Annotated in this window: 40 protein-coding genes; 5 read left to right on the forward strand and 35 right to left on the reverse strand. The window is 57.7% G+C overall.

Annotation, left to right across the window (positions count from 1 at the left end; translation table 11 throughout):
- Positions 1-118: 118 nt before the first annotated feature.
- The 30 genes from PG879_RS17095 to PG879_RS17240 form a co-directional block, all read right to left on the reverse strand.
- Positions 119-1003 carry a 6-pyruvoyl trahydropterin synthase family protein gene (locus tag PG879_RS17095; protein WP_270830478.1) on the reverse strand — a complete coding sequence of 295 codons (885 nt, stop codon included), beginning with the start codon at positions 1001-1003 and terminating at the stop codon, positions 119-121.
- A 281-nt stretch (positions 1004-1284) separates the two neighbouring features.
- A complete protein-coding gene (locus tag PG879_RS17100) occupies positions 1285-1407 on the reverse strand; it encodes a hypothetical protein (protein ID WP_258039730.1) in 123 nt (40 codons plus the stop codon).
- A gap of 255 nt (positions 1408-1662) precedes the next feature.
- Positions 1663-2127, reverse strand: coding sequence for a phage antirepressor KilAC domain-containing protein (locus PG879_RS17105; protein ID WP_270830479.1), 465 nt, complete (start codon positions 2125-2127; stop codon positions 1663-1665).
- A 370-nt stretch (positions 2128-2497) separates the two neighbouring features.
- Positions 2498-3259 (reverse strand): hypothetical protein, encoded by a 762-nt coding sequence (locus PG879_RS17110; protein WP_045789781.1) that lies wholly within the window; start codon positions 3257-3259, stop codon positions 2498-2500.
- A gap of 515 nt (positions 3260-3774) precedes the next feature.
- Positions 3775-12477 (reverse strand): LPD38 domain-containing protein, encoded by an 8703-nt coding sequence (locus PG879_RS17115; protein ID WP_270830480.1) that lies wholly within the window; start codon positions 12475-12477, stop codon positions 3775-3777.
- A gap of 485 nt (positions 12478-12962) precedes the next feature.
- Positions 12963-14465 carry a hypothetical protein gene (locus PG879_RS17120; RefSeq protein ID WP_118881010.1) on the reverse strand — a complete coding sequence of 501 codons (1503 nt, stop codon included), beginning with the start codon at positions 14463-14465 and terminating at the stop codon, positions 12963-12965.
- A 9-nt stretch (positions 14466-14474) separates the two neighbouring features.
- Complete coding sequence (locus tag PG879_RS17125) at positions 14475-14732, reverse strand: bacteriocin (protein WP_203762482.1); 258 nt, start codon at positions 14730-14732, stop codon at positions 14475-14477.
- A complete protein-coding gene (locus PG879_RS17130) occupies positions 14732-15112 on the reverse strand; it encodes a hypothetical protein (protein WP_270830481.1) in 381 nt (126 codons plus the stop codon). Before PG879_RS17130 ends, PG879_RS17125 begins: the two co-directional genes overlap by 1 nt.
- Positions 15113-15114: 2 nt before the next feature.
- Positions 15115-15792 (reverse strand): hypothetical protein, encoded by a 678-nt coding sequence (locus PG879_RS17135; RefSeq protein ID WP_270830482.1) that lies wholly within the window; start codon positions 15790-15792, stop codon positions 15115-15117.
- A gap of 10 nt (positions 15793-15802) precedes the next feature.
- A complete protein-coding gene (locus PG879_RS17140) occupies positions 15803-16078 on the reverse strand; it encodes a hypothetical protein (RefSeq protein ID WP_270830483.1) in 276 nt (91 codons plus the stop codon).
- Between the two features lie 80 nt (positions 16079-16158).
- Positions 16159-21543 carry a phage tail tip protein gene (locus PG879_RS17145; protein ID WP_270830484.1) on the reverse strand — a complete coding sequence of 1795 codons (5385 nt, stop codon included), beginning with the start codon at positions 21541-21543 and terminating at the stop codon, positions 16159-16161.
- Positions 21543-23204 (reverse strand): hypothetical protein, encoded by a 1662-nt coding sequence (locus tag PG879_RS17150; protein WP_270830485.1) that lies wholly within the window; start codon positions 23202-23204, stop codon positions 21543-21545. The genes PG879_RS17145 and PG879_RS17150 overlap by 1 nt, the downstream gene beginning before the upstream one ends.
- Positions 23205-23245: 41 nt before the next feature.
- Complete coding sequence (locus PG879_RS17155) at positions 23246-23578, reverse strand: hypothetical protein (RefSeq protein WP_270830486.1); 333 nt, start codon at positions 23576-23578, stop codon at positions 23246-23248.
- The gene (locus tag PG879_RS17160) at positions 23575-25266 is read right to left on the reverse strand and encodes a phage head spike fiber domain-containing protein (RefSeq protein ID WP_270830487.1); all 1692 of its coding nucleotides are present in this window, start codon (positions 25264-25266) and stop codon (positions 23575-23577) included. The genes PG879_RS17155 and PG879_RS17160 overlap by 4 nt, the downstream gene beginning before the upstream one ends.
- A gap of 9 nt (positions 25267-25275) precedes the next feature.
- Positions 25276-25953 carry a phage adaptor protein gene (locus tag PG879_RS17165; RefSeq protein ID WP_270830488.1) on the reverse strand — a complete coding sequence of 226 codons (678 nt, stop codon included), beginning with the start codon at positions 25951-25953 and terminating at the stop codon, positions 25276-25278.
- Between the two features lie 12 nt (positions 25954-25965).
- Complete coding sequence (locus PG879_RS17170; RefSeq protein WP_270830489.1) at positions 25966-26547, reverse strand: hypothetical protein; 582 nt, start codon at positions 26545-26547, stop codon at positions 25966-25968.
- A gap of 1 nt (position 26548) precedes the next feature.
- Positions 26549-26986 (reverse strand): hypothetical protein, encoded by a 438-nt coding sequence (locus PG879_RS17175; protein ID WP_043129233.1) that lies wholly within the window; start codon positions 26984-26986, stop codon positions 26549-26551.
- Positions 26987-27052: 66 nt separating this feature from the next.
- Complete coding sequence (locus tag PG879_RS17180) at positions 27053-27442, reverse strand: hypothetical protein (RefSeq protein WP_270830490.1); 390 nt, start codon at positions 27440-27442, stop codon at positions 27053-27055.
- Between the two features lie 65 nt (positions 27443-27507).
- The gene (locus PG879_RS17185; RefSeq protein ID WP_270830491.1) at positions 27508-28725 is read right to left on the reverse strand and encodes a phage capsid family protein; all 1218 of its coding nucleotides are present in this window, start codon (positions 28723-28725) and stop codon (positions 27508-27510) included.
- A gap of 71 nt (positions 28726-28796) precedes the next feature.
- Positions 28797-29723: a hypothetical protein gene (locus PG879_RS17190; protein WP_270830492.1), complete on the reverse strand. Its 927-nt coding sequence runs from the start codon at positions 29721-29723 to the stop codon at positions 28797-28799.
- A gap of 131 nt (positions 29724-29854) precedes the next feature.
- The gene (locus PG879_RS17195) at positions 29855-30190 is read right to left on the reverse strand and encodes a Gp49 family protein (RefSeq protein ID WP_103858396.1); all 336 of its coding nucleotides are present in this window, start codon (positions 30188-30190) and stop codon (positions 29855-29857) included.
- Positions 30191-30310: 120 nt separating this feature from the next.
- Positions 30311-32437, reverse strand: a complete 2127-nt coding sequence (locus tag PG879_RS17200; RefSeq protein ID WP_270830493.1) for a portal protein — start codon at positions 32435-32437, stop codon at positions 30311-30313.
- Entirely contained in the window at positions 32437-34134 is a 1698-nt protein-coding gene (locus tag PG879_RS17205; RefSeq protein WP_270830494.1) for a terminase, read from the reverse strand. The genes PG879_RS17200 and PG879_RS17205 overlap by 1 nt, the downstream gene beginning before the upstream one ends.
- A gap of 59 nt (positions 34135-34193) precedes the next feature.
- Positions 34194-34886: a hypothetical protein gene (locus PG879_RS17210; RefSeq protein WP_270830495.1), complete on the reverse strand. Its 693-nt coding sequence runs from the start codon at positions 34884-34886 to the stop codon at positions 34194-34196.
- Between the two features lie 39 nt (positions 34887-34925).
- The gene (locus PG879_RS17215; RefSeq protein ID WP_270830496.1) at positions 34926-35795 is read right to left on the reverse strand and encodes a terminase; all 870 of its coding nucleotides are present in this window, start codon (positions 35793-35795) and stop codon (positions 34926-34928) included.
- Positions 35796-35981 (reverse strand): hypothetical protein, encoded by a 186-nt coding sequence (locus PG879_RS17220; protein WP_171269011.1) that lies wholly within the window; start codon positions 35979-35981, stop codon positions 35796-35798.
- Positions 35982-36018: 37 nt separating this feature from the next.
- On the reverse strand, positions 36019-36573 hold the full coding sequence (locus PG879_RS17225) for a DUF2514 domain-containing protein (protein ID WP_270830497.1): 555 nt from the start codon (positions 36571-36573) through the stop codon (positions 36019-36021).
- Complete coding sequence (locus PG879_RS17230; protein WP_171269013.1) at positions 36573-37064, reverse strand: lysozyme; 492 nt, start codon at positions 37062-37064, stop codon at positions 36573-36575. Before PG879_RS17230 ends, PG879_RS17225 begins: the two co-directional genes overlap by 1 nt.
- Positions 37061-37273, reverse strand: coding sequence for a hypothetical protein (locus tag PG879_RS17235; RefSeq protein ID WP_041215975.1), 213 nt, complete (start codon positions 37271-37273; stop codon positions 37061-37063). Before PG879_RS17235 ends, PG879_RS17230 begins: the two co-directional genes overlap by 4 nt.
- A 202-nt stretch (positions 37274-37475) precedes the next feature.
- On the reverse strand, positions 37476-37622 hold the full coding sequence (locus PG879_RS17240) for a hypothetical protein (protein ID WP_270830498.1): 147 nt from the start codon (positions 37620-37622) through the stop codon (positions 37476-37478).
- A gap of 435 nt (positions 37623-38057) precedes the next feature.
- Between PG879_RS17240 and PG879_RS17245 the strand changes: the two genes are divergently transcribed.
- The gene (locus PG879_RS17245) at positions 38058-38390 is read left to right on the forward strand and encodes a DUF4113 domain-containing protein (RefSeq protein WP_234676682.1); all 333 of its coding nucleotides are present in this window, start codon (positions 38058-38060) and stop codon (positions 38388-38390) included.
- A gap of 128 nt (positions 38391-38518) precedes the next feature.
- The gene (locus PG879_RS17250; RefSeq protein WP_234676683.1) at positions 38519-39154 is read left to right on the forward strand and encodes a hypothetical protein; all 636 of its coding nucleotides are present in this window, start codon (positions 38519-38521) and stop codon (positions 39152-39154) included.
- 70 nt (positions 39155-39224) lie between these two features.
- On the opposite strand, the gene PG879_RS17255 is transcribed toward PG879_RS17250, so the two are convergent.
- The 5 genes from PG879_RS17255 to PG879_RS17275 are packed head-to-tail and all read right to left on the reverse strand — an operon-like array spanning position 39225 to position 41380.
- Positions 39225-39923 (reverse strand): TIGR02642 family protein, encoded by a 699-nt coding sequence (locus tag PG879_RS17255; RefSeq protein ID WP_270830499.1) that lies wholly within the window; start codon positions 39921-39923, stop codon positions 39225-39227.
- Positions 39920-40342: a hypothetical protein gene (locus PG879_RS17260; protein ID WP_270830500.1), complete on the reverse strand. Its 423-nt coding sequence runs from the start codon at positions 40340-40342 to the stop codon at positions 39920-39922. The genes PG879_RS17255 and PG879_RS17260 overlap by 4 nt, the downstream gene beginning before the upstream one ends.
- On the reverse strand, positions 40339-40656 hold the full coding sequence (locus PG879_RS17265; protein WP_270830501.1) for a Ref family recombination enhancement nuclease: 318 nt from the start codon (positions 40654-40656) through the stop codon (positions 40339-40341). Before PG879_RS17265 ends, PG879_RS17260 begins: the two co-directional genes overlap by 4 nt.
- Positions 40653-41090 (reverse strand): recombination protein NinB, encoded by a 438-nt coding sequence (locus PG879_RS17270; protein ID WP_270830502.1) that lies wholly within the window; start codon positions 41088-41090, stop codon positions 40653-40655. The genes PG879_RS17265 and PG879_RS17270 overlap by 4 nt, the downstream gene beginning before the upstream one ends.
- Positions 41087-41380 (reverse strand): hypothetical protein, encoded by a 294-nt coding sequence (locus PG879_RS17275; RefSeq protein WP_270830503.1) that lies wholly within the window; start codon positions 41378-41380, stop codon positions 41087-41089. The genes PG879_RS17270 and PG879_RS17275 overlap by 4 nt, the downstream gene beginning before the upstream one ends.
- 354 nt (positions 41381-41734) lie before the next feature.
- Between PG879_RS17275 and PG879_RS17280 the strand changes: the two genes are divergently transcribed.
- The 3 genes from PG879_RS17280 to PG879_RS17290 all read left to right on the forward strand — a co-directional run.
- Positions 41735-42310, forward strand: a complete 576-nt coding sequence (locus PG879_RS17280) for a hypothetical protein (protein ID WP_270830504.1) — start codon at positions 41735-41737, stop codon at positions 42308-42310.
- The gene (locus PG879_RS17285) at positions 42310-43575 is read left to right on the forward strand and encodes a polymer-forming cytoskeletal protein (protein WP_270830505.1); all 1266 of its coding nucleotides are present in this window, start codon (positions 42310-42312) and stop codon (positions 43573-43575) included. Before PG879_RS17280 ends, PG879_RS17285 begins: the two co-directional genes overlap by 1 nt.
- Positions 43576-43786: 211 nt before the next feature.
- Positions 43787-44042: hypothetical protein (locus PG879_RS17290; protein ID WP_270830506.1), on the forward strand; the 256-nt coding region annotated here is incomplete at its 3' end.

Consider the following 44042-nt stretch of genomic DNA (forward strand, 5'->3'; position numbering starts at 1 on the left):
ACCCAGGGCGGTGAAGATATCAAAGACCCGTTTTCCGGTAAATCGCAATGCGGCTCCGCTTAAGTGAACAGCATTGCCCGCATTGGCGGGGCCTTTTCATGGCAGCGAAGAACCTGGCTCAGGCGTAGGCGATGGCGCCCTTGCCGACCCCTTCATAGGCGACAATCTTGACGAACTTGTCCCCTACCTGCTTCTTCACCTCGCGGGCGATGTAGTGGGCCAGCAGCTCGATGGTAGTGTCGGTGTCGATCATCTCCACCTCCACCGCCGGCATGGCGAGCTGGAACAGCCCCTGGGGCGCCACGTACTTGAAGCCGATGTAGTGAGCGTCCCCTTCTTTCAGTGACGCCTCGGCCCGCTCGCTCAGGGCGAGTTCGCCAAGGGCCACTCTGTCCTCTTCGGTGCCCAGGTAGATGTCGGCCCAGCGCTCGGCCCAGTTGAACTCCAGCTCCTCGTCACGCTCTCCATCCACCAGGATCTCGACGGGAGAGCGGTGGCCGTGGGCGATGCGCTGGCAGTTGCCGTCGTGCTTCTTGAGGCCGTGGCTGTAGTGGTAGAAGGCGCCCTCGATGCGCTCCGAACGCAACGTCAGGGAGAGATCCTTGATGTTGCCGGGCAGACGCTTGGCCAGTACCCCCAGCAGATAGCGGGTCACCGACTCTTTATCCACCTGGGGGGCGGGAATGAAGGCAAACCCTTGGGTCGGGCAGCGCAGGTGGATGGAGCGGCCCGGACGCAGCAGATCCACGGTGCACTCGTCGTTGTCCAGTGGGTGGATATGCACCAGGGGGCTCTCGGTCGGCACCAGCAGCTTGTGATCCACCTCTTCATCGATGATGGACTTGATGAGCTTCTTCACCCGGCCGAAGTCCAGCAGCATGCTCATCTCGTTGAGCTCGCCGCTCATCTCGATGTCCACCAGCCAGCTCTCGCCCACCATGCCGCGGCGCTCGCATAAATAGCTGGAATCGATCACAGTCAAATCTCTAACAAATAACTTCATTACTCAGGCCTTGCTACAGAGAAAGTGCAGTTTGCGATATTATGACCCCGGATTATCGGCAAAGGAATGACTGATTTCTATCAGGATCCATTGCCAAGCCGCTTGGCATAAGGCTTAAGGCCCTTTTTTTGGCCTCACGCATCCCCCAGCGCACACCGCATTTCCCCGCATTTTACCCCTCGTTTTGCCCCAAAAATGCCCCAAGCAATTACCTAAGAATCTCGTATCACGCAGGCATAGAAAAGCCCGCGCAGTGGCGGGCCAATCCGAATCCTTCCGCATCACGCTGACACGGTGGCTTCATCGCGAAGTTTTTCCAGAATGCGCGCGATCTTGCTCTCCTCCTCAGGCGCCAGGTCCAGCGTCTCAACAAACTCTTCCAGTTCGCTTAGCAGTGATTCCATCCGATTTCCTCCTAGCTCTCCCAGTCTCTCGACTGTGAAATACTGTATACCCATACAGTACATTTCTTGAATTTATCATTTTTGGACTGATTTGGGTATTAAAAATGGGGCCATAGCCCCATCAGTATCATTCAGCTAGGTCAGGAATCAGACGCAGTATCCTGTCAACAAGAGCCCTGCGCTCCTGGGGACAGAGATCGATAACCTCCAACTCCCCCAGCAGTGCATTCAACTCAACCTGTAGTTGGGCGGCACTCATTGCACACCCCCGACACAGAATTGCTGGGCCAGCTTGGTCAGCCCCTTTGGTGTGATGCGAACCTGTTCACAAAGACGCTCACCGCCATCAGCCAAGGGCACCATCGTAACCTTGTGCTCAACCAGTCCCTGCTGCACCTTGTCCTGATAACCAAGCCACTGCTTGCCACCGGCACGCTTGTAGATCCAGCGCAGGCTGCACAGGTGCTGATTGAACTTCTTCGGCTGCTGTTGCAGCGCCTTGGCGGCCTCGGTCAGGTTCAGCGAGCCATCGGCCAAAGCGATCCTCTCCAGCGCCTCCACCATGGGTTTGGCTGCCTCCATCTGCAGTTCCAACTCGTGGTTGGCGGCCTCCAGGCGCAGCCGTTCTTGCTCGGACTGCATGGCGATCTGCAGGATCTCTATGGTGGTCAGTTGTGGGGTGATTGGGCCCAGCTTGCCGATACGGTAATCCAGAAACACCTCACAGATTCTGAATGACGAACTGCGAGAGGTCAGAGAGCTGCTGAACAGCATCAGGAGTGTAATGACTGACGAAGTGCGAAAGAAAGTGAAAGCGGTTATGAGAAATACTGACAGAAAGTCAGGAACACAAGAGGGGCAAGAGGGGCAAGAGGGGCAAGAGGGGCAATAATGCCCCCATGTACTGGTTATCAACAAAATTAACCAGGGACGGAAGAGCAGGAACTATTTTGCTGACTTAGATCAATACGAAAAGATGAATGACATCGGATATCTGTAGGTTCCCGCTTATGATCACTTACTAGAGCTATTAGCCAAAAAACAAAAACCCGCACATGATGCACGGGTTTAAGCTAATAATATCAATAGATTAAGAACGGCTTTCCGATTCTATAACTCTATCAATGAAGGCCCCAAGTCTATGCTTGGCAGCCTCATCCCAGACAACAGCCTCGTTGCCACAAGGAGCGGATAGCTGCAAAGAACCGTTTGATGCAAGGGCCGATATAGTTTTTGCGTCAAATTCTTTAACAGGAATCATAGTTTTCATGGGGTCGTCTTGTCTCATAACATACCCTCTCTCTTGCAATTGATTAAGCACAGCATCAAGGGAATCCAATTCATCCTCAATGTCCATCTCATCGGTGCTCAAATTGACGAAACGTACAGTACCACCTGTAAACACGTCTCTGAGCTTTGCTTGCTCTACTGCGGTTTTAGCGCATTTGGCTGATTGCCAGTTTGACAGTGCAGCCGTCTCGCCAGAACCAGAAAAAACAGCCTGTATATGGCGAGTGTCTGGGTCTAAGTGAGCGCAACTCAATTGAAGCCCAAACTCGAGCTGATTAGTGGCTCTATTGATTGCATAGATCACTACAGCCCCAGCATCGGAAACTACCGGAGGATGCTCCCGATACAAAACCGGCGCCTTCCACCACTGCTTCCACTGCTCGATAAGCTTCCCGTCACCTGCTAAGCATAAGACGTGATTGCCTCTTATCGACAACTTTCCAAAACCGGTGTCATCGACAAAAGCGATATGGTTGTAGAAACCATAATCATCTAACTTTGTTGACCACCGAGAATCACTTGCAACAACCCTGTTAATGAAATCGCACACAGTGGTGGTCATACGAGTCTCTATCGATTTTCGAGTCGCAATACTATACCAAAAACGCACCCAATTGTCAATACGCACATCCTGTGCATAAGTTGGGTCTGCCTCTTATCCCATGACTAAGCAATAAGATCAATACCATTTCGGTAGTTAAGTTGAGCCTAACAAAACTAGCCAACGGCAATGTGACATAGATCCGTGAAACCAGTATGTTCAAGACATCACTTGGTGAGAGTGATGCGCAACTTACACCTTACTAAGGCGAAACCAACACATTCACAGCAAAACCAATCAGTACAATGATGAAAGTGAAGGCCATGAAGTTATCCAGGCTCTCACGGTTGGATTTACTGAAACACCAGACCCCTATCGCTATCGGTATCAACGCTAGGGTGAAACTAACACTGAATGCTTTCAGCGCCACCACCATCATTATCAGAGCAAACAGTATCCACATGGTCAGGGCCCTCAGCGGTAAAGGCCCCAGATTACCCCTATCACAGAGGCTCAGCCAGGGCCGCTATTCCCCCTTACTCCCAGTTCGCCTTGTTCTTGTTGACCGCCAGATACACCAGGTCATTACGGCGGGCCAGCATCTCATCGATGCGCCGGCGCTTCTCTTCTGCGGTCAGTGTGCGGTCGCGCTGGATCAGCTCAATCCTGTTGCGTACCACACGCACTTGCTGCTGGGTTCGACTCAGGCTTCGGCGCGACTTCAGGATCCCGCCCTGCTCTTCCAGTAGCTCGTTTGCCTTGTCGGTCAGCCCTTCGCTGCGGTACTGATCAACGGTGCGCTTGAGCTGGTTCACCTCGTTCAGCATCCGGTAGAACTCCTCCATGTGCTGAGTGGACTTGGCAGGGCCGCTGCCTCGGTACACGGCCTTCACCAGCGGGATCTCATCGGCGCGCCAGCTTGCAGACTCCCCGGGCGTGCCGGCCCGGATCAGGCCATCGGCCGCCGCCATCACGTAACTGCCGATGGTGCCCGTGTAGCCGATCAGCAGGTGCTCCAGCTTTTTGGGTGACATACCCAGGGTTTCGCCAAGCTCACGCATCATCAGACTGGTCTGCTCGTTGTAGCGAGCCTCCGCCTGCACTGCGAGGTCCTGCGCGTTCTCGATGGGGATGCCACGGAAGGCATCGTAGTTGAAGTAGGATTCCACCAACGGCTTGACGATCTGCGGCGTGGGGTTGAGCGCGAACGTTTCACCGACCGCCCTGGCTATCGCCTTGCCGAGTTGCGCGCCAGTGTCCTTCCCGCCCATGGCGCGCACCATGCGCTCCGGGATGGTGCCGAACAACACCCCAATCTCGAACGGCTTGGGGATGCGGAACTCCTCATCCCCAATCCAGAAGTGCCAGTTGGCATCCTTGTCCCAGTCCGGCAGCTTCTCATAGCGCTCGTCATCCCAGTTGAGGGCCAGCAGCGCCAGGCTTGCTGCCGTGATCATGCCGGCACGCTTGGCGATCTCGCGCGGGTTGTCGCGCAGCTCACGGCTCAGCTTGCCGAGACCCTGGACCCTGGCATTGAAGAACGGCAGCAGTTGGGTCATGACCTGCATGGTGCGTGAGGCACCCAGCATGGAGAAATCCATCAGGTCCTTCGACTCGAACGCCGCCTGGGCGTGGCTCTTGCCAGCCTTGATGGCTGCGGCATAGACCGCCTCGCGGTTGGCATTCTCGAAAGCCTCGCCATAGCGGTTGTACTTCTCCCACACATTGGCAACCACGCCCTTTGCCTGAGCGGCGTTGCGGATAATGCTCTTTTCGTAGCGGGCGATTTGCTCGGGCGTCATCCCCTTGCGTCGCAGCGACTTACGCACGGTATCGGCCATCGCCTCTGGGTCATTGCCATTCACGTAGCCGCCCAGGAAGGAGGCTCCGCTGAACATCACATCAATGGTACTGCCGTCCATCGCTAGGGTCTTTTTCACCCCCTTGATGGAGTCGATCACCGGCCTGAAGCCGTCTTTGCTGATCGCCCAGCTGGAGAGTGAGTCGCGCAGGAAGTTGCGCAGCATGAATTCGGGAGATGCAGTGACCCCAGCAGTAAGCAGGCGCTTGGCCTTGGCCGCCACATTGACCATGGCGCTGAACGGCTTGCGGTCGCAGAAGGTCATAGCGCGATAGAGGTCCGGATCCTCAACCCGGATCATGTAGTCCTCCCCCTCCAGCTTGACCATGATCCTGTCTTTGCCATTGGCAAGGGCCTGGTAATCCATCTTGTTTGGCTTCGGAATGACCTCGATGATGCCGGTATCCGCCAGGTTCCAAACCGTCTTCTGGGCCGCCATGTTCTTCATGGACGCGTCGATCAGCTTGGAGGTGGAGGTGAAGATGTTCTCGAGCAGGTCGTTGGTGTTGGCCTCCCCGCCCTTGAGCTTCTTGATGCCGGAGTTCTGGTTGGCAATGCCCTTCGTCTTGAAGGGGGCGATCACGTCGCCGTCATCTGATTCACGGAAGAACGGGATGTACCACTCGCTTTCAAACTCGGCCCGCGCCTCTTTGGTGAAGAGCCCAGCTTCTTGTGCCAGGTCCAGGGTTGCGGCATTGAGGCGGTTCCAGCGGGCTTTGGCATCAAGGAATTTGGCCTCCTTGCCCTTGCCTTGCCCCTTGAGCGCCGCAATGTCATTGGCATCGAGCAGGTTCTCTCTGCCCTGCGCCATCAGCAGTTCCGCCCGGTGACCAGCCATCCAGCCAAGCCAGTTGTGCAGGTCGGCTCCCAGGTCGGCAAAGATTCCCAGCAGCGCATCCTTCTCGCCGGTGCCCGCCTTGCGCTGGATCACCCCATCCTTCCACTCCGGCAAACCGTAAAGCATGGTCGCCTGCATGGTGGAGGCGGCCCCCGTCGCCATCCGTGCAGCCACATAGCCGGAGTCAGCAGCATCGGTAATGCCGGCGGCCTCCTCGGCGTACTTGATGGGGGCCAGCGCGTCGAGCACCTCGGTATTGGCTTTTTTGATGACGCGATCAACCCATGAGCTGACCACGCCTCGGTCAACTTGACGGAGCTTGTTCAGGCTGGCCTTGGTCTTGTCGATGATGTCGGGCTTGGGGCCCAGGTTGAGCTTTTGCAGCGCTTCGTCGGCCGCGGAATTGGTTTGACTGAACTTCAGACCATCAGGTGGGAAAGGTCCATCGTCTCGAGCGCTTTCTTGTTCGCTTCGTGACGGCGCCGCATGTCCTGCCGCAGTGACTCTATCTCGGACTTTGTCAGCATCCTTGGCAAGGTCTCCTCTGGAGAGTATATTTGAGCCATAAACCCGTTCTGGTGAACCACGCTTGGGCAATTGGAGCCCTTGGGTCGTACCGAGCGGGTTTTGTTTTTCTTTGGCATATCTAAGCAATCCCTCTTCTACCCAGCCCATCAGCACGCGATGGCTATTGTCCTTCCCGTAGACGCTGGCAATGCGGTTGATATCAATACGTCCCGCTTTGGCGTTCAAATGGACTGCCGTAATAATCGGGCGACCAGACGCATCACTGGCATCGATCAAGATAGTCTTTGCGCCCTGCTCTGTTTTGGAATCGAATACTGCAATCGGATCATGCAGTAGCTCAGGCAATTGTTCAATCACGGGCATGGGGACATCATGTTTGACCCCGTTTGTGGCTTTACGAACAATGTCCCGGGTGATCCGTAGCGGCAGGTCGGGCGCGCCAACGGCTTGAAGCACGAGCGGGGTGTGTCCCATTTCGATAACCAATTCCCCGCTTTTTGGTGACGCCATCATCTTGCCTAGTTGCCGACGATATTCCTCCGCCTCCCCAGGATATGGTTTGAATGTATCCTCACCAGGTTTCTCCTCTTGGCTAAATTTCTTGCCGCCTGAGCCTCCGTCATCCTGTCCAGTTCGCTGCAACTGCTTACCCAGTCCTTCGATAAGGGAACGGGTCTCAGCAGCAGTGATGCCATCCGGCACGAAGCCAACGGCGCGCAGCGCCCGTGTCACCCAGGCCACAACCCGATCCCAGCCACGGCCCCAGGCCCCCTGTTCCAGTTCGGCGAGGTGAGCCACCACCTCTTCGGCCTTGGTGCCGATGTCCTCGTCGGCATAATGGGTGTTTACCCAATCCCACACCGGCTTCATGCTGGGGTCCTTCTGGGACTGGATGAGGCGGCTCATCAGCTTGGTGTATTCCCCATCACCCAGGACATTGGCCAGGCCGTAGTGGGCCAGCACCTCATGGCGCAGGATCTCGCGCATCCGCTTGGGGTCGGAGATGGTGTCGGCAGCCACATGGAGAGTGCCTGCATCGTCGTCAAACGCCGCGCGACGGATCAATCCGTCCTTGGCATCCAGCTCCAGGGCCCCTTCAAGCTCTGCTTGGGTGGCGTGGATCTGTACCTTGATGCCGCTCGCCCCCCGGTACTGCTTGAACCAACCATGGGAAACCAGCTCAGCCTCTTTACGGGTCAGGTGCTTGGCCGGCTTGTTCCCTTGTGCCATTGCCTGCTTTGAGAAGCGGATTATGCGTTCAGGCTTGTCGTCCTTGGCTGGCTCATCGGCTTGCTTGCCGATCACCTCTTCGCCCGTGCGGATGTTCTGGCGGGTGCGCTTTCCGCTGCGAATGCCTTCACCAACAGCCCGGATCAGGCTATCGAGCTCGTGCTCCTTGATGGGGCCCTTTGCCAAACCGGCCTTGCGCAACATGCGGGAGAACTCGGTCTTGATACCGTTCCATGCCTGGATGGTGCGCGACGGCAACTCGTTTTCAGTAAGGTGGGCAAAGACCTCTTCCGCCTGGTGCAGTGCGCTCTGCTTGCCATAAAAAGAATCGCCCGCAATCTGCTGCCAGACTGGGGCGATCCATTTCTCCTGCTTGGCGTCGATCAGCTTCTGGAGAAGGGCCTCTTTATCGCTTGGCGTAAACGTGTCCAGACCGTAGTGGCCCAAGACCTCATGACGTAAGGTAGTGACGACTTCCGCTTTTGCTCTTTCTGCGCCTCCCACACCCTGTTCATCTCGTGACGCTGGTCTGAACGACTGATCCAGAACGGGATCTCCAGATACCCCTCCTTCTCCCCCATCTCCTTGGTGAATATCCTGACCGAGCCTTCCCGCTCGGCGGGTGATGCTGTCGGCGAAGAGATGGACCTGCTGCTTGCCGGGGAGGTATCCCCCGTCGCTCCATCCGATTTGCTCGGGGCTGCCTTCTGGTCCATAAAGATCCTCTTGAGTTTGACCAACAATAAAATCGAGTGACCGAGCCCCTTTATACTCAGCCCTGAAATCCGACACAATCCCGGCAACCTCATCCGCCGTCAAGCCAGCCTGCTCGCCCACGGCGGCAACCCGTTGCTGCGACATCCGCACCCGGTTGGGCCGCGTTTCTGGCTCGCCTTCCACCGGCGGGGCCGCCACGATATTGGGATTATCCTTGCTGCGCTCAAACTTGGCTGGTTGGCTAGGATTGCGCACCCGATCAACCGTGTCGGCCAGCACCTGCGGCTTGACGCCATCCAGCCGCCAGCGGGCATCGTCCGGGTTATCCCCATGCTCCAGACCCAGCTCATCGGCCACTGCAATCGCCTCGTCATCGGCCAGGGTGCTGGCATCGACGGGCGCAACCTCGGCGCGGGCCTCCTCTATCATCCGAGTCGGCGCACTGCCAGCCATCTCTTCTCGCTCACGGCGCAACTGGATATAACGCTCGAGATCCATCTTCTCTTGGCCTGCCTGACGAGCCCCCTCATTGGCTACCGCGGCACCGGTGCGACGCCCGCCATTGCCATTCATCTCGTGCCGGCCAGCCAACTGCAAATCCGCAATGGTACCGCCGAGGTTCTGGTGGCGTTTTTCCAACTCATTTATGGTCATCCCGCCAAAGCGGTTGTCCATGCGCCCAGCAAACTCGCGCTCAGACTGTTCCCAGCGCTCCTCGCGAGTCGGCACGGGGTTCCCCTTCTCGAAAGCCCTCCGGTAGGCCTCCCGCGCCCTGTCAATAGCGCCCTCTTTGGTGTTGGAGGTAAACCAGCCAGCCCCTACAGCAGATCGGTACTTCCAGCGCCCGGCATGCTCCTTCAGCAGGTCGCGATCAATAAGATCTACCTCGGTTGGTTCCCGAACCACCCCACCTCGAGCAGCCTCGACCTGTGCCGAAGGCTCATTGGCGGCCGGAGCAGCAAGGCCTCGCACCTTGGCTGTGAACGACTTGGCTACCACCAGACCGCCCTTGCCGGGGATGGCTTTCACGCCATTATCCTTGGCCCACTGCTTGATGATCGGCACTTCGCCTTTCAGGGTGATGGTGCCATCAGGGTTATCAATCATCTCCGACCAGGGTGTCGGCGCCGCCGCTGGCCCGGCAGTCGTGCGAGCCTGTTCAGCTTGCGCCTCTTCAGATACAGCAACCCCGGCAGGTGCCGGGGCTGTCAGTGAATTTTCCTCTCCTGGTTGGGTGACAGGTAAAGGTGTAAGAGGAGCGCCATCTGCCGGATCTCCGGGTCCAGCTCGCTCCGCGAGTTCGGCAGGGGTTGGTCCAACACTTGTTGCAACCGGATCGCCTGCGCCAGGCTGATCACCTGATCGCTCACTGCTGATTGCAGGTACTGGGGTAACTGGCTCATTGCTCACCTCTGTCTTGGGTTGCTTGACGGGGATCACCTCGCGGTATCCGGTATCGATGGCTGGTGCTAGTTGGCTGGCCTCGCCCGCGGTGGCAGACGGCGCCGGAACTGTTTCAGCGCTTACGCTTGCAGCTGGCTGATCAGATGGTTGACGCATGTCAGCGACATTCGTGTCGTTGACTTGGGACGGGGTTGCTTGCGCGCCGCGCGGGGCCATGCTTGCTACGGCGCTTTTGTCGATAACTACATGCTCTGTCTGGCCGCGCGGGTCGGTGCCGGTGACCACTCCATATCCCTGACTCACCAACTCGTTGATGTAGCTTTCAGAAAGGCGGGTAATATCACCCTGCTTGTGCAACACCTTGGTGCCAGGCTTAATCTTGACATCGTACAGGGTGGGCGTGCCGCCCATCATATCGGCGTAGGCTTGCGCTTGGTGCGCGTCCTGCTCGCTGGTGCCATAGAAGCCACCATAGACACGGCCCTTTTTGCCCTGCTTCTGACCACTTGCGCGGACAATCTGAATATCCTGCTCGCTCATGCCTGGATTGCCGGAACCATGAACGATCACCATGCCATTTTGCGCGATCTCAGTCTTTCCGTCTTGGCGATCCTGCTGGGCCGAATTGCTTGACGGTTGATTGACTGCGCCCTGCTGCGCTTGGGCCTGTTGCACCTCACCGATAGCCGCTACCCCAAAGCCGCCACCATTGAGCGGCACCGGCATTTCCTGATCCTTGCGGCTGGCCATAGCCGCCTCTTTCTCGGTGGCAAAGGGCTTGCCCTTGCGGGTAATGCGCAGAGATTGCAGGGGGCCAAACACGCTATCTGTGGCGCTGCCAGCCTTGGCGATGGACTGCCTGACTGGGGAACGCGGATCCCGAATGGACTCCTCCCCCAGGGTGCGTTCAACCTGGTCGCGGGAGAGCCGTGGCGGAGTATAAGCGCTGTTGCGGGGATCGGCGCCGGGCTCACCATCGGCAAAGATAGTGTCTGACTGTTCAATCTGCTGAGGGGGAGGTGGTTGGCGCAGGTCAGGCAAAGCGGCACCACCACCCCACACCTCACCGGCACCCGGGCCGCTAGCAGTTGGAGTGGTGCGAGGCGCTCCCACCTCCATACTACTGCTCAGTGGCATCAGCTCCGAGCCAGGCGTCAGAAGTTCCCCCTCCAGTGGCACAATAGGGGTGCCTTTGAAATCATGAGCGCCACGAACAAAGCCTTGACGCTGGAAGGCTGGAACTTCACGCACCGGGTCAAACTTGTCTGACCCAAGCGGGTTATGCTCACCGGCAAACATTCCTCCTATCTCACTGCCTAGATCCAGGGTTCCTGTCACTGCTTGTGGTTCTGTGGCACGGTCAACCGTATCTCCTTGACGCTGATAGGCTGGCGTCAACTCGATGGGGTCAAGCTGTTGGAATGCTGGCACCTCCAGCGGTTGAAGATCTTCTGCAACTGGCTCGGCTGCAACCGGCCGGTAACCTTTGATCGCCTTTTCTGCCTGCTTGGCATATTTGGCGGGGATTGCAATGCCATCACCATCGGTGATGTAGGGCATATCGGCCTGCTCGGCCCATGACGCCAGCGCATCAACATCACCCTTCACGCGCAAGATACCGCGCTGATCACGTTCAAACACACCGGGGAACTGGCTGGCGCTGGGGCCGAGCGGATTCAGCTCCCCCTCGGCCTGCGAGGCGGAGGGCGCCTGCTCGCCGTCTTCCTGTGGAACAGATGCAAAGTTCGGATCCACTGCCGGACCAGCAGCGTCCTCCGTCACCGGCGCGGAAGGCTCTGCAACCGGATCGGTCCCAACGCCATCTTCCTGGCTGGCATGCTTACCGCCTCGCGCCCCACCGACAGCACCTACCGCACCACCTGTCCCCATCCCTATCAAGCCGCCCTCGATCGCGCTCGACATGACCCCCTTCATCGGGTCGATATCAGCGGCGGCCACCTCGTTGAGGGATTCGTTGACGGCGTATTGCTGCACCCCCTCCTCCAGGGTTTCGCTGATACCCTCACCTGCCGCCCCCTTGGCAGCACCTTTCAGCACTCCACCGGTGGCCGCCTTGCCAGCCAGCATCTTGAACAGCATGGCGTCGCCCATCATGGAGCCCATGGCGGCAGCTCCCCACACCTTGGCGTCGCTCATAGTGGCTCGGCTGGCCAAGTTGGCCGTTTCCTCCCGGGCCAGCCCCAACTTTTCCTCATCAGAGAGATGGGCAGTCTGCTGATCCTGGTCGATGCGAGTAAACGACTGGCGGAAGGTATCGCTGCCCGCCAGCTCGTCAAAGCTCATTCCCAGCACAGTGTCACGAGTGTTCACCCCCGCACTGCCGACTGACCCGGTCGCCCCGGTGGTCACAGCGGCGCCGGTGGCAATTTTGGATACTGCCTTGGCGGCGACCGCTTCGGCTACCTCCTGGGTCGCGCCACGCTTGACCATGGATGCAGTGACAGCCCGGCCGATAGAGGCTTTGGCGGCCACCCCAGTCACCCCGCCAGCGGCGAGTGTCGGTAGCAAAGAGCCAACGCCCTGCGCCATTTTCATGGCCCAGACATCGATATCCCCTGCGCCATCCCCCAGGGTCAACCGGCCTTCTGGCGTTTCATCGACCAGTCGGCGTCCCAGTGCCTCCTTGGCGTCAGCACTCATACTCTCGTTCAAGGCATCCGCGCCGGATTGAGCTAAATCCCCTGTTGCCGCAACCCCTTTCATCAAGGGGGTGATCGCAGAGGCAACATTCCCCAAGCAGTCTTCCCCCCATCCTCTTTCCCGTGACTTATCACGCCCCGCGCTAACTCACCAATGCCGCCCACGAGATCCAGTGCGCCAGCGCCCACCGCCTTAGGATAATCACTCCATTCTGTTTCGAGGTCTCGCTTTGGGGCCGCAGCTGCGGGCGGTGATGAAAGCTGACTGTTGATGCCATCCCAGAACTGCTTTCCTCGAGAGTCAGATTGCAGCGGTTGTGGCAGGGATGCGTCACGGAGACTGTGCTTGTCCATTCGAGTGGCCTCGGCTTTATGCAAAAGAAAAGCCCCGAGCGGCGAACCGTTCGGGGCTTTTGAGATGGGGCGATCAGCATGCAGACTGACCGACGATGGAGAGATGCTAACGCTGGGGTAGGTGAAAGGCAACTATCGGCGAGCCTGGGCCAGGCTCATCGCCTGATAGGCCGCCGCACCATCTGGTGCCTTGTTGAGCGTCGGCTGTCCATTAGTAAATGGTGCAATAACCGTATTCACGGCCGCCTCTTCTGCTGCGCGGTAGTTGTGCGGTTTATTTTTACCCCCTTCCATATTGCGCACCTTCTCAGCAGACACCGCCGCTTGCTTGGCTGCCTCCTCTTTCGCAACAGCTTGGCGCCATAACTCAAAGGCACCGTCCATTTTTTCCGGGCTTTCAAGATAGCTGCCAAGCCACCCCCCCTGCTCAGCCTCCCTCATAAACTGCTGGCGTTCAGGGTTGCTCTGGCTCCACTGCTCAGGATTGACACCAGAGGGTGCCGCACCAGGTGTCCCGCCAGTATTCACCCCGTAGACAGACGGCAAGCTTTCTCTGGCCTCATCAAATGCCGCTTTGACCGTGGCCGGATCCCCGCCATCGGCCAGCGCCTTGGCTTCTTGCTTGTGGAGATCAGCCAGGGCAGCCTTCAGCCCTTTATAGTCAGCCGGTGGATTAACACCGGTCTGTACAAGAAAGTTCTCCCATTGTTCTGGGTTTTGCTGGATCTGCTGGCTGACCTGGCGCGCCTTGCCGAAGTATTGAATCAACCTCTGGGGGGTGAGCTCCTTGACGGGGTCGCTCGGGTCACCAGTTCGGCCCTCGGTTATAGGGGCATCTTTGACAGTTTCTTCACCAGTCTTTGGGTTGATGTAGGTCACAGGGGCCTGAAGGAAGAATGTCCCGCGGCCTGTTGGAACAACCTCCACCTCTCCATATGACTTAATTACTCCTGTGGGGGTGACGGTCCCAATACCTTTTTCGAGATTGCCCTTGACCATATAGGTCAGAGCTTGCGTCATCTCGGGAGTATTAATTGCCTCACGCATTTTCCCCATATCCCAGACCCTGGCGTCCGGGTTGTTAATGATTGCTTTCATCCCTTGATAAACAGTGTCAGAACTCCGGTGCCATTGCGGGTCACCAAACACGCGGTATGGATTTCGCCCGGCGGCATATTCATGGTTCAACAAAGCATCTTGCTCTGGTGTAATTTGCTCTCCTCGCCCCAGCGCTGCTGTCGCCATATTGAACGGCACCTCATTGTCGAGCCACCACTGGTCCCGATTGTTCTTTGCCACGGCCAGTGCGTGAGACTCTTGGGCCCTTTTATTTTGCTCCACGTTAAGGCTCAGCATCGCGTTGGCGCGCTTATTATCCAACTCCAGTTGTTTTTGCCGTCCTGCGTATTCTAAGTTCCATCTGTCGTCGTCAACCTTATGGCGACCTCGGTTATATTTGGTTTCGTCCTCATACCGAGCGTCATCCTTTTTCTGCCGCTCCTGCTCGTTCTGCCACATGGCATCACGCAGGCCCATTGACCTCTCCATCCGCTCATCTTCTTTCTGGCCCCGCTGATAGCGATCCATGGTGTTGAAGCCAGCCAGAAACCCTTCTGCCAATCCCGATACGCTCATCATGCCCCCTTAAAACAAGCTGTCTGCCAGAAACCCAACCCCAGCACCTGCCAGTGCGCCCAGAGGGCCACCGAGTGAACCCGCCATGCCCAACACAGCGCCCATCGATGCGCCAGTACCGATTGTGCTCAGGGTTTGCCCCTTGCGAGCTGTCTTGAGACTCTTGTTTGCAGCCTCCATCTCCGACTCTCGGTTGGCAGCATCGCGCAAACCCGCCAGGCCTTGCTGGCGTGTCTGGCCGCCGATATCCAAAATGCCGTACCCCATCACACACCCCCTCCGGTTTTGATTGCCTCACGCAGCCCCGCATCCGCGCCGGTCAGGATCCCCATTTGTCGGGTCTGCTCCTGTTCACGAAGGCCGTTCTCGGTACCCGCCGTCATCAGCGCCATGCGCAGCCCTTGGCTGTTATCGTTGGCATTGCTAATGGTGCCCAACCCCATTCGCGCATTGCGGTTGGCCGTGGCCTGCTGGGCCGAACGCAAAGCGTTGGCGTTGTTCTCGTCCACCCGGCCAAGCTGCTCTCGCAGCAACTGGCCGTTGTTGGCCAGCTCCATCAGCTCTTGCTGCTTGGGGTAGAAGCGCGCCTTCCAGTCCTGGTATTGCTCGCGGGTGATTTTGGCGTAAGTGTCTGCGGCGTAACCCATGGTTACCTACCTCCCAAATACGTTTTTGCGTTGGGGTTATAGACGCGGTTATCAGCAAGCGTCTTGGTGCTATCGAGATGTGATGCAACATCACTGTTGCTGGTAACCGTCGGCGCTTTCAGGCTGGCAAGCCCATAAGCAGTGCCAGCCCCCAGCACGGTACCCACCATGCCGGCCGTGGCCTGTCGATTCTGGAACGAGATCTGCGCATCATTCACCGACTTGCGCAGGCTGGTCGTGGCCACATCCCCCATGCCAGCCAGGGACTCCGCTTTCTGCCCAGCGCCAATGCTCACCACATCCTTGAGGCCAGCCACATGCCTATCTTGCTGGCTGGACTGCGCTCGATTGGCCGTGTCCGTCTGGCTCAGGGCCTGATCCGTCTCAAGCCCGGCCATCGTCTCCTGGTACCGCCCGCTGGTCGGGTCGATGCCGCTGGCAGCCATGGCATCGGCCTGCCCCTTTCTGGCGTCGCCAAAGGTTTTTGCCGCTCCCAGCGACGCAGTGCCAGCCAGTTTGTCGAACTCCCCCTCGCTGTTGAGGTCATCCACCTTCTCGATGAAGATGTCCTCGTATTTCTGCAGGTCGTTCTTGTAGAGATCCCACTGCTCCATGGCCACACTGGCCGCAGCCTTCTGAGCCTCGGTCTCCTGAATTTCGTTCGAGCCACCCTTCCCCATCACCTACACCTCATAGGTTGATCTGAAACACATAGAGCCCATCAGCATCATCCGGCTGACGGACCCATCCCATTCTTGGCGCAACCTTGAGCCACCCCTTACGCGCCGAGTGGAAGCGCAGCCAGCGTGCCCCAATCAGGCGTGCCAGGCGCTTCACTTCCGGCAGGTGCCGCTCAGGCGCCCCACCATCCCCCCACCCCACCCAGACCAGGACGCCGATCACGCCATCTTCGGCCAGCGGCTTGAGCACAAACCCGTCAGCACCGCGCACAAACAAAAACGCCATCCGGTTTCGGATGGCGTCTTGCAGTTTGAGAGGGAGATTAGGATTCCCGGTATCCCTGACTATGCGGTTCAAAGCAGCCCTCACCATAGACCCATCAGCCATAGGCTCTCCCCGATAAGGCGCTGGTTCTGGATAGATGACCCAGGATAGGCCACCACTTCGAAGGTGATGTTGACGGTCTCAGTCCCAGCGGGGATCACGAAAGCATCTTGGAAGGTCACACTCATTGGCGCTCTATTCGTACCCACAGGGAACGAGGCTGTGGACGTAGCCCTGGCTACTTCAGTGCCGTTGAGCTTGCACAACAATATGAGCCCTATCGTGCCGGATCCGGAAACCTCTGCTAGACCTGTGAGTGGTTTGATGCAGACCATGTTTCTGGCTCGCTTGTAACCTGCCAAAGAGAAGTTACCTGACGCCCTGATCATCCTTGTGATATCACCCACAATCCGATCCGCTTCCAACGTCCCCAGGACCACGCAATCGGCAGCAATCGTGCAGTTGTTCATGGTCATGTTCTTCACATAACCGCCTTCTGCACGAAGTCGATTGGTATAGATGCTGCCGTCCGCATAGATCATCGTGTACCAGCCGAATCCCCAACTGGCATATGGCCCGCCTTTACCGAACCCTGCTGCCCCGCCAGACAGGAAGGCATTGCCCATATCGATGGAACCGCCCGAGATCGCAGGCGCCGACATGCTGACCCCTGCTTTGATGTAGTCCGCCGTGATTTTCTCGGACGTCAGGATCTGGATGGTGGCTTTGCGGATAATGGCCTCGGCAATGACCGCCTGACCATTGTCGATGGCAAACAGCGGCGCCATGGGCGTTGAACTATTCGGGTTGAATACGAACACCTGAGAGGCAGAGATAGCCACCTGACTCGTGCCGTCAGAGTTTGCAATCAACCCTATCCCGGCAGTGATCTGGCCCGCGCTGGCTTTCGCTGTCCACATGGCCTGGGCACCATTTTGCAAGTCGGCAATAGCTTGGCTCTGGAGTTGAACGGCGGCGGCATTGGCTGCAATCCTCGGGTCGTCAGTGGCAACCCAAGCAGTACCACTGTAACGATACGGCCTGTTGTTGTTGGCTGTGTCAAACCACAGATCACCGGTGCCCATCGCTGACCCTGGGGCAGTGGCTTGGAAGAACGTTTTATTCTTGCTACCTGCAACAGCAGACACCGTATCAATCTGGCTGCCGAGGGCTTGCATCGCATCGGCACGGGCGACTGACTCTGCCGTGATCTGGCCTTGGAGTTGCTGATCTCCCTGCTGATAGTTTGCCGTTACCTGCTGGATCTGCTGTGCCATGGCCGAATCTGCATCAGCCCGCGCCTTCACTTCGTCATTGATGGCAGCAGTATTTCTCGCAACACCCTGTGCGGCTTGATCAGCGCTTGCCTGAGCTGCGGCGGCGGCTTGAGCTGCATCGATCGCGACCTTGTCTGTTACTGCAACCCAGGCTGACCCACTCCACCGCTTCGGAGTGTTGATGCCGCTGGTCGTATCAATCCAGAGATTCTGAGCAAGCCGATCTGCTACTGCTGGAGCTGCTGACTGAATGAGCACCTTGCCCTTTCCATTGGCTATCCCCGCAGCAGCCGCTGCATCCTCTTTTGCCTGGTTTGCACTACTCTGGGCTCCTGCCGCAGCGGTGCCCGCCGATTCTGCTGTGGCCTTCACCTGACTCAATTGCTCAGAAAGGGACTGGTTTGCTTCAGCACTAACACGGGACACTTCATCGATGCTGGCCGCCAGGGCCTGCTCCGCCCCCTTGAACTCTGCATCCAAGGTGGACAACTGTTCAGCCAGCGCGCTATCAGCATCGCTCCGCGCCCGCACTTCAGCTGCAACAGCAGCATTCGTCGCGGCGTCCGCCGCTTTGAACTCGCTATCAACAACACTGATCCGCTGTGACAGCGCCTCATCAGCCGTCGCCCTAACCAACTGCTCATTGGTGATCTGCGCCCTGATCTCCCCATTCTCAGCATCAAACTCAGCGGTCAGTTGCTCAACAGTCCTGGCTTGCGCCTCCTGTTGATTCGCCAGCGTGCTCTGCTGTTGGAGAATGACGCCGCGAGCCTTTCGGTTCTCTCGGTCACGTTCATCCCCGGCCAGAGCCCCTTCAACCAGGCTGGCGGCGCCAACATCTACCTCTGATTCCAGCTTGTCCTGGCGCTGGCTCAGCGACTCCTCATTGCTCACCACGACCCGCTGCAGCTCAGTGATGCTGGCTGAGTTCTCTCCAACCGTCACATCGATGGTGCTGATCCGCTCCCCCAGCGCTCGGTCGGCATCTGCCATGGCTTTGCTCGATTCAGCGAGAGATGCAGACAGTGCCGTATCGGCAGCCTTGAACGCCGCATCGACAGTGCTGATCTGCTGGGCAAGCGCCTCATCTTTTGTTGCCCGAGCCAGCTCCTCGGCCGCAACCCTCGCATTCGTATCCGCGAGGTCGCTACTGAACTGCGCCTCCACTTCGGCAACCCGTCTCGAGATAGCCTCATCAGCGGTGACCCGGGCTGATTCCTCCTGGGTGATGTTTGCGACAAGTTCGGCAGTAGCATCTGAAAGTGCGGCAGCCAGTTGATTCTGGCGAAGAGACAGCGCTTCGTTTGCCGATGCGTTCGATTGTTCAAGCGCGCTGATAACGGCATTGGTATCCGCATTGGCCGCCTTGAACTCGGCATCAACAACACTGATCCGCTGTGACAGCGCCTCATCAGCCGTCGCCCTGGTCAACTGCTCATTGGTGATCTGCGCCTTCAGATCTGCCGTTTCGGCATCAAACTCTGCGGTCAGTTGTTCAACTGTCCTGGCCTGCGCCTCCTGTTGATTCGCCAGCGTGCTCTGCTGTTGGAGAATGACGCCGCGAGCCTTTCGGTTCTCTCGGTCACGTTCATCCCCGGCCAGAGCCCCTTCAACCAGGCTGGCGGCGCCAACATCTACCTCTGATTCCAGCTTGTCCTGGCGCTGGCTCAGCGACTCCTCATTGCTCACCACGACCCGCTGCAGCTCAGTGATGCTGGCTGAGTTCTCTCCAACCGTCACATCGATGGTGCTGATCCGCTCCCCCAGCGCTCGGTCGGCATCTGCCATGGCTTTGCTCGATTCAGCGAGAGATGCAGACAGTGCCGTATCGGCAGCCTTGAACGCCGCATCGACAGTGCTGATCTGCTGGGCAAGCGCCTCATCTTTTGTTGCCCGAGCCAGCTCCTCGGCCGCAATCCTCGCTTTCGCATCCTCGAGGTCGCTGCTGAACTGCGCCTCGACCTCAGACACCCGCCTCGAGATGGCCTCATCGGCGGTGACCCTGGCCTCCGACTCACTGGCGATATCTGCACTTAGCGTGTTATCAGCCTCGGTCATCTCGACGCGCATCTGATCCTGTCTCAGTGCAAGCGCAGCGTCAGCGTCGCTCGATACCTTCTCCAGTGCCTTGATGGTGGCGGTCGTCTCATCAAGGGCTGTGTCTGTTGAGGCACTCAGGTTGTCGATGCGCTGGGCCAGCGCGCCACTAGTGTCAGCAAGCACTACCTCCACGCCGCTAATCCGTGCCTGAGTATTGGCATCCCTTCCTTCAAATTTGACGTTCATGTCGGTGATACGCTTGGCTTGAGCGGACTGCTCATCCACGATCACTTGCTGCTGGGTGCGAATGGAGCCAAATGCACTGCGATTTCCCCTATCTCGCTCATCACCAGCCAGCGCTGCATCAATGGCAGCTTGGCCGACATCCAAGGCACCATCCGCCTTATCCTTTGCCAGCTCAATCTCAGCCTGAATTTCATCGAACCGCCCGGCAGTGATCCCGCCCTCCGACTCGATAACCTCCTCCAGCGCTAGGATCTTGCCTTCCGCCTTGCTGGCCCTCACCTCTAGTCCGCTGACTCGCTGGGCGGCGACGCCATCGGCGTCAGCTGTCACGCGCGCCAGCTCGGTGATCTTAGCGTCAAGCTCTTCACCGCTGCTGCTGACAGTAGCCTGCAGGCCATCGATGCGCTGTGCGGTCGCCCCATTGGCATCAGCCGTCACTCGAGCCAACTCAGTGATCCTGGCGTCCAGTTCTCCGCTGCTACTGCTGACGGTCGCCTGTAGGCCATCGATGCGCTGGGCCTGGGTGGATAGAGCTTCAGCATGCACCGTCAGCTTGCTTTCTGCGTTGGCCAGCCTCTGGCCATGCTCATCCACCTCTTGCTGGGCGGCCTTCTGGGTCAACTCCCCTTTTGTTGCGTTTAGCTCCTGCCCAATCTGGGTGACTCGCTGTTGTTCGTCAGTGAACTCCCCCTTGGTGACCGTTTGACTCAGACTGGCATCCAGACCATTAATGCGCTGCTCCGCTTCAGTGAGACGCGAGCCCTGGCTATCCACGGTTACATTGTCGGCCTTGCTGTCGATCTGGCCGGCGACGGCATCAAGCCCCAGATGGACTTCAGTGATAGAAGCCCGCATCTCCTCGCGCACGGCATTGACCGCATCCATGGTCATGCTGCCGTTTTCTGGGTCGATGACAAACACGGCATCCCGGAACGAGTCAAAGTCGCCTTTGTACTTGTCCAGCTTGGCATTTAGGCGGTCCTGCACCAAACCGAGCTCAATGCTCGACATCCCAAGCTGCTGCTGGGCATCATCCAGCAGCTCTTGCGCTACCTTCTGGCGCTCATCCAACCCGGCCAGCTCCTGTTCGATGCCGGGGATCTTGCCCTCGATGGCGGCAATCTTGGGGCGGATCACCTCGATTTCATCAATCTTGGGGAGAATGACCTCGATTTCATCCACCTTGTGGAGAATGAGATCGATCTCATTGACCTTGGGGCGCATGACCTCGATTTCATCAACCTTAGGCTTCAGGATCGCAATGTCGAGCTGGAGTTGGGGGACTTGCTCTATTGGCCCAAGCAGCGTCTGGGCCAGGTGGCTCTCCTCTATCTTCCCCTGCAGTTCGTCGAGAATGTCCTGCACATCCCGGCTGGTTTCAGCCTCGACTCCCTGCATACCCTGGAAGGGGCCCTTGTCATCCTTGCCGTTGACAAAGCGCACCCAGTAGTAAAATTTGGCGCCCTTGCCAATGGCGTCAGAGAAGAGATTGGCCGAAGAGGTCCCCACCAGGGTGGCCTCGGCTTGGTTGTCACTCTCAGCTCGCCATATCTCGGCGTGAGCATGCCCCCGGTACTGCGGCGGATCCCACTCAACAAGGACCGTGTGAAATGCGCCATTGGCGATCACATTGACCGGAGCGTGGGGGAACTCCATCTGGCCCGGAGGGAAAAGGTCTGGGTTCTTGCCGGGGACATAAACGCCGCCAGCACCAGGGCGCAGCGTAGACAACCCCAATGCCGCCAGCTCCCGGAACGTGACGGCCTTATCAAGGCGATCGCCACGCTGCCCAGTGAGCAGCTCCACGTTCTCGGCTGTTGCGGCCTGGTCACGGCCGGCGCGATAAGCGGGTTTCTTGGCCATCAGTTCACCATCTCCGCCATGCTGCTCGCGAGGGTGATGCGGCTCACCACCGAGGTGCCAAAGACCTCTATCTGCCAGAACCGGCCCCGCACTGGCGGCAACCTGAACGCCCCGGGCACCAGGTTGCCAGGGGACAGCTCCATCACCTGCTCCCCGTCAACGAACAACTTGATCCCGACCAAGCCAACATCCTGAGCCAACACCCGGCAGCAATTGAAAGACGTTCCCTCTGGCTCCATAAATGGCTTGGACCGCCAGACGAACTGACCATTGCTGGCGCTCCCGCCCCGCCAAATCTGCAAGCTTCGGCCCTTGGCAACGTAGAGGGAGTCGCTCTCCATATCGGAGACAGCTGCATCCCACCGGTTCGTCAGCTCACGCAAGTCGCCACTTTTCGGGTCAAAGATGAATGCGTGGGTGTCGGTCATGGCCACATATTTCCCCTCGTGGTGCCATGCCCGCATGCTCTCTGGCTTCATTGCCCGCCACTGGCTTCGGGTGATGATCCCCTCGGTGACCACCTGACCACCGTTGGCACCGATGCCGACCAACCCGTCCGGGGAGGCATAGAGCACAACGCCATCCATAGCCACCATAGAGCGACCACTGACACAGGACTGCGGCAGTTGACTCAGCTTCTGGGTGGTCACGGATGCCGGGCTCACACCCTGGGCAAGATAGGGGTACCCCTTGGTCCCGATCACCAAGGTGGTGTCGATGGCAGCGATCGCCACAATGTCGTGCTCAGTGGTCAGCCGGTACTTCTCCGGCCAGGCATAGGGAAGGTAAGGCTCGCACAGGTAGAGGGAGTTGCCAGCAAAGCCGGCGCACATGCCGTTCGCCATTTGACACATGCCGCGCATGCCGTCGGGTGGCATGGTGTAATCGTAAGTCTCCAGCACGGCGCCCAGCTCCCCATCGGCGCGGGTATCGACAAACGATGCTTGGGCAATGGGCAGCTCGGCGACCAGCAGGTAATCAGCCAAGCCGCCACCGGACACTGACCGGTATATCCGGCGCTTGGTGATGTTACTGTTCTGGGTTGTCGGTGGGCTCAGCATCAAGGTGACGGATGACCCTGGGATCCCGATATTCACCTTTCCGCTGACAGGGCCCGGGGGCCCCTCCTCACCCATCGCAGTAACGAAGGTATCCACGTAGAAGCGGGTTTCGTCATCTGTCAGGTCATCATCCACACCACCAACAGGTGGGGTGATGGTGCCAACCCCGACCGGAACACCTGGGGCTGGAATGCCCAGTCGATACCACGCCGTCGGCTTGTTGCTGCCGCCTGTGGCTATCTGGGCATGGGTCACCTTGGGATACTCACCATCCGTGTAGTAAACCCGGCCATACGGGTCCTGAGCTATCGGGGAGCGGATGGCCTCCACCACCTTGTTCCAGGCGAACCAGTGCTGGCCATAGTGAAAAAGGGTGGTAGGCACGATGGGCAATTCCACACCAGCACTGGCGTCATCCTCCAGAGGCGAGATGACGCCATGGTCAAAATGGCAGTCGCGAGCAATCACCGCGACCTCATCAGACAAAAGATGGGGCTCCACGCGCGGCATAGTCCCTCGCATGGTGACGATATCGAGTATGGGCATGGGGATCTCAGAGAGGCAGAAACGAAAAAGCCCCGCTCGAGAGAGCAGGGCCATGATGGGTAAATCCTAACGCCGGGAGCGCCAGGAGGCAAGGCTCACATACTGGCGGGATCTGATGCCCAGACATATTGGGGAGTTTCGACAACCACGGTCACCGGCGCCAGGGCGGCGGCCAGGGCGGCGTCGGTGGTGCGCACGTTGGCGTGATAGCCGGGAACGGCCTCCCACACCTCCAGCTCGATACCATCGACGGTCTGCACCGCGCCAGTCGGTCTGGTTACCATGCCAGGCGGTAGAAGCTGCAACGATGCTGTAGGGTGATAGAGTGTGCCGCTTTCGCTGTCTTTGACGAAGCCAGCGGCCTGCAGGGCCTTGGTCATGGCGGCCTTGTCGGCCGCCTTGAGGTTGAGGTCGATGAAGTCGGTCATGCTACAGCCTTGATTTGATTATCGGTGAGGGCGCGATGCCAGATGCGAAGATTTCGGATGTGGCCAAACAAATATCTAGCATTGTCGCTAGACTCCGCTCTGCCGATGTAGAGAGTGCTACCAAGGGTCTGCCCCTTCCAATCCCCCTGCGTTGGCACCCCAAACGCACCCGATGAAAATTCATTTCTAACCCCATTTGCAGCTCTGAAAACTGCCGTGCCAAATAATTGGCAAGTGACGCCGGGCGACAACCCGCCATCGAACTCATTCAGGCTTTGCAGCTTAAGCGGCGGGGATGATGCTATAACCCGCAGTCCGTCGTATGTCTTGTCGCTAGCCACAAATCCCAGTAGCTGGGCTGGAGCAAGGCCTGACCGATTAGCAGATAAGAGGTTATAATTGCATCCGATGGTTACTGGCACGACAAAATTACCGGCCCGCTGGACGCTGCAAACGTCAGCAGCCCTAGTGGCTGCGGCGCCAGCTGTCGGGATGTAGGAGCTGGCGAACGGAAGGGCCTCAACTTGAACCCGGCGGACCTTGGCCGTTAGACCAACTGTTGGGACGCCTCCCGATGAGGCCCCTTTCGCAGCGAAGTTTATCCGTATTGAGCTGTTCGCAGAGGCAATTTTGCTAGTTACGCTGACGCGCACCCATCCGTCAGGGGTTATGGTTCTAACCATCTTTCTGGTGGAATCTTCCAACGTCACAGGCGTAGCACCCTCTGCCCATCCCGATTCATTGTCACCGACACGCAACTGAACAATACCCATAGATTGAGACGGGTCATATTCTGCTGTGATGGTGTATCCCGATACCCCAACAGGAATTACGTTGAGATAGTCAACACGAGTTTGAGCAGCATCAGTGGCCGATCCGGTTATGACGCCACCGGACATAGTACAGGAAACTTTAGAGAACTTATCTATGTCATCCGACCATGGGGCAAGATTCGTGCTCTGCCCCTCAATCAGCAGCCCCTCTTTCTCAAAGCGCGGCTCATTCGCGGCAGCGGTTTTAAGCTGGCCATCTTTGCCGATGTAGGTCGCTGTGGTGCTGCGGCTGAAATTCACCATCCTCGCCACAACATCCGACCCTACCAGCACATCCCGGCCATAACCGGTGATAAGGCGCAGGCTGTCAGAGAGCGGCGCCCACACATCCGGCAGCGGGAGGACCGACGCTACGACAATATCGCCAGCCAGGGCCGCGCTTGCTGCTGCCTTGTCCGCCTCCGTCTTGGCGCGGGCAGCCTGGCCCTCCCCTTCACTGGTCACACGTTTCCACGGGATCAGTGTTTGCTTGGTTCCATCCGGTGCAGTCACCTCAACAGTGGTGGCAGTGCTCGTCAGCAGCGCCTGAAAAGCATCGCTCTGCTGCTGATAGGCACTCAGCGTGGCGGTCAGTCGGCGGGCGAACTCCGGAACGGAATCCGAGAAAGTCGTGATGATCTCGTAGGCTTTGCCCGTGGCAGTAACACCACGGTAGGCCTGCACCAGATACAGCTCCGTGTTGGACACCACGTAGTCCACCTCGTAGAAATCCACCGAGGTGCCACTGGTGATACAAAAAAGGTGGCCCTTGGCCACCCCGTTCTTGGTGTCTGCGAAGGTGGTCCCGGTACCGGTCACCTTCTTGTTGCCATTGGTGACGGCCACCGTACCGTCACGCTTCCACACTCCAGCCATGCTGCCCCCTTACTGCCCGGTCACGCGGGAGAATCCTTCGGTCTTGCGCTGCTCGAGGCTGGCATCAACCTGGGTCTTTTCACCCAACTGCTGCAGGTAGGCGTTGTAGTGGCCGACAGCCCGATTGGAGTTGGCGCTGTATTCGGAGTCCTTCGAGAAGGCCCGGTACATGATGAAGTCGATAAGCGGGTTGATGTAGATGTCATCCAGATCGGCCAGCGCCGGCGTGCCCACGTTTTCCACGTCCGCCAGCACCTTAGATTGCGGCGCCACGGAGTAGATCACATCCACCTTCGCTGCGGCGGCGGGGCCCGGGTAGAGATAGAAGTTCTTGGGGTCCCGATCGTCATAGGTGTAGGCGGCCACGCTGGTGCCATCCTTACCTGCATGCCAGTCCGGGTAACTGTCATCGAGAGCGCGCCGCGGCACAAAGCGAATCACTTTGCCGTCGGCATTGCGCAGCACCTCGATCAGCCGCAGGGCATCTGCTGGCAGAGTCTGCTTGGTACCAGCGGCGCAGTTGAACTGAACGTTCTTGGTGTGGGCGTCAGGACGCATCAACACGATCGCCTTTGCGGCATCGTTGTAGTAGTCCAACAGCTCCTGCTTGGGCCAGCGAACCCAGGTGCGATCATTGAGCAGGGTATTTACCCGCTTCAAGATAGAGTCAACGGTAACGGTTGCCATGTGTGGAGTCCTTTAGAAAAAAGTGTGTTTGCGGGGCGGGTTGTGGAATTCGACCTGGGTCGGGGCGCTGTGCTCTTTGCGGAACCGGCCAGCGCGACGCCAACCTTCGACAAACTCAGTCCGGTGGTATCCTGCCCGCTTAGGGTCAGACCAAGGGCGGTCTGGCTGGGCATAGAGCAAGGCTGCGACGCCATGGGCAATGGCATCGGCGTGATCGTGGTAGAGCTGGGCTGGGAGCTCGGTGGCGTTCTTGACCGGGGCAGCCACATACCAGATCCGCACATTGCAGAGATCTGTCAGGATGCTCAGTTCATTGGCAGACATGGCGAAGTAGTCACGCCCACTGACAAATGGCGCGCCCCCTTCACCGGTCAGGTGCAGCACATTGCACGATGTCATCCCGCTGATGTTGCAGACCTCCACCAGGCTGCCGGCTGACGCGCTGGGCAGCAGTCGGTCAAGGGTCAGCAAGGCCGACTCCCGGCAGAACGTGATGGCCGCCTCTATGACGGCCTCACTCAGCATGACTTCGAGCGGGCCGGTGATGTGCAGCCTGACAGTGGGCAGGAACTGCTCACGCGACACCATCTGCATGCTATTCCCCCTGCTCTGCCAGCTTGGCCTTCAGGGCATCACGCACGCGCACCCGGTAATCGGGCACCTTTTCTTGCGGGCCCTGTGGCTCGATATCCAGATCTTCCCCTTCCACCAGGGTGGCCAGTTGGGCAGAGGTCATCTTGGCCAGATCGCGCTCACCGACCACCATGCTCTGCTCTTCCGCCAGGCGGGCCTGCTCGGCGGCGAGGCGCTGAAGCTCCAGGGCTTCCATCTCGGCAACAGTCTCCTGACGCGCCAGCTCGCCAGCCAGTGCCTCATGGCGGATCCAGACGCTCGGGAACTCCAGCAGTTGCATGGCGATGTGACTCTCCACATCCACTGCGGTATGGCGCGGGAAGACCAGGCGGCTGCCGGTGACCGTGTCTTTCTTGCTCGGCTTGTCGCCGATGTAAACCACGGCAATCTTGTCGCTCATGGCGATGACTCCTATTCAGAAACGAAAAAGCCCGGCACAGGGCCGGGCGGACAGTGATCGGCAGCCTTACAGGTTGCCGACTACCTCGTAATGCAGTTTGAGCTTGACCGTGCCCGTCGCAGCGCCGCCGCCAACCGTGAGGGTGAGCTCCTGGTCAGGCTCGGTCAGCAAGTCATCGACCGGGTAATACTTTGCCACCGCCCCCACCGTACTCTCGGCGTTGATGATGGTGGTCGTGCCGATCTTGGCGGTGATGGTGGTACTCGCGCCCAGCGCAGTGCTGAACATCGTCACACCCACCACTTTCAGGTTGGGCTCCACCTTGTCGCCGTATGCGACAACATCGCCAGCGGGTACGGCAGCCAGCTTGGCCACCAGGGTCGGGGAGATAGAGAGGTTGCCGAACGCGCCGACAAACCAGCGGTACGCTCGGGCGAGCAGGGTAATCTTGGCCATGATATGGCTCCTTGTCTGGTCAGATAGTGGTGGGATGGGGCCGTGAAGCCCCATGGGTCAGCGGCTTAGCGAGCGATGGCACTCACCGCGGTATCCAGCACCATGCAACCATGGTCCTGAATGTTGCCGTTGCGCTGCTTGAAGCGGATCTTTTGCAGGCCGGAGACCCAACGGATCGAGATCTCGTTCGAGTTGCCATGGTCGGCCGGCTCTTGGTGCATGCCAAAGGAGCCCCCCTGCTCACCGGAACCGAAGGCGTTGGCCAGCGCCTGGCCACCCAGCAGCACGGCGCGGTCGATCAGGGTGCCCGCAACCTTGTCCACTTCCGCCCCGGTCGTGGAGTTGGCGGCACACACTTTGACGGTACTGCCCTGGTTGAAGCGGATCGGCATGCCCTTGTATTGCTTGACCAGGATGCCGCGCCACATCGCACCTTCACCGCGGAAGATGGGGTGATTCCAGCCCTTGGCTCGCTCCGCCACCGCGGCCAGCATGGCGTTCCAGTCTTTACCGGAGCTGGAGGTGTAGAAGTCATGCCATTGACGGGGGGTGACGTAGAGCACATAGAGCGGCTCGCCACCAGACGGGTCGGCCACCATGCGGATCGGCTGAATGGGGTTGGCCATCTCGGACAGATAGAGCGCCATGTTGTCCACACAGCCGAGGTTGAAGCGATCCGCCGCGTCGATGGCTTCGAAGGTAGTCGCGTCACCACCGAAGAAGTGGCGCTCGTAGGTCGGCGCGGTCAGCGGGTTGATCATGATGTCGGCAAACTCAGCATCATCTGCCAGCGGCAGAATGATATCGGTGGCCGCGTAGTCGCCGCGTGCGCCGGCCAATTGAGCAAAGCCGCGCTGGTCAACCAGGCGGCCGTAGTAGCCATCCGCCAGCAGCACGCGCGCTGTCTTGATCAGGTCGTGTTTGGTGCGCTTCTGGCTCATCTTGCCGCCAGCATCCACACCGTGCCGGGTCTGGTTGATCTTGAGCGAGAAGTCGGCGAAGGACATGCTTTCGAGGCGCCCGGCCAGCTTCTTGTCGCCCATGGTCGGGCGGCCAGACAGTTGGTGGAACAGCTGCATATCTACTTCGTCGCCAGCACCCTTGCCGAGATCGGTGATGCGAACCACAGGGGCGCCAGCACTGGTCTGCTTGCCGCCGTTGACCTTGGCCCCCTTGGGAGCCTCTTCGGTCAGCATGTTCACCAGCGAGTGGGAACGGTTTGCGGACGTAAACAGTGCCGCCTGCAAAATCTTATTGGCTTGCGCCGAGGTGACTTGGGTCATGGTCCTCTCCTACATGAAAACAAAAACCCCGACACGGTGGTCGGGGTTGGCTTATTGAAATGGGTGGTGGGTTAGTACCCGGCCTGCTCCAGCAGCGCCTCCATTTGGGCGTCCGTCATGGCGCCCATCTCGCCGATAAGCTCGGTCTGAGACATGGCACCAAAGCGCTCCACTCCAGTGGGAGCGGCATGATGGGTCTGGCCGAGTGCCGAAGGGCTGGACGGGATGAAATCAGCGGGCTTTTCTGCACCCTTGCCGGGTACCTTGGCGGGAGGGATGACCTCATCACCAAAGGCCAGCTTGGTGCGGCGCGCCGCCTCTGCGAATCGCTCATCCAGCGACTTGCCTTGCCACGCGGGATCAGCCTGGAGCTTCTCATCGACGATGATGGCGAAGTCGAAACGGTCCTGGTCCTTTTCCCGCCAGCTCACCAGATCAGGTACCGCCTGCAGTGCGGCCTGTACCGGGTTGAGGGTGGGTTGAACCTGCTGCGGGGCGACCTGGGGCTCCAGCTTTTGGAGCTTGCGGGCAATGGCGGCGATGGACTTGCCGAGATCCGGGTAGTCCTGCGCCAACTGCTCGAGCTCCTCCTGGCTGATGTCGTCGGGGTCCACGTCGGGGTTGATCCCGTGCTTCTCCATCAGCGCCTGCAGCTTGTCCCGCTCGGCCTGGGCTTGCTGCGATGCGGCCAGCTGCTCACGCAGTTGCTTGGCTTCATTGCGCGCCTGCTCCAGCACTTCATACGGGATGGTGTGTTGACCGCTCTTGGCCAGGATCACCTTCTCAGGCTCCGCGACCCCTTCACCGCCCTGCTCGGTGCTGCCCTGTTCGTTACCGGCTGCCACCTCGCCCGCCGACGGCGCGGGTTGTACGTCCGTTTGCTCGGTGCCAGTGCCATCATCCAGCTCGCTATCGGGCTCACGCTCGATCGCTTCCAGCATGGCTTCCAGTTCGTCCAGGCTCTCAGTGCCGGTCAGGTTGTCGATGTTCTTATCCATGGTTGTCCTCGTGGGTTTTCAGTGGGTGGTATCGCTGCCCAAGCGGGGGAAGGCTCTCGGTAAAAGCGCTCCCCGGCTGGGGCTGGGCATAAAAAAGCCCGCACAACGCGGGCAAGGGTTGCCGTCTATCGCTAAAGATTCGCTAAATGGCACTTGAGCCGCCAGCCTTCCAGCTTCCACAGCTCTTGGCGGGCCTTGGCTTCGGCATCCTTGATGGCGTACTTGGCGCCAAACTCGGCGTTGAAGTTGGCCGGGTCCGCACAGGCGGTCATGCCGATGGCCAGGGTGAAGCCGTTGGCAGCAATGGCGGTAGCCAGCGTGGTTGTGGTACCGGGAACAACCTGAACCTCATAGCGAACGCCACGCATCAGCGCATCGATCTGTTCAGGGGTAACGCGCGGGGCGGTCAGTTCGAGCGCCTGAATATCTCGTTCCATCTCGGCATCAAGGTGTTGCTGGTCGGTCATGGCCCGTTCCAAATAAAAAACCCGGCACAATGGCCGGGTCTGGAAATGAAAAAGGCCCAATCTCGAGAGACTGGGCCATGTTGGAGAAATCGTAACGCTGGCAGGTCAGGAAAGCAACTATCAGAGCGCGATGGCGTCGATCTGCTGTTGGATGCTGTCCAGCAGCTGCGCCTGCAGGGCTGCCTGCTCTGTCTGCATCGCCTGCTGCTGGGCTGCCAACTGCTCCATCTCCTGCAGCGTCTTACCGGTCTGGGCCTGCTTGAGGGCATCCTCGAACCGGATAGAGTCGGTCAACTTGGCGATGCGCTGAGCCTCTGCCTGCCACTTGGCAGCCTTGCCTTCCAACTCTGCCAGCTTGGCCTGCATCTCGCGCATGGCCAGCTCCTGCTGCATCTGGGCCTGCTGAGCCTGCTGCTCGGCGGCGGCGCGCTCCTCCTCGTTCATCTCGTCCGGGTCTTTCGGGATGTTCAGGGCATTGCGGATCCGCTCCACAAACTCGGCCTTGCGCGGCACATCCATCAGCTCAACCAGCAAATCGAAGCAGGCACCTGCAGCCTCTGGCGGAAGTTGGGACATAGCCTGGGTCATCCGCTCGGCCAATTGTTGCTTGTAGGCGGCAGTCTGCTGGATCGGCGCCAGTGCGATATGTGCCCGCAGCCGGGTCACATCATTGGTGAGTTTGCCATCCTCCTGCTCCACGTTGACCACCACGGTTTTGCGGCGGCGGGGGTCATCCCGGTTCACGGTCACCTTGTAGTTGCGCTTGCTGGCCATGTCTTCCAGCAGGTACGCCAGCGCCAACTGCCCCACTTGCTGGCAGCCCATCCGGTAGTTGTCGTTGATCTCCGAAAGCGTGGTCGCCCCCTGCTCCACCAGGTTGCTGATAGCCACGCCGGACTGCCCGGTGGAGCCCTGGCCCAGGAAGGCGGCATAAACCCCCATGGTGTCCTGGATCAGCTTCACCGAGTCCTGCATCACCTGAAACTGCTGGGCCGCCACGTTGAAGTCCTGCTCCACCTTGAAGGCATCGCTCACGCTGGTCTTGTTGGCGCGGTCCGGGTTGAGCTCGATGTAGCCATCAGGGCGCTCGACCTGCTCCAGCACCTGACTCTGGCTCATGTTGGTGGCGTCCTTGTCCGTGATGACCCGCTTGGCCTGCAGCAGGAACGTCAGCTTGATGCGCCGCAGGTTCACCTCGTCCTGTGCCGGCATGGCTCGAACAATCAACCCATAGGGCTCACCGGTGCGGTCTTTGCGGTAACCCCAGAACGGCACCAGCGGATACATGTTGTGGGGCGCAGAGCAGGGTCGATCAACCAGGTGATGGGGGCCGACAAACCAGGATTCCCGGATCACGGCCACTGGGCAGCGCTCCAGCTTGGCGCGCCCCATGGCCACAGCAGCGAGATGCAGTTGATTGGTCTTGTCGTACTCCAGTGCCCGACCGGAGTCCAGCATCAGCACCTGACGCATGGTGTAGGTGCGGTAGTAGACCACCTGCAGAAGCACCCGATCCCGCTCCCGGCTGCACCACTCGATCTCCTTGCCGCTGAATTGGCTCCACTCGTCATAGGCGCTGACCAGATTGGGGTCCAGCCCCTCGATGGAGGTCAGGCTCACGACCCCCTCCCAGTCGTTGACGCCCCACTGCAGCGCCTGTGCCTTGCTCGGGAACATGGTCTTGGCCTCATCCAGATCAACCCAGCGGCGTCGCATCAGCCAGCGGCAGTCGCTCAGGTCCGGCTCCCTGCTGTGCCAGTCCCAATAAACCTCGTCACGGTGGACATTGCTGAACTTGTAACGTGGGCCGAACGGGTCATCGCGGCGACACACCTCAACCCAGCCCAGGCCGGTCTTGATTTGGCCGCCGTAGGCCTCGCCCCGGGCGCGGTCCAGTCCGCCAAGGCGGCACATATCGGCGTATTCAGCGTTGACGGCCTCGGCCAGTTGCTCCAGCTCGTCGTCGTGGTCATCGGCGATCACCATCAGATCGGTGCGGCTCTTGGCTTCCATCCCCAGCACGCCGTCAATGGTCGGCGCGATCAGGTTGTGAATGGTGATGGGCTGGCCCCGCGCCTTGAGCACACTCACCACCTCGGGCGGCAGTTGATCGCCGTCGTAGTAGGCACACGCCCGATTGGCGATAGAGCGCCAGTCCGGCTGGCCGTTGATATCGCTCATCAGTTTGAGCAGGCGCGGGGTATCGAGGCCGCCTTTTTCAGGGGCCTTGGGTTGGGCGTTGATCATCAGTTGGCCATCCAGTGCTTGGGTTTGCGGAAGGATTCAGGTTTGACGATGCGGGCCGGCATCCGGGCACGCATCTCTTGGGCAATCATGTAGCTCATGAGCTGGTCGTCGTAGCAGCCGTCCTGGGCGTTCATGCTGCCGCTCTTGTCGTAGACGTAGGTGGTGGCCTCGTGAATGGTGCCTATCCAACGGATCCCGGACTGCCCGGCACGCAGCAGGGCCTTGAGGCCATCGACGAGGATCGGCTTTGACTGCCGAGTGGTGAGCCAGCCGAGGCGTGGCGTCTCGTCGTCGCGGTCCCGGTCGATGTGCTCCTGGGTGTAGATGCGCCGGGTCGGGTAGATTTCACGGAGCTTGAGCAGCACGGCGTGACCGTGGTTGTTGCGCTCTGGCCCGATGTAGGCCGGGCCATGCTCTGCGCTGCCGTAGAACCTTCCAACGTGGGCCAGCAGTTGGGCAAACAGCCCGGGATCCAGATGCCCGAACCAGTGTGCCACCTGCCGGCCGTCACTCTTGGCTGTCACGTCGAGGCTTGAGCGGTCGCCGTGCTCCAGCCCTTCCGCCACGTCGGCGCCGATGGCGTAATCCTCGTCGGGGTCTGGCAGCTCCCAGACCAGCAGCATGTTCTCGAGGGAGCGCTGGCCACGCTCGTCCAGCTTCTCAGGCTTGCGAGCCTTCTCCCGCTTGCCGGTCACCGGGTCGATGTCGTAGACGATGAGCGGGGCCATGCAATCGCCCTCGGCATCCATGGTATGGATGGGGTCGAACACCCGGCGCCCAGAGGTCAGGAAGGCCTCCAGCGGCGTGCTGGGGAACTCCTGCTTCATCTCGGCGCCCAAGGTGGACTCTTTCAGCACGTACCATTGCCGCTGCTCGTCGGTGATGGTGCAGCCCATCGACTTCTCGACCGCGGCGAAATACTCCGCCTGGGTCTTGCTCATCACCACGCCGGATGCCGGCACGTCGGCGCGATACTTGGGGTCCTGCCACCAGGCGAAGAAGTGGAACTTCCAATCCAGCTGACTGAGCTCACCAGAGGCCCGGGCCAGCTCGAGGGATTTCATGCTCATGGCGTGGAAGTCGCCCCCCACCCCTTCGGCTGTGCTCTCGATGAAGGCCACGGCACCCGGGTGGATCGCCTGCAGCGTCCCGGTTCGCACCTCCTTGGCCTTCTCCGGGTACTTGGCGCAGATCTTCCCGTGCTCGGAGACATGCAGGCGCTGGACGGTACCGGAGCGGAACGAGGTGGCCACCTGGATGCTGGAGCCGTGTCGGAACAGGATGTGACCGCCATTCGCCCCGCCGCGCCGGGTCACCACCTTGAATTGGGCCTTGAGCCAGCTGGGCAGGTTATCGAACGGGACTTCAATCTTGGTGCGGTAGATCTCGCCGGCGGCAGTCAGGTCCTGGGCGATGATCCCGCACTTGAGGTTCTTGTTGAACAGCGCCTCGTCCAGCAGATAGATGTCGATGGCCGTGGAGAATCCGAGCTGACGCGCCTTGAGGATGATGTTCAGGTACCACATGGTCCGGAACAGCAGCTCCTGTGCTGGGCGCAGCCGAAATCGTACCAGCTGGCCCTGCTCGTTCTCGATCATGTAGAGGTTGTTCATCCGCCACCACTTATCGCTGAGCTTCGAACGGATGTAATCCATCTGCTCCTGCTCAGTCATGGCGGAGGTTTCGAGTTCGGTCATCGTGGATCTCAGGCAATAAAAAACCCGCCGAAGCGGGTTGGTTGATAGTCACTTGCTGGTCAAACGAATGCGTTGACTATATACAGTGTGAAACTTGTTATAGCTAACCATGATGGTAACTTGGCGTGACAAAATTCCGGATACTTATAGGCGCACTTTAAATATGAAAATATATACGCAGCATAGAACTGTAGATGTTCAGCAACGCCTTTTATCTCATCAATCTGCCACCCAATGGATTTATTCTGACCACCACCAACTGAAGTCATGCATATCACTATTCTAAATGGCGATAGCATATCAACACTTGCTGAATAAGAATGTCGGCCATCAGTATCTGAGGGGCACCACTCGTAATCTTTAGCTACGAAGAATTTCACGCGTCTAAAATGGCCTTCATAGTCACCTGGGCCGTGGTAATGTGTGACTTCAGCTCTACGCACCCTTTCTGTCGCTGTGCGGCATATGCTAATTCCATTAAAAATTTGATTTTTAAGATCGCTACGCACTTCAAAAGAAAATTGCTGATGCCTTAACCAAAAATACCACATCACGGCAATACCTGCCCACTCTAGAAACTTTGCATTTTTAAATAGAAGCCTAACTCCGAATATGGTTATTTCTGTTGAGTTCTGTGCTGGAGCTACAGAGCTCAACGATCCACCTGCGATGACAAAAATTAGTATTCCAGTCGCCACAACCATTAGTCGTTTTCGGTACAGCTCTTCCATTTCCGCGTTAGAAGCCACCATTACACTCCAATTATACCGGTTGCTATATTTTGTATGCTATCACGACATAAGCCCCCCGGTCCCCATCCCCTGCAGCTCGGTGACCATCTCGCTGACCGGCGTTGCCTCACTACCGCCATCCTTCTCGAGCCGATCGGCTTCGGCGGTCAGCTTGCGGGCCGCAGCCCGGATGCGGCGAGTATCCTCCTCAATCTTCGGCACGCTCACCTCGTCGATGCGAAGGGCGCTCAGAGTCCGCTCGATGGACTCTATGCGCTGGATGTTGCGGTCGAGGGCCTGCTCGGCTTTCAAGATCTTGTCGTAGAGCGCGATCCGGTCGGTCATCTCGGTGGCGGTGACCAGGTCCTGCTGCAGCCCCTTGAGCAGCTTGGTGACGGAGATGACGCGAGCCCGGGTGAAGTCCAGCTCGTCGCGCAGTTGCAGCTCGCGGGCCTGGTCGAACAGCTCCTCGGCATCGAGGAACTTGGCATAGCCGCCGTGGGTCAGCGCCGGGCGGTCGCCGGGCTTCCACTTCGTGACCGGGTTGGGGTTGCCAGGGTTGCCCTCGGTGAAGCGGCCGCTGCTGTCCCGGCCGTTTGTTTTCGGGTTCAGGGCTGAGTCTGCCGGGGTGCGAGTGGATGCGGAGGACTTCTCCCCTCTTCGCTCTCCCCCTTTGGCCTTGGCCTCATTCCCCTCGGCTTGCGCACTTTGCGCAGACTGCGCAGTTTTGCGCACTTCCGAATGCGCAGATTGCGCAGCTACGCGAGATTTTTTATAGGGCTCGGAAGATTGCCCCCGGGATTTCAAATAGCGACGCGCCGAGTTGTAGTTCAGGCCGCGGCTGTCACACCAGTCTTTCGCACTGATGCCGGTCGCTTCATGCTCTTGCAGGAACTCTGCATTGAGCTGTGCCCAGTCGGTCTTTGCCATTTAGAGAGATAGCTCGCCTTCAACGATGGTATCGCCAGGTACCGGCTTGTGTGCTGCCGCTACCACCACAGAAACACCGGAGGAAAGAACAACCACCGCCTCGGCTCCATCGTAGTGCTCAACGCGGGTGATAACCCCAGTCACATCGATACCGCTTTCTACTTCACTGCTCCATTTCATCTGCATCACCTCTTCCCCTTCCCCAGAAAGACAAACCCCGCCGTTACTGGCGGGGCTTTATGGTCACGGTGCGCAGGGAGCCATAGGCCCGCTCGCAGGCTAGTCCTGACGTTCGAGCTCGGTCATACGCTGCTGCCAGCTCACCCGCTCTTTCGTCAGCCCGGCTGAGCAGGTCGGCGAGCACCATGGCAGGTTGTTCTGCTGCCTGGCCTCCTTGGGGAGCGCTGGAACCGCTGGCGCACTGACTTGTTCGGGCTGCCAGGCGGCGGGCTTGCTCGCGCAGCCGGCCAGACTCAAGGCCAGCAGCAACGGCATCAGCCTGCGCTTGGGCGATTTCTTCTTGTGCATGGTCTCTCACCTCATCGATTTCAGCCTGGCGGCGCTGTTCTTCCTCCCGGGCCTCCAGCTCTGCCTTGGTCCTGGCAGTAGCGAGGCGGGCAGCCTCTTCATTCCACTTCGCCTGCCAGGTCTTGCGCTCTCCCTCCTCCCCAGCAGCATGGCCGGAGCGATAGAGCGCCACCCCACCGCCGGCCAGGGCAGCTATCACCAGGGCGCCGGCCAGGAACGGCAGCGTCTTGCTCTGCGGAGTCACTCCCATCACCCCCCCTTGCACTTAGCATTAAGGCGCAGCCGGTCTTTCCAGAGCCCGGGGCAGACCCGGTTTCCTGGCGCCGAGCAGTCCTGGTTACCGGCACGCTTGAACAGCAGGATCGCCTCGCAGGCACCTGGGTAGTCACTAGCGTTCAGGCGCTTCACGATGGTGGAGCGGCAGAAGGCGCCGGGGCCGATGTTGTGGGAGAGCTCGACATAGGCGTCGAACTCATACTGGTGGAGTGGCACCTTGATGCAGGCCTTGAGGGCATCCTCGAACACCCGCACCTCCCGAAGGCTCCTGTTCACCGCAGCGACGGGCGTGATGGTGTCACCCATCTTGACCCCTTCGGTGCTCCCAAAGCCGATGGTGGGGAGCTTGGTACCGTGTACCGGGTCGGGGTAAGCCGTCGGCTCAAACCCCTCCCGATTCAGGAGCCCCACAAAGCCCGCTGCACTCAGGCTGAGCGCGGCAATGGCAATGCGGACCTTGTTCATTTTGCACCTCCCTGCTGGCGGCGCGGCTTGATGATGTTCGACCAGATAAACCAGCCCATCTGAACCGCTATCCACATCAACGTGGCAGCCAGCACCCAGTCATTGAGCGAGTACCCGGCCAGCGTCATACCGGACACCACCACCGGCGGTGCGCTCTTTGCCACCCCCGCGGCAGCCGCAGCCGTCGCGAGATCTTCTTCTTTCCCCATGCATCGCTCCTCCAGAAACGACAAAGCCCGCACGAGGCGGGCCAGAAATGAAAAAGGCCAGGGTCGGTGAGACTCTGGCCATGTTGGGGCAATACTAACGCTGGGGCCGTAGGGTTTCAACCATCGGCATTACAAGCTAACCATCGACAATGCCGGACAAGAGCATCGATACGGCTCTAAGTAATGACATCAACGTTATCCATTAATCATCATCGTAGTCATCATTCACAGCAGATTGACAACCGCAGTCTTCAATAGGGCCGCCATAGAAATCATCTTTGCCGTCATCATCTTCCCACATTGAAGTGGTGCAATAGCAGTATTGACACTGATAGTGATGGGTAGACATCACAGGACTCCTTTTCTGTGTATCATTGCAACAAAATCGGCCAACTAAGTCACTTAGCCAGCCAAAATCAATGGTAGGGTTCATTAGCATGTATCGCCATAGATTTAACCAACGCCGATTGTGAGCGTCTATTTTTAGTTACCTCGGCGCTCTCGTGGCATTGGCTCACCTACTAGCAGTTTTGCCAATTGCGGAATTAGGTAGGCTCGAGCCAGCTCAGGATCCCGGCCCCCCAACCAAGCAACCAAGCAACCAAGCAACCAAGCAACCAAGCAACCAAGCAACCAAGCAACCAAGCGTCGTAGTCTTCAGGCGGCACAATGACCAGGCTCCGCTTCTCGTCCCCAAGCTTGTGCATTCGCCGCAACAGCGGGTGCGTGTCGGCGTTGATCGTGAGCTGGGAGAAACTGAAGGTGTAGCCCTGCTCCTCCTGCCATGCCCACCAATGACACCCGAGCGCTGCTGGCCCTGATCCCCCAACTACTTCCCCACATCTGGCGCGACGAACAGCGATATCAGAAGGGCGGCGTCATGCTGGCCGGCTTCACCCCGGTCGGCATGCAGCAGGGCGACCTGTTCGCAGCGGAGCAGCAATCACCCCGCAGCGAGGCGCTGATGCAGGTGATTGACAGGATTAATCAGGGGCGAATGGGGAAGGTCTTCTTCGCGGCCCGAGGCCGGGATACCCGGGAGTGGATGATGAAACGGGAGCAGCTCAGCCCCCGCTATACAACAAGTTTCTGCGAACTTCTCGCAGTTAAAACATAACTCATGGCCGGATAGTGAAAGCGCTTAATGCTACTTGCATAAATCCATCTTCTGGGCATAAGATTCCATCACGCACAATGTGCCGCACAATGTGCGCGGCAGGGGCGATTTTACAGAGGCATGGGAAAATGAACCAAAATGAAGAATTAATGAGGCAGCAACGACTTTCTTCACTGATCCACTGCTACTTCGGCAATGACAATGATTTCGTTGTTGATGCAATTACTGAAATGACTGGCCAAAAAGTAACTGTTCGAAGCATACAAGCATGGCTAATTTCACCAAGCAAGGTGAGCTATCGCCGAGTACCGGATTGGGCTTTAAATGGACTTGAAGAGTACGTTCAGCAACCAGGAAAAGCCGAAGAGCTGAAGGAGTACACAGAACGGTTGCACGCTCGAAGATTACAGAAATATGACCCAGTTACCGAAATGAGAATGAACAAAGCCGTTGATTGTGCAACTCGTGAAATTGAGTTAACTGCACATGAACAGCAGAAATGGATTGATTCATTTGGCAAATCACACGGGATCATGCTACATGAGCGATTCAACAAACTGGAAAAAGACTTTTCGTCTCTATCAGTAGCATTCGGCTCGGTTCTACGAGCCATTGATCAAAGCGATGATATGAGTCAGCTGAAGGCGCTAATAGATGAATCGATCAGATCGGCTGCCCTCTCAAATTCATTCGTCAGAGAGGCACGAGAAGATATCGAGCGAGGCGTCAAAGAATTCAGCAATACCGAGGGTCTGCCAACCTGAGCCTTAAATCCCAAGGGTTGATAACGTTAGTTTAGGATTATAGAGAAGGGGGCAATAAAGCCCCCTTTAGTCACGCTGCCCGCATCTCCCGCACCTGCCGGTCCATGAGTTTGGACAAGTCTGACGCCTGGTGGATCACCTCATCAACGGCACGCTCTACGGCCTGCCGCATCTCCTGCCCGAATTGGCGTGAGACCAGCTCGGCATCAGGTACCGCTCGACCACTGCCGTGGCACTTCGGGCACTCGTCCCCCTTGCGCTGGCGAATCCCCGTCCCCCTGCAGTGCGGGCAGCGACCGGATTGCAGCATCTCGGCGACGCAGTGGTCATGGGCAAGCGACAGGATCCCGTTCCGCTCGGCCAGCAGACGCTGATACTCGTGGTCATTGCCACCGCGGTGAGCTCGCTTGGCCTTCTCCATCACCACGGCGGCCCGGCGGCGCTCCTTGTCATAGTGAGGGTGAGACAGCACCAAGTGCTCCAGCTGCTCAGGCAGCGGGCGGCGCAGCAGGATTGCCATGGCCATACCACCGGCCTCGTCGCTGTCCAGCGTGGCGCTGAAGTGCGTCAGCAGCGACGCAAGGGCTTGTTCATCCCTCAGGTGGTCAGCCATGAGGAACTGGAGTCCTTGCGGGTTGCTCTTTGCGGCCACCTGCAGGGCTCCCAGAAACTCCTCTCTCCCCAGCGTGCTGGAGCGACCAGACGAGGGTTCATGTAGTGCGCCTTTCGGCGAGAAAAGGCGCAGAGCCATTTCGATAGCGTGGGTCATGGTTTGGTCCTCTGGTCTGGGTCCTGATTGAAAGCGGCGAGCAGCCAGGCACGCAACTGGCCGGATTTGATGTGTTCCGGGGTAACTTCCAACACGGTCCACCCGAGCAAGGTGGCTTCGTTCATCTTGGCCCGGTCCTCTACGAACCCCCTCCCCCGGGTGTGCCGGCCGCCGGAGTGGATCCCGCCGTGGACCTCAATGGCGATCATGCGGGTGGGCCAGGCGTAGTCGAAGCGCCATTTGCGCTTGGGGTGAAACAACAGCTCGGTGGCGGGGTCAGGTAGGCCGACCAGCTGGGTCAGCACCTTGTCGTGCAGGGACATGACCTGCTGGGCCTTGCGCACCTGGTTGGCTGCGGTCCTGACCTTCGGGCTGCTACCCAGTAACCGGGCCGCATCGAGGGCGGTGATGTGGATCATGCTGCCCTCCCGATGGTGTTCTTGCGCAGTTCGGTGACTTCTCTGGCCACCTGCTCCAGCAGGGTCTCCTCGCTGCCGTGTTCTTGTTGCCAGGAACGCGGGGAGGCGTGGAACCCTGTGGGATAGCAGGCGCGGTGGTGCCGGGGGCAAAGCGGTAGCACCCGGGTGTGCTCGGCGCGCTGGGCCATGCCAGACCCAGAGCGTACATGGTGAATTTCCGCGAGACTTGGCCCCAGGCCTGCATTCCGGCAGGCAATGCAGCCAAGCGAGCTCACATCGTCCAACCACTGCTTATCAGCCTTGGTCTTGTTCATGCAGCCCTCCCGTAGGCCGCCACCCAGTCGAAACCACGGCGGGATTCATCTCCGAACTTCACGCCCTGCTCAGCGCCGAAGGCCTGGGCAAGCTCGATGAGGTCGCGCATCTCGCGCACGGTCATCTTGGAGGTGGACTTACCCAGCACCACGAACCCGGAGCCGTCGATGTTCGGTACTACGTCCTGCTGGTACAGGGCGGCGCTGAGAACATGCTTCCAGTCCTCCTTGGCGAGCTTGCGGCCGTGCCAGTTAACCTGTTCAGCGATGTCAGTCATGACCGCCCAAAACAGGGCGTTCTGGGCCAGGGAGCGGGTCATCTCTTTGATTTCGATGACCAGCGGCTTGTCCTGGTCAACCGGCAGGCTGGCGACCAGTTGGCTGGCCCGGGAGCGGATGTCGGGGCTTCGCAGGAAATACTTGGGGTAGCTCATGCCGCCACCGCCTTGGCTGCAACGGCCTCGGTGGTAGGGAACGGGGTCAGGTGGTAATGCCACACCTGCTTGCCGTCGATGTTCTGGTTGCTGGAGTGCTTCTCCCAGCCGTGGCAGCAGACTTCGCGCAGTCTGGCGCTGATGGCGGCCTGGGTGTCAGCGTGGCCGTAGCGGATCCAGCACTCGCGTTCGATGTCGCGCAGGGTGCGGGCCTTGCCGTCGCTCATGACGGCGATAACGCGCCCCAACTGGGTCGCGATGGATAGATCTCGGGTATGCGGTTTGGTCATGGTCTGGGTCCTTTGGTTACACAAAGCCGGGTGGTCTAGGTCCGGCATTGGCAATGGTACCCACTCTTGAGAATTTCTGTCACGCACCAGAAACGATCGGCGCTTCCTAACGATTCACCGCCTTATGTAATCAATGCTGGTTGCATACACAGCTATTTAGGTACTGAGCACAAAAAATGTGATTTGTACCAAAAATCACAGCTCATCAGTTCAAAAAATGGAGTCATACTAGTACTATCTCTACTCTGAGCACTTAAGTTCCAATTACAAGCAAAGGGCAAAGGATTGCACCCAGTCAAATGATCACTATTTGCGCAGTATATTCAGCATAATTAAGCATGAAGGGAAGTCATAATGAATAACATTAAATCGTCGAATAACAACTCTATTATGCTAAAGTCGAATGTAGAGATAGGTAAGCCTTTTGAGTTTGATCGCGCTGGGTTTCCAGCATTACTTAAAAGCTTAAGTCCATTTCAAACCTTTGCCGAGACAATTGCTCAAATCACTTACTATAAACATCAGATTCGCATGTTAGATGTAGAACAAACCAGAATTGAGGAAGAAGCTAAAATTAAGCATCATCAGATAGATGCAGCTCTTTCAGCAGGTTTAAGAACTCTGGAAGAAAGAAGGCTGGCATTCGAAGCCTCTCTGGGTTTAGTGGCAAAAAAATTAGAGCATTCACATATTGAGAAAAATAGAATAATAGATAGCATCCAGCTTCTGACAAAAAACATAGCAAACCAACAAGTTTCCATTGAAGACAAAAGAATTTCTATGGAAGCTATTTCATATTTAACAGAGTCATTAAAAATCATTGGTGAACAAAGTATTATAAGCTTAGAGTTAATTGCTAAAAGCACCCTGAAAGCTCTCGATACATCTCCGAGAGGCGATAAATTTAAAAACCTCCTGAGGGGCGAGTAATGGAACTCATGCTAGCAGGTATTGCATTAGTAGGTATAGGCTACAAAATATATAGAGATCTACAAGAAAAGGTTTCAGAATCAAAAGGAAGATGGGAAAGTAAGTACCTTGAGACTCAGAAAAATGTCGAATTTCATAATGAAAGAATCAAGAAGCACTTAGAGCTATCAATAAATCACTATAATTTCAAGTCACTAATTGATATGCATCACGAATGTGTTTGCGTTGCAAATCAAGCTTACAAGTTATTAAGTGATGCCAAATACTCAATAACAATCATTGATGATTCCATTCAAACGGCCAAAAACCATAGATCTATCTTGAATAAAGAAATAAGTTCATCCAGAGATCCTTTTGAAAAAAAGAGCGAATCAGATAATTTAAAATTGTTAATTGACAAACTTTACGATGATAAGAAAATACTGATTGCGCAAAAAGAAACGCTCCTGTTGAAGGTCAAAGAACTCAATGCAAAGACACACGATTTAAAAATCAACATAAAAAATAGCACTGGACAATTGGGTTATGATTGGTATCAAAGACTTGAAGGTAGGACAAGACAAAAAAACAATATTGCCAACACTGAAATGTTAATTGATACCATGCCATCACTGAATAAAAGCATCCAACAGTTTGTCAAAAGCACTCTTGCGTCCACTGTAAGCGTTTCATCTGAACACAATCGTCATAAAAGTGAGCCGTCATCATTGTTCAATATGATGGGCACTATATTTGGAAAATCTGAAGACTATTCAAATGAATTGATTGTTGATAATCATTTTAGCGACAATCTAGAAAACAACCTAAGTGCAATGATAGTTCCTGGGTTAACATTTGGAGACATTGAAAATAATCAAGGCTCAATGGAAATATCCGGGAATGTAACAGGTGACATTGAAAACAACCAAGGATCTATAGAAATATCCGGTAATGTAACGGGTGACATTGAGAACAATCAAGGCTCAATAGAAATATCTGGAATAGTATCAGGCGATATAAGAAACCATCAAGGCTCAATAGAAATATCAGGCTATTATTCGGGTGAAATTGAAAGCAACCAAGGCTCCATAGATATTTCTGGACATGTATCAGGAGATATAGACTGTAGTCATAGCTCTGTTGAAGTGACAGGTGTCGTAACTGGAAATATTACGATCTCGAATTGTGACATGGAGGTAAGCGGTATAATTAATGGTGATGTATACAATATAGGTAGCGAAATTAATTGCTCCGGTTCTATCTTTGGAAAGATAATTGATCAATGATATGTTTTAATATTGACAATTAACCTTGTAACTCATATCCGATATAATCCATATATTGAGATACCCTCCCCCCAGCAGGTTTGTTGGTAATTCTTCAAGCTCTGCTGGCTCAACCGATCTGTGAATCAACTGGCCATAACTTCAACAAACAGCACCATTCGAGTTATCATGAGGCCTTCTATCCGTGGTCAGCAGTCTCGAGGGGATTACAGTGGCATTCTGGTGGGTAAATCATAAGCAAACGTACAGCGCAGAAGTTGGGGGCGGCTACATCTGGTCGCCCAAGACCAACCGCAACGGCTCGAAGAATCAGACCTATATCAACCTCACACTAACCCGGCCGGGAGATGTTGTTATCTCCTACGCCGGCGGGCTTATCAAGGCCATTGGCCTAGGCTGTGTTCTCAAAATGCTGGTTTTCTGTCCACACATAACTCGCGCAAGTAGCGAAGGCAAAAAGCCAGTTT

Source organism: Aeromonas sp. QDB63 (assembly GCF_027707425.1).
GTDB lineage: Bacteria > Pseudomonadota > Gammaproteobacteria > Enterobacterales > Aeromonadaceae > Aeromonas > Aeromonas caviae.

What these genes read in the sequence shown, in the direction of transcription:
- PG879_RS17170 (WP_270830489.1), bottom strand. Translation starts at nt 26,547, where the DNA reads ATGCAGATGGTGTCGCGTGAGCAGTTCCTGCCCACTGTCAGGCTGCAC.
- PG879_RS17115 (WP_270830480.1), bottom strand. Translation starts at nt 12,477, where the DNA reads ATGAGTGCTGACGCCAAGGAGGCACTGGGACGCCGACTGGTCGATGAA.
- PG879_RS17225 (WP_270830497.1), bottom strand. Translation starts at nt 36,573, where the DNA reads ATGGGAGTGACTCCGCAGAGCAAGACGCTGCCGTTCCTGGCCGGCGCC.
- PG879_RS17175 (WP_043129233.1), bottom strand. Translation starts at nt 26,986, where the DNA reads ATGAGCGACAAGATTGCCGTGGTTTACATCGGCGACAAGCCGAGCAAG.
- PG879_RS17255 (WP_270830499.1), bottom strand. Translation starts at nt 39,923, where the DNA reads ATGACCCACGCTATCGAAATGGCTCTGCGCCTTTTCTCGCCGAAAGGC.
- PG879_RS17185 (WP_270830491.1), bottom strand. Translation starts at nt 28,725, where the DNA reads ATGACCCAAGTCACCTCGGCGCAAGCCAATAAGATTTTGCAGGCGGCA.
- PG879_RS17200 (WP_270830493.1), bottom strand. Translation starts at nt 32,437, where the DNA reads ATGATCAACGCCCAACCCAAGGCCCCTGAAAAAGGCGGCCTCGATACC.
- PG879_RS17220 (WP_171269011.1), bottom strand. Translation starts at nt 35,981, where the DNA reads ATGCAGATGAAATGGAGCAGTGAAGTAGAAAGCGGTATCGATGTGACT.
- PG879_RS17230 (WP_171269013.1), bottom strand. Translation starts at nt 37,064, where the DNA reads ATGAACAAGGTCCGCATTGCCATTGCCGCGCTCAGCCTGAGTGCAGCG.
- PG879_RS17260 (WP_270830500.1), bottom strand. Translation starts at nt 40,342, where the DNA reads ATGATCCACATCACCGCCCTCGATGCGGCCCGGTTACTGGGTAGCAGC.
- PG879_RS17210 (WP_270830495.1), bottom strand. Translation starts at nt 34,886, where the DNA reads ATGGTGGCTTCTAACGCGGAAATGGAAGAGCTGTACCGAAAACGACTA.
- PG879_RS17125 (WP_203762482.1), bottom strand. Translation starts at nt 14,732, where the DNA reads ATGGGGTACGGCATTTTGGATATCGGCGGCCAGACACGCCAGCAAGGC.
- PG879_RS17145 (WP_270830484.1), bottom strand. Translation starts at nt 21,543, where the DNA reads ATGGCCAAGAAACCCGCTTATCGCGCCGGCCGTGACCAGGCCGCAACA.
- PG879_RS17280 (WP_270830504.1), top strand. Translation starts at nt 41,735, where the DNA reads ATGAATAACATTAAATCGTCGAATAACAACTCTATTATGCTAAAGTCG.
- PG879_RS17160 (WP_270830487.1), bottom strand. Translation starts at nt 25,266, where the DNA reads ATGGCTGGAGTGTGGAAGCGTGACGGTACGGTGGCCGTCACCAATGGC.
- PG879_RS17240 (WP_270830498.1), bottom strand. Translation starts at nt 37,622, where the DNA reads ATGTCTACCCATCACTATCAGTGTCAATACTGCTATTGCACCACTTCA.
- PG879_RS17235 (WP_041215975.1), bottom strand. Translation starts at nt 37,273, where the DNA reads ATGGGGAAAGAAGAAGATCTCGCGACGGCTGCGGCTGCCGCGGGGGTG.
- PG879_RS17120 (WP_118881010.1), bottom strand. Translation starts at nt 14,465, where the DNA reads ATGAGCGTATCGGGATTGGCAGAAGGGTTTCTGGCTGGCTTCAACACC.
- PG879_RS17150 (WP_270830485.1), bottom strand. Translation starts at nt 23,204, where the DNA reads ATGGCCCTGCTCTCTCGAGCGGGGCTTTTTCGTTTCTGCCTCTCTGAG.
- PG879_RS17205 (WP_270830494.1), bottom strand. Translation starts at nt 34,134, where the DNA reads ATGACCGAACTCGAAACCTCCGCCATGACTGAGCAGGAGCAGATGGAT.
- PG879_RS17135 (WP_270830482.1), bottom strand. Translation starts at nt 15,792, where the DNA reads ATGGGGAAGGGTGGCTCGAACGAAATTCAGGAGACCGAGGCTCAGAAG.
- PG879_RS17250 (WP_234676683.1), top strand. Translation starts at nt 38,519, where the DNA reads ATGAACCAAAATGAAGAATTAATGAGGCAGCAACGACTTTCTTCACTG.
- PG879_RS17180 (WP_270830490.1), bottom strand. Translation starts at nt 27,442, where the DNA reads ATGGCCAAGATTACCCTGCTCGCCCGAGCGTACCGCTGGTTTGTCGGC.
- PG879_RS17270 (WP_270830502.1), bottom strand. Translation starts at nt 41,090, where the DNA reads ATGAGCTACCCCAAGTATTTCCTGCGAAGCCCCGACATCCGCTCCCGG.
- PG879_RS17245 (WP_234676682.1), top strand. Translation starts at nt 38,058, where the DNA reads ATGCCCACCAATGACACCCGAGCGCTGCTGGCCCTGATCCCCCAACTA.
- PG879_RS17100 (WP_258039730.1), bottom strand. Translation starts at nt 1,407, where the DNA reads ATGGAATCACTGCTAAGCGAACTGGAAGAGTTTGTTGAGACGCTGGAC.
- PG879_RS17275 (WP_270830503.1), bottom strand. Translation starts at nt 41,380, where the DNA reads ATGACCAAACCGCATACCCGAGATCTATCCATCGCGACCCAGTTGGGG.
- PG879_RS17095 (WP_270830478.1), bottom strand. Translation starts at nt 1,003, where the DNA reads ATGAAGTTATTTGTTAGAGATTTGACTGTGATCGATTCCAGCTATTTA.
- PG879_RS17285 (WP_270830505.1), top strand. Translation starts at nt 42,310, where the DNA reads ATGGAACTCATGCTAGCAGGTATTGCATTAGTAGGTATAGGCTACAAA.
- PG879_RS17190 (WP_270830492.1), bottom strand. Translation starts at nt 29,723, where the DNA reads ATGGATAAGAACATCGACAACCTGACCGGCACTGAGAGCCTGGACGAA.
- PG879_RS17140 (WP_270830483.1), bottom strand. Translation starts at nt 16,078, where the DNA reads ATGGCGTTTTTGTTTGTGCGCGGTGCTGACGGGTTTGTGCTCAAGCCG.
- PG879_RS17155 (WP_270830486.1), bottom strand. Translation starts at nt 23,578, where the DNA reads ATGACCGACTTCATCGACCTCAACCTCAAGGCGGCCGACAAGGCCGCC.
- PG879_RS17110 (WP_045789781.1), bottom strand. Translation starts at nt 3,259, where the DNA reads ATGACCACCACTGTGTGCGATTTCATTAACAGGGTTGTTGCAAGTGAT.
- PG879_RS17215 (WP_270830496.1), bottom strand. Translation starts at nt 35,795, where the DNA reads ATGGCAAAGACCGACTGGGCACAGCTCAATGCAGAGTTCCTGCAAGAG.
- PG879_RS17130 (WP_270830481.1), bottom strand. Translation starts at nt 15,112, where the DNA reads ATGGGTTACGCCGCAGACACTTACGCCAAAATCACCCGCGAGCAATAC.
- PG879_RS17165 (WP_270830488.1), bottom strand. Translation starts at nt 25,953, where the DNA reads ATGGCAACCGTTACCGTTGACTCTATCTTGAAGCGGGTAAATACCCTG.
- PG879_RS17265 (WP_270830501.1), bottom strand. Translation starts at nt 40,656, where the DNA reads ATGAACAAGACCAAGGCTGATAAGCAGTGGTTGGACGATGTGAGCTCG.
- PG879_RS17195 (WP_103858396.1), bottom strand. Translation starts at nt 30,190, where the DNA reads ATGACCGACCAGCAACACCTTGATGCCGAGATGGAACGAGATATTCAG.